A 44,605-nucleotide genomic window follows, 5' to 3' on the forward strand; every position below is an offset into this window, starting at 1 on the left:
GTCGCCGTCCGGGATCTACTGGAGGAGGTGATGGCGCCCGAGGAGTGATCTGCCTACCATCACCAACGACCCGCTCCGGGCCTCGGGACCACCGACACTTTCGGTGATCGCGGACCTACATTTTCAGCGATCCGCGACACGTTCGCCTGGTGTTCTCGCCCGGCGCCGGCATCCCCGCCTACCGCTTCCTCGTCGTCGGCATGGTCTGCCAGCTGGCGGGCGACACCTGGTACACCATCTCGTCGCTCCAGGGCACCTTCTCCTTCGGCACCTGGTTCTTCGTCAGCTGGCTGGTCTTCTACGTGTGCCTCGGCACCGCCGCCCTGCACCCCTCGATGCGCCAGCTGTCGGAGCCCGCCCCCGACCACGAGGCCGTCCTCACGGGCCGGCGCCTGGGCTTCCTGGCCGCCGCCGCCCTGATCTCGCCAGCCGTGCTGGTGGTCATCGACGCCGACCGCAACGACGAGTACGTGCTCGCCGCCACCTCGGCTCTGCTGTTCCTCCTGGTGCTGGCCCGTATGCGGGGCCTGCTCGTCTACATCGCCGAGCACGAGCGCATGAAGCGGCTCAAGGACGAGTTCACCTCCGTGGTGAGCCACGAGCTCCGCACCCCGCTCACCTCGATCCGCGGAGCCCTGGGCCTGGTGGCCGGCGGGGCGCTCGGTCCAATTCCCGACAAGGCCCAGCGCATGCTCGACATCGCCAGCGAGAACACCGAGCGCCTGGTCCGCCTCATCAACGACATCCTCGACATCGAGCGCATGGAGTCGGGCCAGATCACCCTCGAGAAGAAGCGGTGCCGGGCCGCCGACCTGGTGGGGCGGGCGACCGACGCCATGCGGGCCATGGCCGACGAAGCGGGTGTCACCTTGACCCTCGAAGCCGGCGACGCCCACCTGTCGGCCGACGATGACCGGATGATGCAGACCCTCACCAACCTGTTGAGCAACGCCGTCAAGTTCTCGCCCCGCGGGGGCAACGTCCGCCTCACCGCCCAACGCCGAGGCGAGCACGTGGTGTTCAGCGTCGAGGACGAGGGACGGGGCATCCCGCCCGAGCACATCGAGCGCATCTTCGCCCCGTTCCAACAGGTCGACTCCTCCGACTCCCGCGACAAGGGCGGCACCGGGCTGGGCCTGGCCATCTGCCGCAGCATCGTCACCCAGCACGGCGGGCGCATCTGGGCCGAGAGCACCCCCGGGCACGGGGCGAAGCTCTCCTTCTCCGTGCCGGCTCTGGACGACGCGACCCGCTCCGAACCACCGGTCATGGCGGGGCCGCTGGTGCTCGTGTGCGACGACGACCCGTCGGTGCGCGAGGTCGTCACCGCCATCCTCGAGCGCCGCGCCTATCGGGTGGTCACCGCTTCCAGCGCCGAGGAGGCGGTCGAGGTGGCCGCCGTGCAACAGCCCGCGGCCATCCTGTTGGACCTGCTCATGCCCGGGATCAGCGGTTGGGACGCCGCAGCCCTGCTCAAGCAGCACTCCGACACGCGCCACATCCCCATCGTCATCCTGAGTGTGCTGTCGCAGCGGGAGGCCGACGAGGTCACCGGCAACGTGGTGGACTGGGTCCAGAAGCCCCTGGACGAACCCACCCTGTTCGGGGCGCTGGAGAAGGCGGTGACGGGCTCCCACAAGCCGTCCCGCGTGCTCATCGTCGAGGACGACCTCGACCTGGCCCACGTGCTCACCGCCATGCTCGAGCGCAACGGCGTGGAGGTGCTCCACGCCGCCGACGGTGGTGAGGCGATCCGGGTCAGCCAGCGCTTCGTCCCCGACCTGGTGGTGCTCGACCTCGAGCTTCCCGGCGTGGACGGCTTCGCCGTCGTGGAGTGGATGCGCCGCCACGATCGGCTCCGCCACGCTCCGCTGGTCGTCTACACCGGGGCCGAGCTCGACCACGAGGATCGTGAGCGCCTCCGCCTCGGCCATACGGAGTTCCTGACCAAGGGATGCGTGGCCCCCGACGACTTCGACGGGCGAGTCACGGACTTGCTCGACAAGCTGGCCGGCGTTGGTGACACCGCCGACGATCGGAGCATGGCCGATGATGCCGCCTAGACACGTCATGGTCATCGACGATGAGGACCACATCCGCGAGGTCGCCCAGGTGAGCCTGGAGGCGGTGGCCGGGTGGCAGGTCACCACCGCTGCGTCAGGGCGGGAGGGGATCGAGGTGGCCAGAGCGGCGCAGCCCGACGCCATCGTCCTCGACGTGATGATGCCCGACATGGACGGCCCGGCCACCCTGGCCGGGCTTCGGGCAGACGCCGCCACCGCCCACCTCCCCGTGGTCTTCCTCACCGCCAAGACCCAGGCCGTCGACCGTACCCGGTTGACGGGGCTGGGCGCCGCCGGAATCCTGGCCAAGCCCTTCGACCCGATGCTGCTGGCCGACGAGATCGCCAGGCTGTTGGGGTGGCCGTCGTGAGCGGCGCCGACGTCGTCGCCACCGCGCTGGCGGCGATCTGGGAGAAGCGTCAGGCGAAGATCCTCGGCAGCGTCGCGACCCTCGAGGACATCCTCGTCGCCGGCCGCCCCGGAATCGACGAGGCGGAGCGCGCCAGCGCCGAACGCGAGGCCCACAAGCTCGCCGGCTCCCTCGGGACGTTCGGGTTCGCCGAGGGCTCGGAGCTGGCCCGCCGGCTCGAGCACCTTCTCGAAACCGTCCGGCCGCTCGATCCCGAGCCGCTCCCCCAGCTGTCCGCGCTGGTCACCGCCCTCATCCAGTCGCTGCCCTCCCCGACGCCGGCCGCTGCCGACGAGGCCGCAGACGAGCGCCCACTCGTGGTCGTGGTGACCGAGGACAGGGATCTGGGCGAGCGCCTGGCGCGCGAGGCGCCCAGCAGGGGAATGCGAGTGGCGGCGTTCAACCCGCCCGGTGCGGCGGCCTCCTGCCACGTCGAACGCCCTGCCGCTCTCCTCGCGGACCTGCGAGGCGAGGCGTGGAGGGACGAGACCATGGCACTGGTGGAGACGCTGGCGAGCGAGAACCCGCCGGTTCCTGTCCTCGTCCTCACCACCGAGGCCGGGCTCACCGACCGCGTCGGGCTCACCCGCCGGGGTGCGGGAGGCTTCCTCCACGATTCGCTGTCGACGGCTCAGCTCCTCGACCGCGTCGCCGAGCTTCTGGCCGTGGCCGGCGGCGATGCCACCACGGTGCTGGCGGTGGACGACGACCCCAACGTCCTTGCCGCCCTGCGGGCCGTACTGTCCGACGCCGGCCACCGCCTGGTCACCCTCGAGGACCCTCTACGTTTCTGGGATGTCCTCGAGGACACCCGCCCCGGCCTCCTGCTGCTCGACCTCGACATGCCGGAGGTCAGCGGGATCGAGCTGTGCCGGGCCGTGCGCCACGACGCCCGCTGGAGCACCCTCCCGGTGATGTTCCTCACGGGCAGCGCCGGTCCCGAATCGGTGCGCGAGATCTTCGCTGCGGGCGCCGATGACTACGTGGCCAAGCCCATCGTCGGACCCGAGCTGACCGCCCGCATCTCCAACCGGATGGAGCGGGTGGCGCTGTTCCGAGCCATGGCCGACACCGACCCGCTCACCGGCCTGGCCAATCGCCGCAAGTCCCAGGAGGTCCTCGACCGGCTCGTGCTCCTGGCCGACCGCTATAACCAGCCGCTCTCCCTCGCCGTGCTCGACCTCGACCGGTTCAAGCAGGTCAACGACCGGCACGGCCACGCGGTCGGTGACGCCGTGCTCCGCCGGCTGGGCGAGTTGCTGGGCCAGGCCTTCCGGGGGGAGGACGTGGCGGCGCGCTGGGGTGGGGAGGAGTTCATCGTTGGGACCTACGGGATGACCAAGCACGATGCCGTGCAGCGTCTGGCCGCGGTGCTCGAGCAGTTCCGTCTGGAGGGCTTCGCGGGCAACGAGGGCGACTTCCACGTCACCTTCAGCGCCGGAGTGGCCCAGTACGGAGTCGACGGGCCGGACGTCGACGCCATCTATCGTGCCGCCGACGAGGTCCTCTACTGGGCCAAGGCGTCAGGCCGCGATCGGGTCCTCCCCTTCGGTTGGCAGGCGAGCGCCGTCCCCGATGCCCTCGACGTGGTGGTGGTGGAGGACGACGAGGTCACCGGCAAGGTGCTGCAGAGCGCCCTGACGGCGCGGGGCTACACGGTCAGATGGATTAAGGACGGTCTTGTTGCGGCCGAGACACTTGCTGCCCTCCGTCCCCGGGTGGTCCTGCTCGACGTCGAGCTCCCCAGTTTGAGCGGGATGGACGTGCTGCGCCGACTGGCCCACGACGGCGCGCTCTCCGAGATGCGAGTCATCATGGTGACGGGCCATGATGATGAGCACCAGGCCGTGGCTGCCTTCGAGCTCGGCGCCTGCGACCACGTGGTGAAGCCGTTCAGGATCCCGGTGCTCCTCGAGCGGGTCCGCCGGTCACTCGACCGCAGCGGCGCAGGCTGACTGGGCACCTTGCTTCATCGTCGCTGCTCGCTCCCGCGGTCATGGCGATGATGGGCGTGCTGCGACGGCGCTTGCAGGCGGCAACCTTGGCCCGATTCGATTCGCTACCGAAAGATCAGTCGCTTCCTCTCAACCGGTGAACCTCGGCATCCAGCGCCTGCTTCGCCAGGACGTATTCCGCCGGTAGTTGCGCAGCGACGACACGGGCGCCGACGTAGTCCTCACGGCCGACACGCTCCTCGACCTCTTCGCACCTCCGTGCGATCCGCTGGGCCCCGACCGCGACGCAACTTCCCCTCATGGTGTGAGCAAGGCTCGTCGCCCGAGCGAAGTCCGAGGCCCTGAGAGCCGCTTGCAACGCGCCCGCCCGGTGCGAGAAGTCGCGATCGAACAGCGCGACTAACTCCTCGATGAAGTGCCCGCTGTCCTCCTCCCCGAGCAGGCGGAGTTGGGCGACGGCGGCGGCGTCGAGCACCTGTGCATCGTCATGATCGCTGGGTCTCACCTCTGGACCTCTGGGAGCGACAGCGGTTCAGGTTTCGTGATCGTTGCAGTCCATCGGCTCACCACCGCGTCCAGTTGTGTCATCGTCACCGGCTTGGTCAGGTAGTCGTCCATGCCCGCTTCGAGGCAGCGTTCCCTGTCGTCGGTCATCGCGCCGGCGGTCATGGCGATGATGGGCGTGCGGCGCGCCGCTCCTTCGCTCGCCCGGATGCGCCTCGCCGCCTCGAATCCGTCCACATGGGGCATCTGGCAGTCCATCAAGATGGCGTCGTACTGCGCCCGGGCGGCGGCCGCCACCGCCTCACCGCCATCGGACACGCACTCCGTGCGGTAACCGAGTTTGGCGAGCATGGCGATGGCAACCTTCCGGTTCACCGGGTTGTCCTCGGCCAGCAGTAGGTTCGCACGGGGAACCAGCTCCCCTGGGCGGTGATCTCCCGTGGTGCGGGCGGCCGACGAGTTCTGACCCTTCGAGCCGAGCACGCTCGACAGGCAGGTGCGAAGTTGCTCACGGCGCACAGGCTTGGCCAAGCAGGCCGACATGCCCGCGTCGTGTGCTCGCTTCACATCGTCCTGGTGACCGGACGAGCTCAACAGCACCAACGGGATGCCGGCGATCTCGCCGTCGGCTGCGACGGCACGCGCGAACTCGAGACCGTTCATGCCCGGCATCTGCATGTCGACGACGGCGACATCGAACGGCTCACCGGCCTGGGCCGAGGATCGCAGGGCGTCGAGGGCGGCATGGCCGGAGCTAGTGATGACGGCGTTGGCAGACCAGCGCGTCACGTAGCCCTGAAGGACGGCACGGTTCGTCGCGTTGTCGTCGACGATGAGGATCCTCGTTCCCGCCAGCTCCGCTGGCTCGGCATCGACGGGAAGACCGTGGTGTGCGAACCCCAGGCGGGCGGTGAACCAGAAGCGGCTTCCCACGCCGCGCTCGCTCGCAACGCCGCAGCTTCCCTCCATCAGCTCCACGAGCTGGCGGGTGATCGCCAGTCCCAGCCCCGTTCCCCCGAACCGCCGGGTCGTCGAGTCATCGGACTGCGAGAACGGCGCGAAGATCTCGGCCTGCTCATCGACATCAATGCCGATTCCGGTGTCGACGACATCGAACCGAACCACGACGCCGGCGGCAGAGTGTTCATCGACGCGTGCGTTGACGATGATCTCGCCCGACTCGGTAAACTTCACCGCGTTGCCAACAAGGTTGGTGAGCACCTGACGCACCCGCCCCCCGTCGCCGTGAACGGCGACGGGGATATCGGCGTCGATGGCCACCACCAGCTCGACGCCCTTCTCCTGTGCCGGTCCGGCCAAGAGATGCGCCACGTCGTCGACGACCTTGTGCAGGTCGAAGTCGCCGACGCTGAGCTTGAACTTGCCCGCCTCGATCTTCGAAAGGTCGAGAATGTCGTTGATGAGCTCGAGCAGCGCGTGACCGGAGCCGCGGATGGTCTCGGCGTACTCCTGCTGGGCCGGGGCGAGGTCCGTGTGGAGCAGGAGATCGGTCATCCCGATGATCCCGTTCATCGGTGTGCGGATCTCATGGCTCATGTTGGCAAGGAAGCTGGACTTGAGCTGAGAGGCCTGTAGCGCCTGATCTCGCGCCGCCGCCAGCTCTCTCTCCTGGACCTGCAGCACCTCCAGCGCCCGCCGCCGGATGGCCGCGTCCTCGGCGCGGCGGACGACGAGAACGGCGATGAGGAGGCTTCCGACGATGATGCCGGCCGCTAGGATCCAGATCCCGAACGCCCGGCTCCCGGCCACCGGCGCGTACAGCTGGTCGGCGGGCACCGCGATGACCAGACGCCATGGCGTGCCGGCCACGGCATGGCTCGTGAAGTAGCGGTTTCCGCGCTGGCCGCCGATGACGCCGTTGGAACGCTCCGAAAGCGCCCGGGCCAGCGCCCCGTTGTGGCTCCGGAGTGATCCGGCCGCCGCATCGCCTTCGTTGCTGGCGACGACCGCCGAGCTTGCGTCCACGAGGTAGGCCTCGTTGGGCTCGATCGGCGTGGCATTGCTCAGAAACGACGCCAGCGGCGTCCGCGAGACGTCGAAGCCGCCGCTGAACACGCGTCGTCCTGCGGGGGTGTCGAAGGGAACGGCGAAGGCGACGATCGGCTTGCCCTCGGCGGCCGAGGGGACCACCGTCGAGATGGCGTCTTCGCCTGCGAGCGCAGTCCGCAGGTGGCCGTACTTCGATGCCAGGTCCTGGCCGATCAGCTCGGGCTTGGCCGGTACGACGTGCAACACCCGGCCCCGGTCGTCCAAGAGCACCGCCGCCGAATACTCCAGAGCGACTGTGACGAGCTCGAAGTGTTGGTCAGTTGTGGTCGTGCCAGCGAGCAGGGTCTCAGCCTGTCGTCGCTCCCGGCGGAATAGGGCCTCTACGTAGCTCTGCACGAAGCGAGCACCAACTGTCGCGCGCAGGTCGAACCGGTCTCGCAGGTCTCGTTTTGCGAGCTCGTCCACATAGGCAGCTCCGCCTAAGGCGCTCGCCACGACGCCCAGCCAAATGGCCACGGCGACGAGTCGTACGCCCCGGCGTGGGCGCCCTCGCTCCGCGAGCGAGCGCGTCGGAACCATTCCGACCTATCGACCCATCAGGAGGGGAGCTAAAGCGGAATGGCGATGAAACATGACGCATCGTACCTTTCCGCCACAGTTGTCGGGCAATCGACGACCGCCCTTCGCCTACTTACCCAGGGGCACAGGAAGCGTGGCCCGTTGTCGGATCTAGCGCCTACGCCGCCGCGTTCGCCTCGAGGCGACCGCCGTACCCCATCCGCCGAAGGCGTCGACTGCGGCCTTGGAGCCGGTTTCGACGGCGGCCTTCATGGAGGTGGACGCCTCGTTCAAGCGGGTGCTGGCCAGCTCGACCTGGGGCCTGGGGCCTGGGGTCTCGGCCTTGGGCTCGGCGGAGGTGTCCGACAGGAGGGCGATCGCCTTCTGCTGGGCGACGTCGGCCGCCCGGAGGTCGGCGTTGGCCTTGGCGGTGATCTCCGCGCCGGCGTCGATGGTGCGGGCGGGGAGTTCATGACAACGGCGGCGGTGCCGGTGCCACCGAGGGCGACGGCGATAGCGGTGGCGGCGGCGATGGAGCTGATGCAGAACATGAGGGGCGGGCATGGCCACCATCCGCAGCGCGAGCAGAAGGGTCGCACTGCTGATCCCGGCTGCGGCCCGTCACTGGCCACTCAGCGGAGGCCTCGATCCTTCGAGCCTGATGCTCGGTCGGCGCTCGATATCCGGCGGTGCAGCTACTCGACTCGCCCATTATGACGTGAGTCGGGGTGGGGGAATGGCACGGAGACCACGCTCTGTCTACCGATGCGCTTCCAGGAGGAGACAGGCCATGCTCTTGGCTCGCCGCGCAGCCTCGAGGTCCCCTTCGCAGGCAGACACGATCGATCCCTTCATGAGCAGATGCCAGGAGTGGGCGAACGAACTCGGATCGCGCACGCCTGCCTCCTTGGCGAGGCGGCGCACGATCCGACGGATGTGGTGGAGATGCCGGGCGCTGGCGGAGCCGAGGGCGTGTTCGGGACCCATCTCGAGGAGCACGTTCACAAAGGAACAGCCCTCGAAGTCAGCACGGTGAAACCACTCGTCGAAGATGTCGAAGATGGCGAGCAGCTGTTCCTCCGCCGTGGATCCCCGCGTCCTGGCCTCGGCCTCTACCCAGGCCAGCGTCCACCGCTCCTCGCGGAGGTCCAGGAAGGCCAGGACCAGCTGTTCTTTGGACGGAAAGTGATGGTAGAGGGTCGACTTGGCGACCTGGGCGCGCTCGATGACCTCATCGACGCCGACGTCACGGACGCCCCGCCGGGAAAACAGGTCGTAGGCCGTCTCGAGGACGCGCTCTCGAGGGGAGAGGTTCACGGTCTGACTCGAACCTTTCGCGACGAGCGCACGGCCTATAGATAGCAGACCTAGGTGCAGGAAGACAGGTCTGTTCGCCATGCTACGATCCCGAACCAAGGCCGAAACACCGGATCTGCCCGGTTGTGGTGAGAACGCGGATCGATGGGTACGAGGTGGCGGTGCCACGGTGGAATCGGAAGCGTGTATCGGTGTTTCGTACCAACAGGGTCGGGGCCGGGAAAGCCCGAGGGCTTGGGGCTGGACCATCAACAGCCACACGCCCTTGTTGACCCGTTTCGGCGGAACCGGTGTTACCGGAGGCCGCGCTTATCGTGCCTCCCGAGGACCGTCCCAAGTTGTGATCGGGTCGGCGGACGGATACGAGTGCCACATGAAGGGCCGCCGCCCATGACGCAACCTGGGTCGGAACAGGACACCGAGTATCAGCCGAGCGAGACACAGCGACCGGCTCGCTTGGGTCACTGGGCGTGGGACGTCGCCTCCGGAGCGGTCACCTGGTCGGACGACCTGTACCGAATCCTCGACGTGTGCGCCGACGAGATCACGCCCAGCTACGAGGCGTTCTACCGACGGCTCCACCCCGCCCACCGTGCCCGAGCCGAAGCGCTGGTGCGGGCCACCTTCGTTGATGGCCGGCCGTGTGCCTTCTACTCTCCGCTCAGCGCGTCCGACGGCCCGGAACGCTGGATCCGGGCCACCTGTGCGGTGGATGTCGACGCGGCCGGTGCGCCGGTGCGGATGCACGGAACCGTCCAGGAAACCACCGATCGCCTGGACGCCGGCGCGTCGCCGGATGAGGGCCGTGCGGGCCTGCACGATCCGCTCACCGGCCTCGCCGACTGGCAGCACTTCGCCGGCCGGGCGGCCGCCGCGCTGGACCGAGCGGCTGGCAACGGCGGCTGGTCGACGGCGTTGTTGGTCGTCGACATCGATCGGTTCCACCGGGTGAACGACCAATTCGGCCACGAGACCGGGAACCTTGTGCTGGTGGAGGTCGCAAATCGGCTCGGTACGGTGTTTCGCCCTTGGGACACCGTCGTCCGTCACGGCGGCACCGTCGCCCGCCTCGGGGGCGACAGGTTCATGGTCCTCTGCGACAGCGTGCGCGACCCCGCCGTGGCCGAAAACCTGTGCCGCCGGGTCGCCGACCTGCTCCAGTTGCCCGTCGCGCTGGACACAGGCGCGGTGCTGCTCACCGCCGGGATCGGCGTCTGCCTCGCCCCGCCCGGCGAAACGGACGTCTCGAAGCTCATCGCGCAGGCCGAGACCGCTCTGCGACTGGCCAAGGACCGCGGCGACGGCGCCCACGTCGTATTCGCGCCCGACCTGGTTGAGCTCGATCGCGAACGCGACGAGACCGAGCGAGCTCTCCGCCAGGCCCTTGCCGGCGGGGAGCTGCGCCTGCACTACCAGCCCAAGGTGGCGCTCGACACCGACCGCATCGTGGGGGCGGAGGCGCTGCTGCGGTGGCAGCACCCGCAGCGGGGGATGGTCGCGCCGCTCGAGTTCATCCCCCTGGCCGAGGAGACGGGGCTCATCGTGCCCATCGGGGCATGGGTCATCGAGGAGGCTTGCCGACAGGCGGCGCGCTGGCGGCGGTCCTTCCCTGACCGGCCTGTCCTTCAGGTGTCGGTGAACGTGTCGGCCCGGCAGTTCGGACCAGGACTGGTGGAGGTTGTCGCCGGAGCGCTCTCGGCCAGCGGGGCCGAGGCTCAGGCACTGTGCGTCGAGGTCACCGAGAGTCTCCTGATGGACGACATCGAGGGTTCCGTGGCCATCCTTCGTGAGCTGGCTGGTCTGGGCGTGGCGTTGTCGATCGATGACTTCGGCACCGGCTACTCGTCGCTGGCCCACCTCAAGCGCTTCCCGCTCCACGAGCTCAAGATCGACAAATCCTTCATCGATGGCCTGGGACGCGACGCCGACGACTCCGCCATCGTGGCCGCAGTGATCGCCTTGGCCCATGCCCTCGAGCTGTCGGTAGTGGCCGAAGGTGTAGAGACCGCCGAGCAGCTGCAGCGGCTGCGCACGCTCGGCTGCGAGCAGGCCCAGGGTTACTACTTCGCCCGGCCCGGGCCGCCCTGTGCGATCGATACCCTATTGAACCTGGGCGTAGCCCATGGCCTCGGCGGGGAGACGGCGCAAGAAGCCTCGCAGGCCTCTCGTCCTGAACGGATCCTGGTGGTCGACGACGACGCTGAGGTTCGCCAGCTCGCCCTCATGAGCCTCACCGCTGTCGGCTTCGAGGTCCATGAGGCGGCCGATGGCCTCAGCGCACTGAGGACGGCCAAGCTCGTCGGTCCCGACTGCGTCCTTCTCGATCTGGTCCTGCCGGACATCAGCGGCCTGGAGCTGTGTCGCGCCCTGCGGGTTGAGCCGACAACTGCGGCGAGCACTTTGTTGATGCTCACCAGCAGCGACGGCGCCGCCGACAAGGTGGAGGCATTCTCCTCGGGAGCCGACGACTACATCACCAAGCCGTTCTCGCCCCGCAACCTGGCAAGCCGGGTCAACGGGGCGATGCGTCGCCGTCGCGGGGGGCTCCGGCCCGAGACTCGGCGCGAAACCAATCCCCCCGACGCTGTGCCCGCTGCTCTCCCACAGGTGTCGACCAAGCACCCGGATCCCCGATGAGCGGCGCACCGGTTCACCATGGACCGGGCGATGCCGGCGACAACGGCGCTTCGGCGGTGACACCCATCAAAGCTCCCCTGCGGCCCGACGACGAGGACGAACGCATCGCCGCGGTGCGACGATACGGCATCCTCGGTACCGCCGCTGGCACGGCGTTCGATCGCATCACCGCGCTGGCGGCACGGCTGTTCGATCTCCCCATCGCCGTCATCAGCATCGTCGACACCGACCGGATCTGGTTCAAGTCCCACCACGGCCTGCCCGACGTGGCAGAGGCTCCACGCGATCCCGGGCTGTGCGCATCGGCCATCCTGCAGACCGGCCTGTGGATCGTTCCCGACGCGGCCGCCGACCCCCGCACCCTCGCCCACCCGCTGGTGGTCGGAGGCGCCGGGGTCCGGTTTTACGCCGGGGTGCCGCTGGTCACGGCGGACGGGCACCACGTCGGCACACTGGCCGTGATGGGCAGGCAGCCCCGCCGGGTGACCCTGGCCGAGGCCGCCACTCTGCAGGACCTCGCCGCCCTGGTCATGGACGAACTCGAGGTCCGGCTCCTGGCCCGGCGGGCGGTGGCCACGGCGATGGACGCGTCCCGGGCCACCGCCGAGCGGCTGGCGGCCGAGACGGCGTCGGCGACCGAGGCCTTCCGTGTGACCGCCGAGAGACTGGCGGCCGAGACGGCGTCGGCGATGGAGGCGTCGCGGGTCACCGCCGAGAGGTTGGCGGCGGAGACGGCCTCGGTCAAGGAGGCCTTCCGGGTCACCGCGCAGAGGCTGGCGGCGGAGACGGCGTCGACCATGGAGGCGACCCGGGTCACGGCGGAGCGTCTGGCCACCGAGACCGCGTCGGCGACCGAGGCGTCCCGGGTCACGGCGGAGCGGCTAGCGGCCGACACGGCGTCGGCCACCGAGGAGTCCCGGGTGACGGCGGAGACGCTGGCGGCCGACACCGCGTCGGCCACCGAGGTGTCCCGGGTGACGGCGGAGCGGCTCGCCACCGAGACGGCCTCGGCCACGGAGGCCTCGCGGCTCAAGGCCCAGCTTCTGGCCGTTCGAACCGCTTCGGCCACAGAGGCCTCGCGCCTCAAGTCCGACCTGCTGGCTGCCCGAACGGCGGCGGCCACCGAGGCCACCCGGCTCAAGTCCGAGTTCCTGGCCAACATGAGCCACGAGATCCGCACCCCGATGAACGGCGTGCTCGGCATGACCCAGCTCCTGTTGGGGACCGACCTGAGCCCCGAACAACGCCACTATACCGATACCGTCTTCCGATCGGCCGAGGGCCTGCTGACGGTGATCAACGACATCTTGGACTTCTCCAAGATCGAAGCCGGTCGCATGGATCTTGAGACCGCCGACTTCGAGCTACGGGCGGCCGTTGAGGAAGTGGCCGAGCTCATGGCCGTCGGGGCGCATGAGAACGACCTCGAGCTGATCGTGGTGATCGACCCTCACCTGCCCGCCGTCGTGCGGGGAGACGGCGGACGTCTCCGACAGATCCTCGTCAACCTCATCGGAAACGCCCTGAAATTCACCGAGCGGGGTGAAATCGTGACTCGGGTCGACCTGGTACGGGCGTCGGAGCTTGGCGTCGAGGTGCGGGTGGAGGTCACCGACACCGGCGTCGGCATCGCCCCCGGAGCCCATACTGAGCTCTTCGACAGTTACTCCCAGGGCGATGTGTCGACCAGTACCTACGGAGGCACCGGGCTGGGGCTGTCGATCTCCAAGCAACTTGTCGAGCTCATGGGTGGCCAGATCGGCGTGGACAGCGTTCCGGGCAGCGGCAGCACCTTCTGGTTCACCGTGCCCTTCGATCTCGCCGGGAGTATCGATAGTCTCCCCCCGACCCGGAAGGGCGACCCGGCCGGCTTGTCGGTCCTGGTGGTGGACGACAACGCCACCAACCGCGACATCCTCGTGCAGATGCTTCGCGCTTGGGGCGTGGACACGAGCAGCGCGGCGGACGGGTACGAGGCGCTGGAGGCCCTCCGACGCGCCGCTTACCAGAACGAGCCCTTCTCTGTGGCGATCCTCGACAACCACATGCCCGGGATGGACGGCGTCGGGTTGGCAAGGGCCATAGTTCGCGATCCGAGCCTGGCGGCGACCCGATTGGTCATGCTGAGCTCCCTGGGCCGGAACGAGGACCGGGGGTTGGCCACTTCGGTCGGGATCCACGCCTTCCTCACAAAGCCGGTGCGCCAATCGGCGCTTCACGACTGCATCGCCACCGTCGCCGGCTTCGAAGGGACGTCGGTCCCGCCTACGGCCACCACATTGCCCCCCACCCGGCCCCGCCCGGACGTGGGTGTGCACCTTTTGGTCGTCGACGACAACGTGGTCAACCAAGAAGTGGCCGTTCAGATGCTCGAACACGAAGGCCACCGGGTCGATGTGGCGGCCAACGGCAAGGATGCCATCGAAGCCGTGGCGCGGGTCCGATATGCCGCCGTCCTCATGGACTGCCAGATGCCGACCATGGATGGCTTCGAGGTGACGCGAGCGATCCGATCGCTGGAGGGAGACGATCGCCGCACGCCGATCATCGCGATGACCGCCGGGGCCATGGTCGGTGATCGCGAACAATGCCTCGCCGCCGGGATGGACGACTACGTGGCCAAGCCGGTTCGCCAGGCGGAGCTGGTGGCGGTCGTCTCGCGCTGGACGCGAACGGGCGTGCCCACCCCCGGGACCCGCGCCCGCGCCCGAGCCGACGGCGACGGCCCGGCTTCTCCCGACGGCTCCGACGTTCTGGATCCCAGCGTGGTTGCCGGGCTCCGGGAGCTGGACAGTCAGGGGATGGCAGAGTTGGTCGAGAACTTCAGCGCCCGCACCGCCGCCCTTCTTGAACAGCTGCGGGGCGGCATCGAAGTCGCCGACTGCGCTCTGGTGTCCACGACGTGTCACAGCCTGAGGGGCATCAGCGCCACCTTGGGCGCATCAAGGCTGGCCGCGCTGTGCGGCGAGCTCGAGGTTGCCGCCGTCAGCCAGGAGCTGGTCGGCGGAGCCGAGGTGCTTCTGCGGCTAGAAGCTGAAGCCGACTGCGTCCGGCCGGCCCTCCGAGCGGCGTTTCCTGAGCTACCCAGGTGAGTGCAGCTCGCCGCGAACGCCGTGGTCAGGAAGCGACGCGTTCTGGCTGTTGCGGTCCCGTGCTGGCGACGTTGCTGAGGGCCTCATCCGTGACCATCTCGATCTGGCCGTCCCGCAGCAATGCCACGTGTTGGCACAACGCCCGCCCACCTGGATTTGCCGGAGGACGCGGGTGTCGGGCATCTCAAGCTGGGCGGAAGGCAATGTCGAGCACGTTGCCCGGCGCGCCGGTCCGTGGTGGTTCGGCGACGCAGCCGCTGATGGATCGGATCAGGCAATCGGAGGGTGGAATTGACTGAGCGCAGGCACCCAGGATGGACGAGATTGGCACCCACGACCTGGACTCCGCTGGCCGGTGACGCCTTGGCCGGAGCAACCGTTCTCGTGATCGACGACGACCCGGTGAACGTGACGCTGCTGGAGCGGGTCCTGCAGCGTGCCGGGGTGGGAACGGTCCACGGGCTGACCGACCCCTCCTTGGCGGTGAGCGCCTGCCTCGATCTCCAGCCTGATCTGTTGATGCTCGACCTCCACATGCCGAGGCTCGACGGCCTGGAGGTACTCGGGCAGCTGCGGCTGACGCTCCCCGAGGGCGAGTTCCTTCCGGTCATCGTGCTCACCGGTGATGTGCGCTCCGCGGCGAGGGACGACGCCCTGGCGGCCGGCGCCAAGGATTTCCTCATCAAGCCGTTCGATCACACCGAAGTGGTCCTGAGGGTCCGAAATCTGATCGAGACCCGCATCCTGTACGACAGCGTGCGCCGGCACAACGACGAGCTGCGAAGCGAACTGGACCAGCGCACGGAGCGGGAGCGCCTTGAGCGAACCGAGCGGGCGGTGCGTCGGCGGCGCGTGGAGGGTGCCCTTGCCGGTGACGTGCTCGGGATGGTGTTCCAGCCCATCACTGATCTCTCCACCAACGAGGTGGTGGGCGTTGAGGCCCTGGCCCGGTTCGCCTGTGCGCCGCGGCGGCCCCCGAACGAGTGGTTCGCGGAGGCGGCCGAGGTCGGACTGGGGACCGAGTTGGAGTTGGCCGCGGTCCGAGCGGCATTGGCGGCGGTGGACCGGTTCTCCGTGGAGACCTTCGTGTCCGTGAACGTCTCGCCGTCGACTGCGGCGGCACCGGAGCTGCGCGACCTGGTCGCCCGGGGACCTTCGGGGCGCATCGTGCTGGAGTTGACCGAGCACGACCGGATCGACTGCTACGAGCCTGTGCTCGAGGCGCTCGACGGTCTGCGCCGCCACGGCGTCCGTATGGCCGTGGACGACGCCGGTGCCGGCTACGCCGGTCTGCAACACATCCTCCGGCTCCGCCCCGAGATCCTGAAGCTCGACATGGGCCTCACGCGGGGGATCAACGCCGACCCGGCCCGGCGGGCGCTTGCCACCGCCCTGGTCAACTTCGCCGCCGACATCGACTCCATGATCATCGCCGAGGGGGTGGAGACGAGCGAAGAGCTCGACACCCTCCGCTCGCTCGACGTTCAGTGTGCCCAGGGATATCTGCTGGGACGGCCCGACCCCGCTCCCGATGAACACGGCCGTTCGGCGACGATGGGTACCGACCCTGCCGACATCACCGCCGAACCACGGCCTCGCCCGCGCCGGCAGCAGTAGTCGCATCGCTGCGGTGACGCTCCAGCCGCACTGACTGACCTGGCGGGGTCGCATCGCAGCACGACCTCAAGAACCCACCTTTCGCGCGCACGTCGTCGCGTGGGCGTAGGGCGTGCCGATGAGCCCGCGCCCGATGTTCGGCCGGGTGCAGCTGGTCGGCCGCCCGATAATGCTGGCAAGCAGCGGGGTCGTTACCAGGCCGGGACAGCGCAGATCGCCCCCTCGCGGGCGGTACCTACGAGGCGCCGGCGATGAAAGCCGTGACGATGCGTGCGGAAGGTCACAGCCGAGCCGACGCAACGGTGGCCTCCCTCGGGCATTATCCCGCGCGTCCACCGCGTCATGCTGACCCGACTCGGTGAGCGCCACCGGACCAGCGAGGCCGGCGCAGCATGCGCGTGCCGCCGCGCGCCAACGGCGGCCCGTGGGGGCCGCCGTTGCCGTGGAGGCGGAGGTGGAGGTGGAGGTGAGCTGCGGGGTGCTACTTGCCGCCCAGCAGGGCGCTGACCGAGCCCGTAGCCGAGCCCACCAGGTTGGCCGAGGCCGGCGGGATCGACGCCGAGCCGTTCACCGAACCGCTGGCCGAGCGGGTGGCCGACACGCCGGTGCTCGTCGAGGGGACGGCCGGGCCGGCCGTCGTCTCGCCGCCGCCGCTCACCGAAGCGGTGATGGTGGCGGGCAGGTCGGTGCGAACCTGGGTCAGCGCGGAGAGCCCGCGTCGCCCTGGGCTGCCACCACGCCGCGGGCGGTGGTGATCTGGGTGTCCACGGCCTTGACGATGTCGCCGCCGGCCTTGACCGAGGCGTTGGCCGTCGCCGACGCCGTGGTGGTGAGGCTGCCACCAGGCGGATGGACTTGTCGGCGACTTCTCGTCGCGGATCTTTACCGAGCGCCGCTTCGATACTGTTCTCGGGCGAGTTGACGCACTGTTCGTCGGGCGGCTCCACGCCAGACGTGCTTCTTGCCGCAACGAATCCCAAGCACCATCGCGACCGTCGCCGGCATGCGATGCACGGGCACCCGAGCGGTGTCCTCGGCCGGCGGCGCCGGCTGCCCCTCCTGGAGGTGGCGCGCAGCAGGAAGCAAAGGCCCCCTCCGCGCGAGAGCGGAGGGGGCCTTGGGGGGCCGCTTGGTCCGGGCAGCGGCCCAGGGTGCCGAGCGGGTTGGGGCGGCTGAGCGCAGGTGCGCCGCCAGCCGCCCCGTTCCGATCAGGGGTAGATGACGCCGGAGGTGTAGGTGGTACCGAAGCCCGAGCCGCTTGAGACGGTGCACTGGAGATTCTTGTAGTCGCCGCCGACCATGCGGCAGTAGTCGGCCCGCCCGTCGCCGTCGAAGTCGGCCCACCCTCGGGTGTCGTCGTAGCCGGGATCGACCACCGCCGACGTGTAGGCCGTGGAGAAGCCCGACCCGTAGGCGAGGTCGCAGCGCAGCCTCAGGTCCCACCACGGCCCGACCACCCGGCAGAAGTCGGCCGTACCGTCCCCGTTGTGGTCGGCCCAGCCCCGCCCGGCGTCGTAGCCGACGTCGAGGTACCTGGAGATGTCCGAGCCGAAGCTCGAGCCGTTCGACAGGGTGCAGACGATCCTGTTGTTGCTCCCCACACCACGGCAGAAGTCGGAACGACCATCCTTGCTGACGTCGGCCCACGCCCGGGTGGCGTCGTATCCGGGGTCGAGCTTGCCGGAGCCGAACGTCGTTCCGAATCCGGAGCCGGTGGAGGGTGTGCAGTGCACGAACTTGTCCCACCCTCCGGTGACCCGGCAGTAGTCGGCCCTCCCGTCACCGGTGACGTCGGTCCAGGCCCGACCGGCGTCGTAGCCGGGATCGATCCCGCCGGTCCCGAACGTCGTGCCGAACCCCGTTCCCGTGGACGGAGTGCAGCGCAGGGCGGGGCCCCAGTGGTCGATCACCCGGCAGTAGTCCGCCTTCCCGTCCCCGGACGCGTCCGCCCAGGCGCGGCCGGCGTCGTAGCCCGCCTGAACTGGTCCGGACCCGAAGGTGGCACCGAACCCCGTCCCGGTCGACGGCGTGCAGTTCAGGTACTTGTCGGTCACGCCCACCACCCGGCAGTAGTCCGCCTTCCCGTCGCCGGTCACGTCGGCCCAGGCCCGTCCGGCGCTGTAGCCCGGGTCGACGGCGCTCGGCGACGAGTACGTCGTGCCGAACCCCGTCCCGGTGGAGACCGTGCATTTCAGGTAGTTGTAGTCGGAGACCCGGCAGTAGTCGGCCCTGCCGTCACCGTTGAAGTCGACCCACCCCTTCGACGCCTGCACGGCCTTCGGGATCGGCGCCGACGACGCCGAGGCCGCCGGGCCGGCCATCACCACCGCAGCCGTCGTCACCGCCGCCAGCCCGAGGCGCTGGATGATCTTCCCGCTCATGATGTCCTCCGTCCCTGGAACCCCCGAGCGAGGCTCCCGGAACCGATGGTGAGGGCCTGTGATCCCGCAGTCATGGGACCGCAGTCCCGAATCGGGTGGGAAATTCGGCCGGCCCCGGCGCCGCCTCTCGCTGCGAAGCCCGTGGACGTGGCGGTAGGCGGCGCTAGCGTCTCGTGACGTGAGGCAGGTGACCGTCCGGCCGCGGCCATCTGCCGACCCGGCGACCGAGGCGTCGGCCGTGTCCCGCCCGGAGCTCCCCCTCCGTCCGATCGCCTGGGTGGCGTGGGCGGCGACGGCGGCGTTCACGCTGCTCAACGCCGTGCTGCTCGCCGGCAACTACTCGACCCCGTCCACCGGCGGGACCACCACGGGGGGCCTCGAGTTCGTCGCCGGCGCCGGCTATTTCGCCATCGCCACCATCGGCCTGGCCGCTGCCCTGCGCAGCCCCCGCAACCGCAGCGGCTGGGCGTTCCTCGCGGCTGGTGGGGCCGTCGCGTTCGGCGCCTTCACGAGCGAATACGCCGCCTACGGCCTGATCACCAAGCCGGGCGCCCTGCCCGGCGGCCGCTGGGCCGCCTGGCTCGGCGCCTGGACGTGGTGGGCCGGGGCCTCGTTCGGACTGGCGTTCGCGCTGCTCCTCTACCCGGACGGGGCGCTGCCGTCCTCCCGCTGGCGGTCGGCCGCCCGCCTCGCCGCGTTCGACGTGGTCCTGCTGGCGCTCCTGCACGCGCTGACGCCCGGCCCCCTCCACGGGGAGTACGCCATCGCCCGCAACCCGCTCGGGTTCGACCCCGCCGGCAGCGCGGTGCGGTCGGTCCGTGACCTGAGCTGGCTGCTCGTGGCCACCAACGCCGCCATCGGGACCGCGGCCGTACTGCGCCGGGCGCGGACGCACGCCGACTCGGAGCGGCGACCGCTCTACTGGCTGGCGGGCGCCGGCGCGGCCACCGCTCTCGCCGCCATGGTGTGGGGCGTCGACCGTGGCGACGATGGGGCATCTTCCACCGCCCAGCTCGTCGTCGCCCTCGCCGTCCTCGCCGTCCCCGCCGCAGGGGTCCTGGCATCAGCGCAGACGGCGTCGCTTCGACGCTCGATGGCGCGACTGGTCGCCGCCCGGGAGGAGGAGCGCCTGCGCATCCGGCGTGACCTCCATGACGGCCTGGGCCCGACGCTGGCCGGAGTAACCCTCCAGCTCGACGTGGCGAGAACCCTTGTCGCAACCGACCCTGCGGCGGCCGAGGCCGTCCTCGACCGCGTGAGCGGGCAGATGCAGCTCGCGGTAGGCGACATCCGCCACCTGGTCGACGAGTTGCGGCCACCGGTGCTCGATCAGCTGGGTCTCGTCGCCGCGGTCGAGCAGAGCGCGTCGTTTCTCGCACACCAAACGGGCGGATGCCGCTTCGAGGTGTCGGTGACCGCCACCGGCGAGCTCTCAGGCGTCCCTCCGGCCGTCGAGCTCGCCGCTTACCGGATCGTGATGGAGGCGGTGACGAACGCCTGCCGCCATGCCCAGGCGTCGACGTGCCGGGTGCGGCTCGAGCTCGATCGGTCCCTCGGCATCACCGTAGAGGACGACGGCGTGGGCGTCCCTTCGAGCCACCAGCCGGGTGTCGGCCTGGCGTCCATGCGGGAGCGTGCGGCCGAGCTCGGGGGGAACTGCCGCGTGGAGCCGCGTGCCGGCGGCGGCACCGTCGTGCGGGCCAACCTGCCGGTGGCGCCGTGAGCGCCGCCGACGCTCGGCCCGTCCGGGTGCTTCTGGTCGACGACCACCCTGTGTTCCTCGAGGGGCTGCGCGCCGTGGTCGCCCACGCCTCTGGCTTCGAGGTCGTCGGCGAGGCCTCCTCCGGTGAGGAGGCGGTGGAGGCCGTCGGGGAGTACCTCCCGGACGTCGTCGTGATGGACCTGAACCTGCCGGGCATCAACGGCATCGAGGCCACGCGCCGGATCGTCGCCGCCCACCCCGAGGTACGAGTCCTCGTCCTGAGCATGTTCGAAGACGACGCCTCGGTGGTGTCCGCCTTGCGGGCCGGCGCCGGGGGCTACGTGCTGAAGGAGTCGCGCCGCGGCGAGCTGCTCCGGGCCATCGAGGCGACGGCGAGCGGGCAGGCCGTGTTCGACCCCGCCGTCGCCCGCCGGGTCGTGGGGTTCGTCGCGGCCGATGCCCGGCCACCCGAGCCCGCCTTCCCCCAGCTCACCGCTCGCGAGCGCGAGATCCTCGTCCTCGTCGCCCGGGGGCTGACCAACGAGGCCATCGCCCGTACGCTGTTCCTCAGCGTGAAGACGGTGCGCAACCAGATCTCAACCGTCTTCGCCAAGCTAGGGGTGGCGGGGCGGCCGGAAGCGATCGTCGTGGCTCGGGAGGCCGGGCTCGGAGTGTCCGCCGGTGGCGCCAGCTGACGTGCTCAGCGCCGGACGCCGAGGCGGCAACGCGAGCAGAAACGGGACAGGAGCGATGATTGCTCGTGTCCAGACGGTACCCGTCGTTCCCTTCGGGGGCCGGACGACCACCTCTGTGTGCCGGACCCGAGCGTGTGGTTACAACACGCGGGTCCTCCGCACGTTCACCCACATGTCGAGGGTGAGTGGTTACCTATCAGCGCTCGAACCGCACGAAGCGTGGGCCGCAGGAGGCGCTGGGACCGGCCGCCAGTGAGCGACCCAGCCGGGCCGGGGAACCCCTCGTAGGCTGCCCGGGGTGCAGCGGGCGGGAATCATCAGTGAGCTGTTGAAGCGCGCCAACCTCACGCCCCCGGACCTCCTCGCCGCCGACGTGGCCGCGGCTATCTCCGATGCCGGCGGGAACCACCTGGTGATCTATGTCGTCGATTACGAGCAGCTCACCCTGCAGCCCGTCGCTCTCGCCACCGACCTGCTGGAAGATCGACCCGAGGGCGTCGGGGTGGCCGGCACCATGGCGGGCCGTGCATTCCAGCGCCAGGAGGTCGTCTGGGCCGAGACGCCGAACGGCTGGCGCGTATGGGCGCCCCTCGTAGAGCGGGCCGAGCGCGTCGGCGTTCTCGAGCTGGGGTTCACGTCCGTCGACGACGAGATCGTGCGGCTGTCGGAAGACCTGGGGCGCCTCGTCGGCCATCTCCTCCACACGGCTGGCCGCTACACCGATCTCGTGGAGCTGCGCCGCCGGCGTCGGAGCCTGAGCCTGGCCGCCGAGATGCAGTGGGACATGCTGCTCCCGCCCCTCGCGTTCCATGCCCCCGAGGTGGCCATCGCCGGGTTGTTGGAGCCGGCCTACGAGGTGGCAGGCGACGGCTTCGACTACTCGCTCGACGGCGAGACGCTGAGCTTTCTGATGCTCGACGCCATGGGCCACGGGCTGCGCGCCGCGCTGGCCAGCACGCTCGCGCTGGCCGCCTACCGCCACGCCCGGCGGCGGGGCGACGGGCTGGCCGCCATCGCCCGCAGCATGGACGAGGCCCTGGCGTCGGAGTTCGAGGGCGACACGTTCGTCACCGGACACATCGGCTCCCTCGACACCGGCACCGGCCGCTTCCGGTGGGTCAACGCTGGTCACCCAGAGCCGATCCTCGCCCGCGGCGCCAGAGTCGTGGGGGAGGTCTCGTGCCCCCCCTGCTACCCGCTCGGGCTCGGGATTCTCGAGCCGGAGATCGGTGAGTGTCGGCTCGAGCCCAGCGATGCCTTGGTCTTCTACTCCGACGGCGTCACCGAGGCGCGCCCCGCCACGGACCGGCGTGACCAGTTCGGCCTCGATCGCCTGAAGGACCTCCTGGAGCGCAACCTCGGCGTGGGCCTGGTGGCGTCCGAGGTGCTGCGGCGAACGGTGGCCGCCGTGGTGGAGCACCGGGCCGAGCACCTCGAGGACGACGCCACCCTCGTCATGCTGGAGTGGCGCCCCGCCTCCTGAGCGTCTCCCGAACGGCGCGGCCCATGCGAGCAGACGCTTGAGCTTTGACGCGTTGGCGCGCACCTTCAGATTGCCGACCTGGCGCTTGTCGTCGACCGCCACCACGGTGTGCGTCGTCTTGTGCGGGATCCCGATGAGCCGGCGCAGGTGGTGCACAGGGCCCCGCCGGCGCGGCCGATGCGAATGCCGGCGCTGCGGCTCTCCCCGGCTCGCTCGGCCTGCCCGAGCTCGAGGCCGGCCTGCCGGCGGCTCGCCGGGGTGTCGTGGCTACCCGGCGTCCGGCCTCGCCGGCCTCCGCCCTCGTTCCCGCTGCCTGGAGCCTCACCGATCGTGGACGCCGTCGTGTCGACGGTACCGGGCTCCTGCCGAGCGTCCGCGCCCTGCCGTCGGTGGGTGCGTCGCAGGGCGGCGCAGGGACGTCCGTCGGTTCCACCCGCGCCAACGCCGGGTAGCTTGGACGACCGTACGCCGGCGGCCTCGGGGCCGCCGGCACGCGGGTCGCCCGGCCGTTGCCACCGGGTGCACGAGGGTGAGCCGCTCCTCGGCCGTCCGAGGTCCCGTCGCCCACCCGCCGGAGCGGTCGAGTCGAGAGGCAGGGCCTGCGCTGAGCCTGTTCACCAAGTTCGAGCAACCCATCCTCGGGCCGGTGGCCCACTCGTGGTGGGAGTCCCGCGCCGTGTTCAACCCGGGCGTGACCCACCGCGACGGCCTGTTCCACCTCCTGTACCGGGCGGTGTCGGCCGACGACCGGCCGCCCGAGTACGTCTCCCGGCTGGGCTACGCCACGAGCGCCGACGGCATCGAGTTCACCCGCCAGGGCGCCGGTCCGGTGTTCGAGCCGGGCCCCGACGTCCCGTACGACCGCCACGGTGTGGAGGACCCGCGCATCACCGTTCTGGACGGGACGGTGTACGTCACCTACGTGGCGATCGACGTACCCGCACTCACCCGTTCGAAGCTGTCGCGAACGGCCCTGGCCGTCACCACCGACTTCACCAGCTTCGAGCGCCTCGGCCTGTTGACGCCGCTCCCCGACATCGACGACCGGGACTGGGCCCTGTTCCCGCAGCGCTTCGACGGGCGGTACGTGATGCTGACCCGTCCCCAGAGCGTCAACGACCGGCTCGAGTACGTGAAGTGGAGGACCACCGACGAGCCGGCCGGGATCTGGCTGGCCACGTCACCCAGCCTCACCCGCTGGGTGATGGACCCGGCCGGCGGGAACCCCGAGGAGGTGCGGGGGCTGGCGCCGCAGCAGCCGTGGGAGGGCGTGAAGACAGGGATCGGGCCGCCGCCGATCGAGACGGACGACGGGTGGCTCGCCATCTACCACGGCAAGGACCGCGACAACGCCTACTACGGCGGCCTCGCCCTGCTCGACAGGGACGAGCCCAGCCGGGTCGTCGCCCGCCTCCCCGAGCCGTTCCTCCGCCCCGAGCTGCCGTGGGAGCGCAGGGGTGACCTGGACGACTGCGTCTACCCGTCGGGCGCCGTCGTGAAGGACGGCACCTTGTTCGTGTACTACGGCGCCACGGACGACAAGTGCGGCGTGACCACCGCCCCGCTGGACGGCGTCCTCAAGGAGCTGCGCAGGCATCCCGCCCGCTCGGGCTGAGATGACCAAGGCGGGGACAACCCTCGGCCACCCACTGCCGGTACCAGGCGTCCCAGCCACCGCGGCGGCCGTGGCGGTCCTCCCAGTCGTCGGGCCTGGGGAAGATGTCGCCGTGGTCGAGCGCACGGCACACGTTGTCGCGGTCGGCCAGGAACCGGTAGCCGAGCCGGTCGGCAACGACCGCGACCGTCACGTTGTCGTAGGAGTAGAAGAGCCGGTCGTGGTCCTCGGCGAAGCCGCCGACGTCGTGGAAGGCCTGGAGCGGGGCCGCCGCCCAGTTGAGCTCCCACCCGAACGCGGTGGTGGGCGACCGGCCGGGTGGGAACCGGAAGCGGCTATCGTCGACCCGTACCAGCTGGTCGGGCGGCTCGGTGAAGGGCTCGGCGAAGATCGTGACCTTGCCGTCGAGGCGGTGGACCGGTGCCGGGAGCCGGTAGGTGGCGGTGACGCCGGTGACGAACGCCCGGCCGCCGTGCTCGCGGTGGGCGTCCCAGAACCGCCGGAGGCCGTCCGCCTCGACCCAGATGTAGTCCTGGAGGCTGACGACCAGCTCGCCGCGGCAGTGCCGCAGGGCCTCGTTGTGCGAACGGTTCAGGCTCCACAGCGCTCCGTCGGCCCGGGGCGCCGCGATGTGGCGCAGGCGAGGGTCGTCGACGTAGGCGGCCACCTCCTCGTGGCGCCAGTCGTACCGCTCGTCGCACAGCACCCACTCGAAGTCCTGGACGGTCTGGTTGCGCAGCGCCGCCCACGTGACGTCGATCGACCCCGGGCGGCTGGTCACCGTGAGGACCGACACCGACGGCGCCGGAGGCCCGGAAGGCATCGCCCGAGAGGCTACGGCCGTTCCCGATCACCCGCCCGCCGCGTGCGCGCCGGGCTGCCGCGGCCGGCTGGGCGGCTGGTCGCTCAGGTCGTCGTCGCCAGCCGCCGCTACGAGCGCGAGGTCCACGCCAGGGCGGTGACGGCGATCCCGATCAGACCGGCGACGGTGAAGAGCAGGGCGATCCCGGGCTCGGGGCCGGCCCCGTACCAGCCGCCGATCCAGTCGGCTCCGGCGCCGTCGGTCATGAACGGCATGAACACCGCCACCGCGCTCCGTGTCAGCACACCCGCCGCCCCGGTGTACCGTTTTCGCGCTGAGCAGGAGGGGGGCGGGCGACGACTCGGCTCGAGCAGGGCGTGGCCCCGCACCGAGCCAGGCGCCGGAACTGCACCCCGGGACACCAGGAGTCGGGATGCAGCGGTACGAAGGCTTCGTGCGGTGGTCGGACTCAGCCGGGCGCGACGAGTTCGACCCCAGCCGCTCCGGGGCCGTCCTCACCCAGTGGCTCGAGGCTCTCTACGAGTCACACGTCCTGTTCTCCGGCCTGCTCGACCGCGGCGGCCACCTGGTGGAGGCCAACCGCCTCGCCATCGAGGGGTGTGGATTCGTCCGCAGCGAGACCCTCGGCCAGCCGTACTGGGACTGCGGGTGGTGGAGGCCCGACCCGGCGCTGTCCGCCACCGTGGAGGGTTGGTGCAGGGAGGCGGTGCGTACGGGCCGGTCGCTGCGGGCCGTGTGCCGCTACTTCCGGGGCGACGGCACCACCGGCATGGTCGAGTTCAACCTGGACCCCATCTTCGACCGCCACACGCCCGGTTCCCCCGTCACCCACCTGGTGACGACCGGCCTCGACATCTCCGAGCTGCTGGCCACCCAGGCCGAGCGGGAGGACCGGCTCCAGGCCGAGACGGCGGCCAGCCGGAGGACCGAGCGGCGCCTGCGGGGCGCCCTCGACGCCATGCTCGACAACGTCGCCATCACCCGGGTCGTCCGCGACGACTCCGGGGCCATCGTCGATTTCGAGGTGGAGTACGCGAACCACCGTGCCGCGGCGGCCGCCGGCCGGCCGGCCGAGGAGCTGGTCGGGGCGCGCCTGCACGAGCTCCACGCCGCCTGGCGCGACCCCGACATCCTGGAACGTGTGGTGGAGGTGGTCGCCACGGGCGAGCCGTTCGTCGCCGAGCGGCTGCCGTACGCCGATCCGACCGCCGGCGGCGAGGGCGGTGGCGAGGGCGGTGGCGAGGGCGGAGCGCGGGCTGGCGGCGAGCCCGGGTCGGGGTTCTGGGACGTGCAGGTCGCCCGCCTCGACGAAGGCTTCATCGCCGCCTACCGCGACGTCACCGCCATCGTGCGGACGGAGGAGGCCGCCCGCCTGGCCAGGGCCGTCGCCGACCGCGAGCGGACGGCCACCGAGGTGCTCCAGGGTGCCGCCCTGCCCGCCCACCTCCCGACGTTGCCGGGCGTCGACATCGGCGTGCACTACCGGCCGGCGAGCGTCGAGATCCCCATCGGAGGCGACTGGTACGACGTGGTGATGCCGGGCGGCGACCGGGTCGTGCTCGTGATCGCCGACGTCGCCGGCCACGGGCCCGAGGCCGCCGGCTACATGCTGCAGCTGCGCAACGTCATTCGCGCCATCGCCGTCGAGGAGACCGACCCGGCTGAGCTGCTGCGGCGCGCCAACGATGTCGCCGTGGCACTGGCCGAGCCGGAGGGGCCGTTCGCCACCTGCTGCGTCGCCACCGTCGACCGCGACCGGGCACGCCTGCGGTGGGCGGTCGCCGGGCACATCCCCCCGGTGGTCCGGCACAAGGGGCGTCGGGCCGCCTGGCTGCGGTCGCGGGCCGGGTGCCCGCTGGGCGTCGAGCGGGGAGCCACCTTCACCACCAGCGAGGAGAGCCTGGCGGTGGGAGACCGGATCGTCCTGTTCACCGACGGGCTGGTCGAGACGAAGACGGCGTCGATCGACGAGGGCATGCGCCGCCTCCTGGGGAGCGTCGACGCGTCGGAGGCCATGCCCGCCGGGCCGGCAGCCGAGTGGCTGGCGGCGAACGTCAGCTCGGGCGACGACGACGTCGCCCTCATCACCCTCGACGTCACCTGAGCCGTTCGCCCGTCCGGTCGGGCCACCGGCGCCGGACGCGCCGGTGGCCGCCGGAGCGGCGGCCACCGGTCGTCCCTGCGGTGCGCTCGGTCAGTCCCGGTCGAAGCGGTCGAGGGTCATGACCTTGTCCCACGCCGCCACGAAGTCGCGCACGAACTTCTCCTTGGCGTCGTCGGACCCGTAGACCTCCGAGATGCCCCGGAGCTGCGAGTGGGAGCCGAACACGAGGTCGACGGCGGTGGCCGTCCGCGTGACCTCGCCGGTGGCCCGGTCCCGCCCGTCGTAGACGTTCTCCGTCGACTCGGACGCCTTCCACTCCGTGCCGGCGTCGAGCAGGTTCACGAAGAAGTCGTTGGTCAACGTCTCGGGCCGGTCGGTGAAGACGCCGTGCGGGGAACGACCGGTGTTGGCGTTCAGCACGCGCATGCCGCCGACGAGGACCGTCATCTCCGGTGCGGTCAGCGTCAGCAGGTTCGCCCGCTCCAGCAGCAGCTGCTCGGGCGGCTGCTTCTCGCCGGCCCGGAGGTAGTTCCGGAACCCGTCGAAGGTGGGCTCGAGCACGGCGAAGGCCTCGACGTCGGTCCGGTCCTGCGAGGCGTCGGTGCGACCCGGCGCGAACGGCACGGTGACCTGGTGGCCGGCGTCCTCGGCCGCCTGCTCGACGGCCGCGCACCCGCCCAGCACGATCAGGTCGGCCAGGGAGATCCTCTTCCCACCCGACTGCGTGCTGTTGAAGTCCTGCTGGATCTCCTCGAGGGTCTGGAGCACCTTGGCCAGCTCGCCCGGCTGGTTGACCTCCCAGTCCCGCTGCGGCGCCAGGCGGATGCGGGCCCCGTTGGCCCCGCCCCGCATGTCGGTGCCGCGGAAGGTGGCCGCCGATGCCCAGGCGGTGGAGACCAGCTGGGAGATCGACAGGCCGGAGGCGAGGAGCCTGTCCTTCAGGGCGGCGACGTCCTCGTCACCCACCAGCTCGTGGTCCACCTCGGGCACGGGGTCCTGCCACAGCTGGGGCTCGGGGACCCACGGTCCGAGGTAGCGCCGGACGGGCCCCATGTCGCGGTGGAGCAGCTTGTACCAGGCCTTGGCGAAGGCCTCCGCGAACTGGTCGGGGTTCTCGTGGAACCGCTTCGAGATGGGCCCGTAGATCGGGTCCAGCTTCAGCGCCAGGTCGGTCGTCAGCATCATCGGGGCGTGGCGCTTCGACGGCTCGTGGGCGTCCGGCACGGTCCCCTGCGCCTCGGGGTTCTTCGGCGTCCACTGCTTGGCCCCGGCCGGGCTGGTGGTGAGCTCCCAGTCCCAGTCGAACAGGTTGTCGAAGTACCCGTTGTCCCACTTCGTCGGCTCGTTGGTCCACGCTCCCTCCAGGCCGCTGGTGAGCGTGTCGGGGCCCTTGCCGGTGCCGAAGGTGTTCTTCCAGCCCAGGCCCTGGTGCTCGACCGGGCACGCCTCGGGCTCGGGACCGATGTACTGGGGGTCGACGGCGCCGTGGCACTTGCCAAAGGTGTGCCCGCCGGCGATCAGCGCGACCGTCTCCTCGTCGTTCATCGCCATGCGGCGGAACGTCTCCCGGATGTCACGGGCCGAGGCCAGCGGGTCGGGGTTGCCGTTCGGCCCCTCCGGGTTCACGTAGATGAGGCCCATCTGCACGGCCCCGAACGGACCGCCGAGCTCCCGTTCGCCGCTGTAGCGCTCGTCGCCCAGCCAGGTGTCCTCGGGCCCCCAGAAGATCTCCTCGGGCTCCCAGATGTCCTCCCGCCCGAAGCCGAAGCCGAACGGCTTGAAGCCCATCGACTCGAGGGCGCAGTTGCCGGCGAAGACCAGCAGGTCGGCCCAGGAGATCTTCCGCCCGTACTTCTGCTTGACCGGCCACAGCAGGCGGCGCGCCTTGTCGAGGTTGGCGTTGTCGGGCCAGCTGTTGAGCGGGGCGAAGCGCTGGGAGCCGTCGCCGCCACCGCCCCGGCCGTCGGCGATGCGGTAGGTGCCGGCGGCATGCCACGTCATGCGGATGAACAGGCCCCCGTAGTGGCCGTAGTCCGCCGGCCACCAGTCCTGCGACGTCGTCATCACCTCGAAGATGTCCTGCTTCAGCGCGTCGAGGTCGAGGGTCGCGAACTCGGCGGCGTAGTCGAAGTCCTCGCCCATCGGGTTCGAGCGGGGCGAGTGCTGATGGAGGACCTGGAGGTCGATCTGGTTCGGCCACCAGTCCCGGTTCGACCTCGGCCGGTGCGGCTTGGGCTCGGGAGCCGGGATCGCCGGGTTCTCGCTCTCGCTGATGCTCTCGGTCTCGTCCTTGGTCGCTTCCTTCGGGTCAGGCACGTCGGTCGCTCTCCTCTCGTTCGTTCGAATGACTGGTTCCGGGACTCGCCCCGGCACACTCGGGGCACCGGCCCCAGTAGATGACCTCCGCCTCGTCGATGTCGTAGCCCGAGCCGTCGGCGGCCGTCAGGCACGGGGTGTCGCCCACCGCGCAGTCGACGTCGACCATCCGGTTGCACGCCCGGCAGATGAGGTGGTGGTGGTTGTCGCCGACCCGGTCCTCGTAGCGCGTGGGCGACCCGGCGGGCTGGATGCGCCGGAGCAGGCCCTTGTCCGTCAGCGTCGCCAGGGCGTCGTACACCGCCTGACGCGAGATGGCGCCGATCTCCGCCCGTACCGCCCGGTAGATGTCGTCGGTCGTGCTGTGGGGCCCGGACGATGCCGCCCGCAGGACCGCCAGGCGCTGGGCGGTCACCTGCACGCCGTGGCGGCGGAGGAGCGCCGCGTGGTCGATGACGTCCTCGCCTGGCACGGGGTCACCCTAGCCGCGACTCTGGGGTGGGTCCAAATCTTGTTCCGTTCGATTGCGGGGGCGGCGGCGGGCCCGGTCAGGCGCCCACGTACGCCGCCAGGTGCTCGCCGGTGAGCGTCGACCGGGACGCGACCAGGTCGGCCGGTGTTCCCTCGAAGACGACCCGGCCACCGTCGTGGCCGGCGCCTGGGCCGAGGTCGATGATCCAGTCGGCGTGCGCCATGACCGCCTGGTGGTGCTCTATGACCACGACCGACTTGCCGGCGTCCACCAGCCGGTCGAGCAGGCCGAGCAGCTGCTCCACGTCGGCCAGGTGGAGGCCGGTCGTGGGCTCGTCGAGCACGTACACGCCGCCCTTCTCCGCCATGGAGGTGGCCAGCTTGAGCCGCTGCCGCTCGCCGCCCGACAGCGTCGTGAGCGGCTGGCCGATGGTGAGGTAGCCGAGCCCGACGTCGCCGAGCCGCTGGAGGATGGCGGACGCGGCCGGCGTGCGCGCCTCGCCGCTGCCGAAGAGCTCACCGGCCTCGGCCACCGACATGGCGAGGACCTCGCTGATGTCGCGGCCGCCGAGGCGGTAGCCCAGCACGGACGCCTGGAACCGCTTCCCCTCGCACTCCTCGCACGTGGTGGCGATTCCGGCCATCATCGCCAGATCGGTGTAGACGACGCCCGCACCGTTGCACGCGGGGCAGGCCCCCTCGGAGTTGGCGCTGAACAGCGCCGGCTTCACCCCGTTCGCCCTGGCGAACGCCTTCCGGATGGGGTCGAGCAGCCCGGTGTAGGTCGCCGGGTTGCTCCTGCGCGAGCCGCGGATGGCGGACTGGTCGATCGACACGACGCCGTCGCGCCCGGAGACCGAGCCGTGGATGAGCGAGCTCTTGCCCGAGCCGGCCACCCCCGTGACCACCACGAGCACCCCGAGGGGGATGTCGACGTCGACCTCCCGCAGGTTGTGGGTCGTCGCGCCGCGGACCTCCAGCGCGCCGGAGGGCGTCCGTACCGTCTCCTTGAGACGGGCCCGATCGTCGAGATGGCGGCCGGTGACGGTGTCGCTGGCCCGCAGCCCGTCGACGGTGCCCTCGAAGCAGACGGTGCCGCCCGCCGTGCCGGCGCCGGGGCCGAGGTCGACGACGTGGTCGGCGATGGCGATCGTGTCCGGCTCGTGCTCCACGACGAGCACGGTGTTGCCCTTGTCACGCAGGCGCAGCAGCAGGCCGTTCATCCGCTGGACGTCGTGGGGGTGCATGCCCGTGGTGGGCTCGTCGAAGACGTAGGTGACGTCGGTGAGCGAGGAGCCGAGGTGGCGGATCATCTTGGTCCGCTGTGCCTCGCCGCCCGAGAGCGTCCCCGACGGCCGGTCGAGCGAGAGGTAACCCAGCCCGATCTCCACGAAGGAATCGAGGCTGTGCTCCAACGCGGCGAGCAGCGGCGCCACCGACGGCTCCCGCAGGCCGCCCACCCACTCGGCCAGGTCGCTGATCTGCATCGCGCAGGCTTCGGCGATGTTGATCCCCCCGATCCTCGACGACCGAGCCGCCTCGTTGAGCCGGGTGCCACCGCAGTCGGGGCAGGCGGTGAACGTCACCACCCGCTCCACGAAGGCGCGGATGTGCGGCTGGAGCGCATCGACGTCCTTGGACAGGAACGACTTCTGGATCGTCGGGATGAGACCGGCGTAGGTCAGGTTGATGCCGTCGACCTTGATCCTGGTCGGCTCCCTGTGCAGCAGGTCGCGCAGCTCCTTCTTCGAGAACCTGCGGATCGGCTTGTCGGGGTCGAAGAAGCCGCAGCCCCGGAGGATGCGGCCGTACCAGCCGTCCATGCTGTAGCCCGGGATCCTGAGCGCACCCTCGTTGAGCGACCGGCGGTCGTCGTACATCTCCGACAGGTCGAAGTCGGTGACCGACCCCATCCCCTCGCACCGGGGGCACATGCCGCCGTGGTAGACGACGTCTCGCACCACGATCCTCTCGCCCGCGCCCTTGTCGACCGTCATCGCCCCGCTCGCCCTCCGGGTCGGGACGTTGAACGAGTAGGCGGTCGGTGGCCCGATGGGCGGCTTTCCCAGGCGGCTGAAGAGGATCCGCAGCACGGCGTTGGCGTCGGTGGCCGTGCCGACGGTGGAGCGGGCGTTGGCGCCCATGCGCTCCTGGTCGACGATGATCGCCGTCGTCAGCCCCTCCAGCACGTCGACGTCGGGCCGCGCCAGCGCCGGCATGAAGCCCTGCACGAAGGCGCTGTAGGTCTCGTTGATCAGCCGCTGCGACTCGGCGGCGATGGTGCCGAACACCAGCGAGCTCTTGCCGGAGCCGGAGACGCCGGTGAAGACGGTCAGCCGTCGCTTCGGGATCTCGATGCTGACGTCCCTGAGGTTGTTCACCCGGGCGCCGTGAACGCGGATCAGGTCGTGGCGGTCGGCCATGTGCCCCGCCGCCGACTGCTCGTCCGGCTTCACATGCGTGCGGCCCGTGCCATGGCCGCCGGCGTCATGCCGACCACGGTACGCGACGGCGTCACGCCGCCGGTCTCCCATGTCGCCTGTTCGTGCGGCAAGAAGGGGCGAATATCGCCCGTTCTTGCCGCATGAACGGTCCGGGGGCGGTGGTGCGCCGCAGCCTGTCGCCCGCAACCGGCCCGGCCCGCCGTGGTCGAAGGTCCCCGCCGACGGCGGAGCGTGACGGTGTTACGGGCTCTCGACCAGGGCGCTGCCGCCGCCCCGCCGGCGCGCCTCGGCCACGGCCTGCACCCGGCCCCCGGGCAGGAAGGCGATCCCGGTGGCCGCCCCGATCTCGGCCGTGGTGTTGAAGGTGTGGCCGCGGGCCCGGAGGGCGGCTGCTTCGGGCGTGGCCAGGAAGGCGGGCTCGACCACGGTGGCCGCCGTGTTGCGCTGCGACAGCCGCGGTGCCTCCAGGGCGGCGGGAAGAGTCAGCCCCAGGTCCAGGTGGCCGACCAGGATCTGCAGGACGGTGGTGATGATCATGGACCCGCCCGGCGACCCCACGGCCAGGAGCGGGGCGCCGTCGCGCAGGACGATGGTGGGCGCCATGGAGCTGCGGGGCCGCTTGCCCCCCTCCACCCGGTTGGGGTGGGTGGTGGAGTCGAAGTTGAAGTCGGTGAGCTCGTTGTTGAGCAGGAACCCCCAGCCGGGGACCACCACGCCGTTCCCGCCCACCGATTCGATCGTGTACGTGTACGACACCACGTTGCCCGCCCGGTCCGAGACCGTGAGGTGGGTGGTGGACCCGGACCGCTCGGACGTGGCAGCCGCCGTGCCCTCGGCCGGGACGCCGCCGTCGTAGGGGCGGGGGTCGCCGGGCGGCACCGGGCTGGTGGCCGACGTCTCGCCCACGAGGGCCCGGCGCTCGGCCGCGAACCCGTCGGAGAGCAGGCCCCGTAGGGGGACGCGGAAGTAGCCGGGGTCGCCCACCCAGGCGTTGCGGTCGGCGAACGACAGCCGGGAGGCCTCGAGGTACAGGTGGAGGGCCCGCTCCAGGGTGGTGCCGCCCAGGTCGAACCCCTCGAGGATGTTGAGGGCCTCGCCCACGGTGGACCCGCCGCTCGACGGCGGGCCCATGCCGTACACGTCCAGGCCCCGGTAGCCGACCCGGGTGGGCGGCCGCTCGGGGGCCACGTACGCCTTCAGGTCGCGCATGGTCATCACGCCCGGGCGCCAGCGGTGGTCGGCCCCCGGGGCCAGCGGCGGCTGCCGGACGGCCGTCACCATGGCGTCGGCGATGGCGCCCCGGTAGAAGCCCTTGGGCCCGAGGCGGGCGATGCGCTCGTAGGCCCGGGCCAGGTCGGGGTTGCGGAAGACGCTGCCCACGTCGGGGGGCGTGCCGTCGGGCTCGAGGAACAGCGCGGCCGTGGAGGTGATGTCGTCGAAGAAGTCGGCGTTGGCCGCCACCTGGTCGAAGAAGACCTGGTCGACCACGAATCCCTGGCGGGCGACCCTGATGGCGGGCCGGAGGGCGTCGCGCAGGGATCCGGTGCCGTAACGGGCCAGGGCGTCGGCCCATCCCTGGACCGTGCCCGGGACGCCCGCCGACAGGCCGCTCCACCGGGCCTCCCCGAAGGGCAGCGGGGCGCCGCCCTCGAAGAACGACATCGGGTGCATGGCCGCCGGGGCCGTCTCGCGGTGGTCGATGGTGGTGACGGACCGGTCGGCCGCCCGGTGGATCACGAAGAACCCGCCGCCGCCGATCCCGGCGGAGAAGGGCTCGGTCACGCCGAGCACCGCGGCTGCCGCCACCGCCCCGTCGACCGCGTTCCCGCCCGCCCGCATCACCTCCATGGCGGCCTCCGACGCCTCCAGCTGCACCGTGGCCGCCGCAGCGCCCGACCCCTCGGCCACCGGCTGCTGGCCGGCCCGGGCGCCGGCCGGCGGCGCCGCGCCGAGCCCCACCACGACGCAGCTGGCCGTCACGGCCCACGTCGTCGCCCTCCGCCGCCAGCTGAACGCTCGCCCCATCCTCGTCCTCCCGTCGCCGGGGGCCCAGCTTCCCAGCGCCGGACGATCCATGACAAGCCCCTCGGCGTGGAATGGGCCGCGTGCCGCCGTCGGCCGCTCGCCCTGGGCGCTCGAAGTGCCTCCGGCGGCGACGGAACGGTGCCTGTCCCCGGGACCGACGGGCGCCCCGCGCCCGCGGGGCCGCGACGTGGACCGGTTCCCGAGGCCGGCCCGCACCCTGGACGCCGCCTGGCGCTCCGGGCATACTGCGCAGAAGCGCCCGAACGGGCGCCGAGGCAGGTTCGCGGCGTGCGAGGTCGCTTCGCAGTGGCGCCGGCTCGGCCGGCTGAGCGCCCCGACGGCGCCACCGCGTCCGCGATCTCGCCTGCCGCCACGAGAAGGGGGCCCATGGTGCACGTCCGCAAGGCGTTGGTGGCGACGGTCCTGTTGCTTTCGGTGATGGCGGCGGCGCCCGCGGGCGCCCACGACCCCGAAGAGGCGCACACCGGCCCGGGGGCGGTGGGGCCCACACTGGTCTCCGACAAGATGAAGCCTCGCGCCACGCTGGCGCGCTCGGCGGACGCCGTGCAGTCGGACTTCGCGTTCGCAGGGAAGCTGGCGTACGCCGGCAACTTCCTCGGTTTCCGTGTCCTCGACATCTCGGCCCCGGCCAACCCCGTGCAGGTCGCCGACGTGCGCTGCAACGGGCCGCAGGGCGACGTCTCGGTGTACGGGAACCTGCTGTTCCAGTCGGTCGACACGCCCCAGACGAACCCGACGTGCAGCAGCGTGAACACCACGGCAGCGACGCCGGGCGCCTGGGAGGGCATCCGCATCTTCGACGTCACCAACCCGGCGGCGCCGAGCCACGTCGCCTCGGTGCGAACGGACTGCGGCTCGCACACCCACACGCTCGTGCCCGACCGGGCGAGCGACCGGGTCCTCGTGTACGTCTCGTCCTACCCGTTGGGGACAGCGGCCCTCGGCCCGAACTGCCAGGGCCCCCACGGGTTCGTCTCGATCGTGTCCGTGCCGGTGGCCAACCCGGCAGCGGCGACGGTGAGCAGGTACTTCCTCGACCCGGCGACCGAGCTGGCCGTGTACCCGCTGGCCGGTGGCCCGTTCGCCTTCCGGGCGTGCCACGACATCAGCGTGTTCGTCGAGATCGGGAGGGCGGCCGCCGCCTGCCTGAGCGAGTCGCAGATGTGGGACGTCTCCGACCCGGCCAACCCGGTGTTCCTGTGGCGCTTCGACCATCCCGTCGTGAACCCGGCGAACATCGACCTGTGGCACTCGGCGTCGTTCAGCTGGGACGGCACGGTGGTCGCCTTCGGCGACGAGTCCGGCGGCGGGACCTCGGCCCGGTGCGTCGACCCGAACGACCTGCAGGGCCGCATCTGGTTCCTCGACGCCGGGACCGGCGCCTTCCTGGCCAACTACAAGATCCCGAGGTCGGAGGCGGGGGTGTGCACCATGCACAACTTCAACTTCGTGCCGTTGCGGGACGGGCGGAAGGTGCTGGTGTCGTCGGCCTACACCGGCGGGACCACCGTGGTGGACGTGAACGCCCTCATGGCCGGAGCCACCCCCGCCGCCGCCGAGCTCGGCTACTACCGGCCCACGGGCGCCCGCGCCTGGTCGTCGTACTGGTACAACGGCCGCATCTACGCCAACGACTCCGTCCGGGGCGTCGACGTCATGGACCTGGTCGGCCGGTCGGTGGCCGGAGCCCGGAAGCTGCCGTACCTGAACCCGCAGACCCAGGAGTCGCTCATCCCCTGACTCCGGCACCGGGCCGCCGATCGTGGGCTCCGACCTGGTCGGCGGAATCCCGGGCCGGCCCCTCCGGGAACTAGAAAGGGCCCATGGCCGGTACCGCGCAGGCACGCGACGACGGTGGCCTCGAGCTCCGCGGCCACCGGGTCCGGGAGGTCGGGTTCGGCCGGAGCACCCGCTTCGAGGGCGGCACCCTGACCGTCTCGGAGGCCGCCGCCCGCACCGCGATGGCCGACCCGGCGCTGGCCGACGTCCGCCTCTCCTGGGCGTCGCCCGGCGACTCCACCCGCATCGTCAAGGTGCTGGACGCCGTCGAGCCACGCTCGAAAGGACCGGGCGGGGGCGGGATCTTCCCCGGCTTCGTCGGCCCCCCGCTGCCCCGGGGCCGGGGCTCCACCACCGTCCTCCGGGGGGCCGCAGTCGTCACGGCCGGCTTCCTGCCCCGGGCGCAGGAGGCCTTGGTGGACATGTCGGGCCCGGCCGCCGACCTGTCGCCCCTCGGTTCGACCCACAACCTGGTGGTCGAGTTCACCCCCGCCGACGTGGCGTGGGAGGAGGTGTACGACGCGCTGCGCCGAGGGTCGCTCGCCCTGGCCGCCCACCTGGCCGAGGCGGCGCTGGACGCCGACCCCGACGACGTCGAGCGCCTGCCCGCGTTGCCGAGGCGGGAGGACTCCCCCGACCTGCCCCGGGTCGCCGCCGTCACCAACCTCCAGACCCAGGGGAGGTTCAAGGAGGTCTTCGTCTACGGGCAGAGCTTCCTGCCCACGGGCCTGCCCACCCTGATCGACCCCAACGACCTCGACGACGGCGCCGTGGTCAGCGCCCAGCTGGGCCACCCGAGCCTCAAGAACCCCACCTGGGTGTTCCAGAACCACCCCGTCGTGGCCGCCCTGCGGGCCCGCCACGGCGTCGACCTCCTGTGCGCCGGCGTCGTCCTGTCACCCGAGCCCGTCGACTCCACCAGCAAGGAGCTGGTCAGCGCGGCGGCGGCGCGCCTGTGCCGGGTCGCCGGCTTCGACGCGGTGATCGTCACCAAGGAGGGCGGCGGCAACGCCGACGCCGACATGGCGCTCAAGATGGACGCCCTGGAGGAGGCCGGCATCCCCACCGTCGCCCTGTACGCCGAGATGTCGGGCCCCGACGGCACCGGCCCCGCCATCGTGGTGCCGCCCACCAAGGCGACCGCCATGGTGAGCACCGGGAACTACGACCAGCGCCTCCAGCTGCCCGGGATGGAGACGGCCCTCGGCGACGACACCCTCGACATCGCCGGCCAGCCGGCCACCGCCGAGGTGGAGGTGCCCACCGCCGTGGTGTACTGCTCGCTCAGCCCCCTCGGCTGGGGGCACCTCACCTGCCGGGAGTCCCTGTGAGTTTCGCCTCGCAACCAGAGGTTGCTCGGCGAGCTGGCGGCGCTCCGGCCGACCGGCAGAGCCGGCCGGCCTCCGCCCGTTCCTCTTGGACGGCAGCCGGCGCGGCCGCCTGCGGCGGCGGGAGCGGCCGCCGGCGCGAAGACTGCAAGGAGGGATCGTGACCACGCGCATCGTCCACTACATCAACCAGTTCTTCGCCGGGAAGGGCGGGGAGGACTCGGCGTCCGAACCGCCGTCGTCCCACGACGGGCCCGTCGGCCCGGGCCGGAAGCTGGCTTCGTTGCTGGGCGATGACTTCGAGATCGTCACCACCGTGTGGTGCGGCGACGACCACGCCGGCGGTCCCGAGGTCCTCGACGAGATCCTGGGGCTCATCCGGGCCGCCCGTCCCGACCTGGTCGTCGCCGGCCCCGCCTTCACCAGCGGGCGCTACGGCCTGGCCTGCGCCCGGGTGGCGGCCGAGGCGCAGCGCGAGGGCATGACGGTGGTGGCGTGCATGCACCCCGACAACCCCGGCCTGGACGAGGCGGGCGCCGCCCCCGTCGTGGCCAGCAGCCAGGTGGCCCGCCACATGGGCGCCACCCTGGAGACGCTCGCCGCCGCCCTCCGCAAGGCGGCCGCCGGCGAGCCCCTCACCCCCGACGACGGCCGGGTGGGGAAGATCCCGCGTCGCAACGAGATGGCCGACCGCAACAGCGCCGAGCGGGCCGTCGACCTCCTGCTGGCCCGCCTGGGCGGCGACCGGGAGGCCACCGAGGTGCCGCTCCCGAACTTCGACCAGGTGACGCCGGCCGCCCCCGTCGACCACGTGTCGGAGGCGGTGGTCGCCCTCGTCACCGAGGGCGCCCTGGTGCCGGAGTCAAACCCCGACGGCCTCGAGTCGGCCCGGGCGACCAGGTGGCTGCGCTATTCCCTGGACGGCAAGAGCAGGCTGCGGTCGGGCGAGTTCCGGTCGGTGCACGGCGGCTTCTCCACGGTGTGGGCCAACGAGGACCCGAACCGGATCCTCCCCCTGGACGTGGCCCGCCAGCTGGAGAAGGAGGGGCGCATCGGCAAGCTGCACGGCGAGTACCTCGTCACCGCCGGCAACGGCACGTCGATCGCCAACGCCCGCCGCTTCGGCGTGGAGTGGGCGGCCGACCTGAGGAGGCAGGGCGTCCAGGCGGCCCTCCTGACGGCCACGTGAGGCACCGGGACGCGTTGCGGGTCAACGCTTGCGAAGGAGTTGGAGCGCTCCGGCATCCCCACCGCTCTGCTGTGCAACCTCACCTCGATCGCCGAGCGGGTGGGGGCTCCCCGCATCGTGCCGACCAAGGGCATCCCCTACCCCACCGGAGACCCGAACCTCGACGCCGAGGCGGAGCGGGCGTGGCGGCGGAGGCTGGTGGAGCGGTGCCTGGAGGCGGTGTCCACCGCCGTGACGAAGCCGACGTTGTTCCCCGTCGAGATGGAGGAGGCCGCCTCCCGTGACTGAGCGCCGGGCGGTCGTCACCGCCGCCACCCAGGTCCTGGCCCACGTGCCCGGCCTCGCCCGCCACGGCTCCAAGCCGCAGCGGGAGCTGCCCAGGAACAAGGAGACCAAGAAGGCGTTCCTCGCCGCCCTCCGCGGCTTCGACGACGCTGTGGCGTACGCGCCGCACCAGGCCTACATCGGCGCCGTCCACCCCCGCGACATGCCCGAGCGCCCGTGGACCAGCGCCGCCCCGCCCGACGGCGTCTCCCGGTTCGGGCCCAAGGGCGGCGAGATCATGCCCGACGTCGAGTTCCTCGGCCTGCTCGCCTGCGTCGACCGGTTCGATCTGGTCACGCTGGCCGCCGACGTGGCCGACGAGGCGGCGGCCGCGCTGGCCCGCCACCCGCTGGCCAAGCACCTCGACCTCGACCGCATCGACAAGGCCAGGGGCGACGTCGACAAGGTCGCCTCCCGGCCGGGCAGCCACCGGCTGTACCTGGGCGCCACCCGCGTCGGCGGCGCCATCCCCTGCGCCCATGAGGAGGACGAGTCGCTCACCGCCACCGTGCTGCTGGACAACCTGGCGTCCAAGGCCACGTCCACCCTCGCCCTCCTGCACCTGCTGGTGGCCAACGGGGTCGACCCGGCGTCGGTCGACTACGTCATCGGCTGCGGCGAGGAAGCCGTCGGGGACCGCTACCAGCGGGGCGGCGGCAACATGGCCAAGGCGGTGGCCGAGGTGGCGGGGCTGTCCGAGGCGTCGGGCATGGACGTCAAGAACTTCTGCGCTGCACCGGCCCCTGCCCTGGTCACCGCGGCTGCCCTGGTCACCGCCGGCGTGTTCGAGCGGGTGGCGATCATCGCCGGGGGGTCGATGGCCAAGCTGGGCATGAAGTTCCAGGGGCACCTCCGCCACGACCTGCCCATCCTGGAGGACGTCCTGGGCGGCGCCGCCGCCCTCGTCCAGGCCGACGACGGGGTGTCGCCCCGGGTCCGCCTCGACGTGGTCGGCCGCCACCGGGTCACCGCCGGCGGGTCCAACCCGGCGATCATGGAGGCCCTCGCCGTCGAGCCCCTGAAGCGCAACGGGATCCCCATGACGTCGGTGGACGACTACGCCACCGAGCTGCACAACCCCGAGATCACCGAGCCCCAGGGCACCGGCGACGTCCCCGCCCGCAACTACAAGACCATCGCCGCCGTGGCCGCCCAGAAGGGCGAGATCGAGCGGGGCGACATCGCCGGCTTCGTCAAGGAGCGGGGCATGCCCGGGTTCGCCCCGACCCAGGGGCATCTGGCATCCTCCTTGTGCTACCTCCCGCACGCCGTCGAGCGGCTCACCGGCGGTGAGGCGGAGCGGGTGCTGCTGCTGGCCAAGGGCAGCCTGTTCCTCGGCCGCATGTCACAGCTCTCGGACGGGATGAGCGTGCTGCTGGAGCGCAACGGGAAAGGAAGCTGACATGGCCGGTGCGATCACGGAGGCGACCAGGGAGACGTTCCGCGACCTGGTGGCGGAGGGGACCACGCTCGTCGACGTGTGGGGCACGGACTGCAGGCCGTGCATGAGCCTCATGCCGTTCGTCGAGCGGCTGGCCGAGGAGCGTCGCGACGACTTCAAGACGGTGAAGCTGGAGGCGCCCAAGGCCCGTCGCCTCTGCATCGAGATGCGGGTCATGGGGCTGCCCGCGTTCCTGCTGTTCCGGGACGGGACGGAGGTGGCGCGCATCAACGGCGCCGACCTCAACGAGGCGAAGATCCAGGCCTGGTTGGACGAGACGCTGAGCGCCGCCGCAGGCGCACGGAAGGAGTGACGTTGGGAGTCCTGAACGGGAAGAAGGTGGTCGCCCTGGGCGAGCGGGACGGGATATCCGGCCCCGCCATCGCCAAGGTCGTCGAGGCCGCCGGCGCCCAGGTGGTGTTCACCGCCACGGAGTGCTTCGTCTGAACGGCGTCCGGCGCCATGGACCTGCAGAGCCAGGAGGCGATCCTCCGGCTGGCGGAGACCCACGGTAAGGACAACGTCGTCGTGATCCTCGGCGCCCCCGACCCGGAGGCGGCGGAGATCTCGGCGGAGACGGTCCGCCTCGGTGATCCCGCATATGCAGGTGCACTGGCAGGGGTCCAGTTGGGCCTCGACGTGTACCACGTCCTCGACGAGGACATCCGCAACGACGTCCCGCCGGAGGTGTGGGACGACCAGATCGGCGTCATGGCCGACATCCTGGAGGCCGACGAGCTCAACCAGGCCGTCGCCAAGATCCGCTCCCAGGCGCTCGACGCCTAGCTCTTCGCCGTCTCCCCCGCACCTCGGCGCCCGGGCCGTGGCGCGGAGGTGCGGAGCTGCCCGTCAGTCGGCGGCGTCCCAGGCGTCGGCCCCGGCTGCCGACCGGCCGGAGCGGCCCAGCCCGCCGCGTCGCCGCCGGCGCCCGCCGCGGTCGTCGGCCGACGCCGGCGGGGTGGTGGGCGCCGCCGGGGGAACGACGGCGCGGCGGGAGCGTGGACGGGGCGGGCCCACCTCGACGACCGCCGGCCCGTCGTCCGGTCGGCGGGCGCCGGGAGAGCCGTTGCCGGCCGAGCCGTTGCCGGACGGGCCGTTGCCGGCCGAGCCGTTGCCGGACGGGCCGTTGCCGGCCGAGCCGTTGCCCCCGGCGGCGCCGGGCGGTGGGGCGGCGGCGCCGGGCGTCTGGCGGCAAGAAGGGGCGTGTAGCGCCCCGTCTTGCCGCCGGAGCGACGGTGCGTCGTCCCGTCGGCGGGGGACGTTGGTGCCGGCGCCGGGCGCGTCGTCGGCGGCCGCAAGGACGGCGGCGGGCGGCGGGACGGCGGTGCCCGTCCGGCGCTGGACGAGGCGCGCCCGCTCGTCCTCGAGGCGGCGGCGGTGCGCCTCCAGAGCCTGGCGCTCGGACTCGACGGCGGCCCGCAGCTGGCGGAGGCGCCGGCGGCCCTCCAGGCGCTCGACCCGCAGCTTCTCCCGCTCGGCGGCGAAGGCGGAGCGCTCGTCGTCGAGCCGGGCGCGTGCCCGCTCGCCCTCCTGGCGGAGGAGGGTCGCCTCGGTCTGGTCGGCGGCCAGGCGCTGCCGGTCGGCCCGGAGGCGTTGCTCCTCCTCGGTCAGCACCTCGTGCGCCGTCTGGAGGGCGGCCGACTCGGTGGCCAGGCGCTCCCGCTCGCCGCTCAGCTCGTGGAGCAGGCGCTCGGCCCGCTCCAGCTTGGCGGCCGCGTCCGCCCGGCCGGCGTCCAGCCGGTCGCGTTCGGCCTCCAGGGCGCGACGGTCGGCGTCGAGGTCGCGGAAGTCGGCGGTGAGGATCTGCTCGGCCGCGTTGAGGGCGTCGCGCTCGGAGGCCACCCGGGCACGCTCGGCCTCCAGCTGCTCCCGGTCGGCGTCGACCTGCGACCGGAGGGGCACCACCTCGGCCAGCTCCCGGTCGATCCGGCGACGGTCGGCGGCGAGCCGGGCCCGCTCCTCCTCCGCGGCCCGGCGCTCGCCCTCCATCTCCTCCCGCTGGCGGTCCAGCTCCTCGCGCAGCAGCGCCGTCTCGGCCCGCTCGCGCTCGCACCGCTGGCGCTCGGCGGCCAGGGCGGCCCGGGTCTCGTCCAGCTGGGCGAGCTCTTCCTCGAGGGCGTCGTCGTTGGAGGCGTGGTCCTGGAGCTGGGCCCGCAGCTCGTCGCGCTGCGCCGCCACCGCGGCGGCGGCCGCCTCGGCGTCCTGGGCCCGGGCGTCGGCGACGGCCTGCAACTCCTCCAGGCGGGCCCGCTCGGGCTCCAGGCGGCTGCGCTCGGCGGCCAGCGTGCGGCTGATCGCCTCCAGCACGCGGCGCTCCGCCACCAGCCGCTCCGCCTCCCGGGCCTGGCGCTCGGCGATGGCCTCGAGCTCCTCGGTGAGGTGGCCCTCCGGCTCGCGGCAGCGGCCCTCCTCCGCCCGGCGCTCGGCCTGGCGCGCCTCACGCTCGGTCTTCAGCTCGGCCGTGAGACGGGTGAGCTGCTGCTCCAGCTGGCCCGAGGCCGCTCGCCGCGTCTCCATCTCCAGCCGGGTCGCTTCGACCTGACCCCTCACGGCGGCCAGCTCGGCCCGGGCCGCGGCGAGGGCGCTGCGGAGATCGGCCACGTCGCCCTCGGTGGTCGCCTCGGGACCGGACCGTCCGGCCGGCTCGCCGGAGCTCTCCCCCGAGGGCGACACGGGCGGGTGGATCGAGGTCACCGGGTCACCGTCACCAGGGGCGAACCTATTGGCGGGTGCCTGTGGAGCGATAGAGGAAAACGGTGGGGATTGAGGCCTGGTCCTGCCCCAGCACCCGCATGCGCCCTTGTCCGCGTCAGGTCTGTCGGGATTCGGGGGCCAGGTAAAGCGAGGCGCCCTTCGACAGGAACTCCACGGCCTTGTCCTTCATGCCGATCTCCAGCGCATCGCCGTCGCTCACGCCGTGCGATGCCGCGTATTCCCGCACGTCCTGGCTGATGCGCATGGAGCAGAACTTGGGACCGCACATGGAGCAGAAGTGGGCGGTCTTGGCCGGCTCGGCCGGCAGCGTCGCGTCGTGGTACGCCCGCGCCGTGCCGGGGTCCAGAGCCAGGTCGAACTGGTCCTCCCACCGGAACTCGAAGCGGGCCTTCGACAAGGCGTCGTCCCATGCCTGAGCGCCCGGGTGGCCCTTGGCCAGGTCGGCGGCGTGGGCGGCGATCTTGTAGGCGATGACGCCCTGCTTCACGTCGTCCCGGTCGGGGAGGCCGAGGTGCTCCTTGGGGGTGACGTAGCAGAGCAGGGCGGTGCCCCACATGGCGATCATCGCCGCCCCGATGGCCGACGTGATGTGGTCGTAGCCGGGCGCCACGTCGGTGGTGAGCGGCCCCAGGGTGTAGAAGGGCGCCTCGTGGCAGACCTCCGACTGGAGGTCGACGTTCTCCTTGATCTTGTGCATGGGCACGTGTCCCGGCCCCTCGATCATGACCTGCACATCGTGGCGCCAGGCGACCTCGGTGAGCTCGCCGAGCGTCCGCAGCTCGGACAGCTGGGCCTCGTCGTTGGCGTCGGCGATGGAGCCGGGGCGCAGGCCGTCACCCAGCGAGAAGGCCACGTCGTGGGCGGCCATGATCTCGCAGATCTCCTCGAAATGGGTGTAGAGGAAGTTCTCCTGATGGTGGGCCAGGCACCACGCCGCCAGGATGGAGCCGCCCCGGCTCACGATGCCGGTGACGCGCCCGGCCGTCAGCGGCACGTAACGCAGCAGGACCCCGGCGTGGATCGTGAAGTAGTCGACCCCCTGCTCGGCCTGCTCGACGAGCGTGTCGCGGAAGATCTCCCAGGTCAGGTCCTCGGGGGAACCGTCGACCTTCTCGAGCGCCTGGTAGATCGGGACGGTGCCTATCGGGACGGGCGAGTTGCGGACGATCCACTCGCGCGTGGTGTGGATGTCCGCCCCCGTCGACAGGTCCATCACCGTGTCGGCGCCCCACCTGGTGGACCAGGTGAGCTTGTCGACCTCCTCGGCCACCGACGACGTCACCGCCGAGTTGCCGATGTTGGCGTTGACCTTCACCAGGAACTCGCGCCCGATCACCATCGGCTCGGACTCGGGGTGGTTGACGTTGGCGGGCAGGATGGCCCGGCCCCGGGCGATCTCCCGGCGCACCTTCTCGGGCGAGCACCCCTCCCGGACGGCGACGAACTCCATCTCGGGCGTGATCTCGCCGCGGCGGGCGTAGTGCATCTGGGTGACGGTGCGACCGGGCACGGCCCGGTGGGGCCGGCGGGCGGGCGCCGCCGGCGGGTGGGCCTCCTCGCCGGCGGCCCGGCGGGCGGCGGCCCGGC

31 protein-coding genes are annotated in these 44,605 nt (G+C 71.5%); 17 read left to right on the forward strand and 14 right to left on the reverse strand.

Annotated features, from left to right (window positions below):
• Nucleotides 1-149: 149 nt before the first annotated feature.
• From VM242_16250 to VM242_16260, 3 genes are read left to right on the forward strand one after another with little or no spacing between them, the layout of a single operon-like run.
• Nucleotides 150-2,063: a response regulator gene (locus VM242_16250; GenBank protein HVM06709.1), complete on the forward strand. Its 1,914-nt coding sequence runs from the start codon at nucleotides 150-152 to the stop codon at nucleotides 2,061-2,063.
• A complete protein-coding gene (locus VM242_16255; GenBank protein ID HVM06710.1) occupies nucleotides 2,050-2,433 on the forward strand; it encodes a response regulator in 384 nt (127 codons plus the stop codon). The genes VM242_16250 and VM242_16255 overlap by 14 nt, the downstream gene beginning before the upstream one ends.
• Entirely contained in the window at nucleotides 2,421-4,427 is a 2,007-nt protein-coding gene (locus VM242_16260) for a response regulator (protein HVM06711.1), read from the forward strand. Before VM242_16255 ends, VM242_16260 begins: the two co-directional genes overlap by 13 nt.
• A gap of 115 nt (nucleotides 4,428-4,542) precedes the next feature.
• Here the strand turns inward: VM242_16260 and VM242_16265 are convergent, their stop codons facing one another.
• The 4 genes from VM242_16265 to VM242_16280 form a co-directional block, all read right to left on the reverse strand.
• Nucleotides 4,543-4,902 carry an Hpt domain-containing protein gene (locus tag VM242_16265; GenBank protein HVM06712.1) on the reverse strand — a complete coding sequence of 120 codons (360 nt, stop codon included), beginning with the start codon at nucleotides 4,900-4,902 and terminating at the stop codon, nucleotides 4,543-4,545.
• Nucleotides 4,903-4,928: 26 nt separating this feature from the next.
• Nucleotides 4,929-7,457: a response regulator gene (locus VM242_16270; GenBank protein HVM06713.1), complete on the reverse strand. Its 2,529-nt coding sequence runs from the start codon at nucleotides 7,455-7,457 to the stop codon at nucleotides 4,929-4,931.
• 213 nt (nucleotides 7,458-7,670) lie between these two features.
• A complete protein-coding gene (locus VM242_16275) occupies nucleotides 7,671-8,063 on the reverse strand; it encodes a hypothetical protein (GenBank protein ID HVM06714.1) in 393 nt (130 codons plus the stop codon).
• Between the two features lie 195 nt (nucleotides 8,064-8,258).
• Nucleotides 8,259-8,816 carry a helix-turn-helix domain-containing protein gene (locus VM242_16280; protein HVM06715.1) on the reverse strand — a complete coding sequence of 186 codons (558 nt, stop codon included), beginning with the start codon at nucleotides 8,814-8,816 and terminating at the stop codon, nucleotides 8,259-8,261.
• 456 nt (nucleotides 8,817-9,272) lie between these two features.
• Here VM242_16280 and VM242_16285 point away from each other — a divergent pair, with 456 nt between their 5' ends.
• From VM242_16285 to VM242_16295, 3 genes are all read left to right on the forward strand, one after another.
• Nucleotides 9,273-11,453, forward strand: coding sequence for an EAL domain-containing protein (locus VM242_16285; GenBank protein HVM06716.1), 2,181 nt, complete (start codon nucleotides 9,273-9,275; stop codon nucleotides 11,451-11,453).
• Complete coding sequence (locus VM242_16290) at nucleotides 11,450-14,545, forward strand: response regulator (protein ID HVM06717.1); 3,096 nt, start codon at nucleotides 11,450-11,452, stop codon at nucleotides 14,543-14,545. The genes VM242_16285 and VM242_16290 overlap by 4 nt, the downstream gene beginning before the upstream one ends.
• 384 nt (nucleotides 14,546-14,929) lie before the next feature.
• Nucleotides 14,930-16,162 carry an EAL domain-containing response regulator gene (locus tag VM242_16295; GenBank protein ID HVM06718.1) on the forward strand — a complete coding sequence of 411 codons (1,233 nt, stop codon included), beginning with the start codon at nucleotides 14,930-14,932 and terminating at the stop codon, nucleotides 16,160-16,162.
• Nucleotides 16,163-16,643: 481 nt separating this feature from the next.
• On the opposite strand, the gene VM242_16300 is transcribed toward VM242_16295, so the two are convergent.
• Together VM242_16300 and VM242_16305 are read right to left on the reverse strand one after the other, a co-directional pair.
• Nucleotides 16,644-16,820: a hypothetical protein gene (locus VM242_16300; GenBank protein HVM06719.1), complete on the reverse strand. Its 177-nt coding sequence runs from the start codon at nucleotides 16,818-16,820 to the stop codon at nucleotides 16,644-16,646.
• Nucleotides 16,821-17,370: 550 nt separating this feature from the next.
• Entirely contained in the window at nucleotides 17,371-18,543 is a 1,173-nt protein-coding gene (locus VM242_16305; GenBank protein HVM06720.1) for a VCBS repeat-containing protein, read from the reverse strand.
• 178 nt (nucleotides 18,544-18,721) lie between these two features.
• On the opposite strand from VM242_16305, the gene VM242_16310 reads away from it, so the two are divergent.
• The 4 genes from VM242_16310 (at nucleotide 18,722) to VM242_16325 (ending at nucleotide 24,038) form a co-directional block, all read left to right on the forward strand.
• Nucleotides 18,722-20,266, forward strand: coding sequence for a sensor histidine kinase (locus tag VM242_16310; GenBank protein ID HVM06721.1), 1,545 nt, complete (start codon nucleotides 18,722-18,724; stop codon nucleotides 20,264-20,266).
• Nucleotides 20,263-20,940: a response regulator transcription factor gene (locus VM242_16315; GenBank protein HVM06722.1), complete on the forward strand. Its 678-nt coding sequence runs from the start codon at nucleotides 20,263-20,265 to the stop codon at nucleotides 20,938-20,940. Before VM242_16310 ends, VM242_16315 begins: the two co-directional genes overlap by 4 nt.
• A 298-nt stretch (nucleotides 20,941-21,238) precedes the next feature.
• Nucleotides 21,239-22,423 carry a PP2C family protein-serine/threonine phosphatase gene (locus VM242_16320; GenBank protein HVM06723.1) on the forward strand — a complete coding sequence of 395 codons (1,185 nt, stop codon included), beginning with the start codon at nucleotides 21,239-21,241 and terminating at the stop codon, nucleotides 22,421-22,423.
• Nucleotides 22,424-22,952: 529 nt separating this feature from the next.
• Nucleotides 22,953-24,038, forward strand: a complete 1,086-nt coding sequence (locus VM242_16325; GenBank protein ID HVM06724.1) for a hypothetical protein — start codon at nucleotides 22,953-22,955, stop codon at nucleotides 24,036-24,038.
• On the opposite strand, the gene VM242_16330 is transcribed toward VM242_16325, so the two are convergent.
• The gene (locus tag VM242_16330) at nucleotides 24,001-24,861 is read right to left on the reverse strand and encodes a glycosyltransferase family A protein (protein ID HVM06725.1); all 861 of its coding nucleotides are present in this window, start codon (nucleotides 24,859-24,861) and stop codon (nucleotides 24,001-24,003) included. The two genes, VM242_16325 and VM242_16330, sit on opposite strands and share 38 nt — an antisense overlap.
• Before the next feature lie 107 nt (nucleotides 24,862-24,968).
• Entirely contained in the window at nucleotides 24,969-25,145 is a 177-nt protein-coding gene (locus VM242_16335; GenBank protein ID HVM06726.1) for a hypothetical protein, read from the reverse strand.
• A 128-nt stretch (nucleotides 25,146-25,273) separates the two neighbouring features.
• Here VM242_16335 and VM242_16340 point away from each other — a divergent pair, with 128 nt between their 5' ends.
• Nucleotides 25,274-26,965: a SpoIIE family protein phosphatase gene (locus VM242_16340; protein ID HVM06727.1), complete on the forward strand. Its 1,692-nt coding sequence runs from the start codon at nucleotides 25,274-25,276 to the stop codon at nucleotides 26,963-26,965.
• Between the two features lie 90 nt (nucleotides 26,966-27,055).
• Here VM242_16340 and katG read toward each other — a convergent pair whose 3' ends face one another.
• The 4 genes from katG to ggt all read right to left on the reverse strand — a co-directional run bounded on the left by katG (nucleotide 27,056) and on the right by ggt (nucleotide 34,176).
• Nucleotides 27,056-29,281: a catalase/peroxidase HPI gene (gene katG / locus VM242_16345; GenBank protein HVM06728.1), complete on the reverse strand. Its 2,226-nt coding sequence runs from the start codon at nucleotides 29,279-29,281 to the stop codon at nucleotides 27,056-27,058.
• Nucleotides 29,274-29,753 (reverse strand): Fur family transcriptional regulator, encoded by a 480-nt coding sequence (locus VM242_16350; protein HVM06729.1) that lies wholly within the window; start codon nucleotides 29,751-29,753, stop codon nucleotides 29,274-29,276. Before VM242_16350 ends, katG begins: the two co-directional genes overlap by 8 nt.
• A gap of 76 nt (nucleotides 29,754-29,829) precedes the next feature.
• Entirely contained in the window at nucleotides 29,830-32,208 is a 2,379-nt protein-coding gene (locus tag VM242_16355; protein ID HVM06730.1) for an excinuclease ABC subunit UvrA, read from the reverse strand.
• Nucleotides 32,209-32,436: 228 nt separating this feature from the next.
• A complete protein-coding gene (gene ggt, locus VM242_16360; GenBank protein HVM06731.1) occupies nucleotides 32,437-34,176 on the reverse strand; it encodes a gamma-glutamyltransferase in 1,740 nt (579 codons plus the stop codon).
• A gap of 432 nt (nucleotides 34,177-34,608) precedes the next feature.
• Here ggt and VM242_16365 point away from each other — a divergent pair, with 432 nt between their 5' ends.
• The 6 genes from VM242_16365 to grdA all read left to right on the forward strand — a co-directional run bounded on the left by VM242_16365 (nucleotide 34,609) and on the right by grdA (nucleotide 41,089).
• Entirely contained in the window at nucleotides 34,609-35,982 is a 1,374-nt protein-coding gene (locus tag VM242_16365) for a hypothetical protein (protein ID HVM06732.1), read from the forward strand.
• An 83-nt stretch (nucleotides 35,983-36,065) separates the two neighbouring features.
• Complete coding sequence (locus VM242_16370) at nucleotides 36,066-37,352, forward strand: glycine/sarcosine/betaine reductase component B subunit (protein ID HVM06733.1); 1,287 nt, start codon at nucleotides 36,066-36,068, stop codon at nucleotides 37,350-37,352.
• Nucleotides 37,353-37,509: 157 nt separating this feature from the next.
• Nucleotides 37,510-38,826, forward strand: coding sequence for a glycine/betaine/sarcosine/D-proline family reductase selenoprotein B (locus VM242_16375; protein ID HVM06734.1), 1,317 nt, complete (start codon nucleotides 37,510-37,512; stop codon nucleotides 38,824-38,826).
• Complete coding sequence (gene grdC, locus VM242_16380; GenBank protein ID HVM06735.1) at nucleotides 38,819-40,264, forward strand: glycine/sarcosine/betaine reductase complex component C subunit beta; 1,446 nt, start codon at nucleotides 38,819-38,821, stop codon at nucleotides 40,262-40,264. Before VM242_16375 ends, grdC begins: the two co-directional genes overlap by 8 nt.
• Nucleotide 40,265: 1 nt before the next feature.
• Entirely contained in the window at nucleotides 40,266-40,616 is a 351-nt protein-coding gene (locus VM242_16385) for a thioredoxin family protein (protein HVM06736.1), read from the forward strand.
• Between the two features lie 2 nt (nucleotides 40,617-40,618).
• Nucleotides 40,619-41,089 carry a glycine/sarcosine/betaine reductase complex selenoprotein A gene (grdA, locus tag VM242_16390; GenBank protein ID HVM06737.1) on the forward strand — a complete coding sequence of 157 codons (471 nt, stop codon included), beginning with the start codon at nucleotides 40,619-40,621 and terminating at the stop codon, nucleotides 41,087-41,089.
• A gap of 63 nt (nucleotides 41,090-41,152) precedes the next feature.
• On the opposite strand, the gene VM242_16395 is transcribed toward grdA, so the two are convergent.
• Nucleotides 41,153-42,997: a hypothetical protein gene (locus VM242_16395; GenBank protein ID HVM06738.1), complete on the reverse strand. Its 1,845-nt coding sequence runs from the start codon at nucleotides 42,995-42,997 to the stop codon at nucleotides 41,153-41,155.
• A 115-nt stretch (nucleotides 42,998-43,112) separates the two neighbouring features.
• Nucleotides 43,113-44,605 (reverse strand): phosphomethylpyrimidine synthase ThiC (thiC, locus tag VM242_16400; GenBank protein HVM06739.1); only part of this gene is annotated, 1,493 nt, incomplete at its 5' end.

The organism is Acidimicrobiales bacterium (assembly GCA_035540975.1).
Classification (GTDB): Bacteria; Actinomycetota; Acidimicrobiia; order Acidimicrobiales.

What these genes read in the sequence shown, in the direction of transcription:
- VM242_16255 (HVM06710.1), top strand. Translation starts at nt 2,050, where the DNA reads ATGATGCCGCCTAGACACGTCATGGTCATCGACGATGAGGACCACATC.
- VM242_16275 (HVM06714.1), bottom strand. Translation starts at nt 8,063, where the DNA reads ATGCCCGCCCCTCATGTTCTGCATCAGCTCCATCGCCGCCGCCACCGC.
- VM242_16290 (HVM06717.1), top strand. Translation starts at nt 11,450, where the DNA reads ATGAGCGGCGCACCGGTTCACCATGGACCGGGCGATGCCGGCGACAAC.
- VM242_16305 (HVM06720.1), bottom strand. Translation starts at nt 18,543, where the DNA reads ATGAGCGGGAAGATCATCCAGCGCCTCGGGCTGGCGGCGGTGACGACG.
- VM242_16330 (HVM06725.1), bottom strand. Translation starts at nt 24,861, where the DNA reads ATGCCTTCCGGGCCTCCGGCGCCGTCGGTGTCGGTCCTCACGGTGACC.
- VM242_16340 (HVM06727.1), top strand. Translation starts at nt 25,274, where the DNA reads ATGCAGCGGTACGAAGGCTTCGTGCGGTGGTCGGACTCAGCCGGGCGC.
- VM242_16365 (HVM06732.1), top strand. Translation starts at nt 34,609, where the DNA reads ATGGTGCACGTCCGCAAGGCGTTGGTGGCGACGGTCCTGTTGCTTTCG.
- VM242_16370 (HVM06733.1), top strand. Translation starts at nt 36,066, where the DNA reads ATGGCCGGTACCGCGCAGGCACGCGACGACGGTGGCCTCGAGCTCCGC.
- VM242_16385 (HVM06736.1), top strand. Translation starts at nt 40,266, where the DNA reads ATGGCCGGTGCGATCACGGAGGCGACCAGGGAGACGTTCCGCGACCTG.